Annotated in this window: 44 protein-coding genes (1 of these 44 running past the window's edge); 17 read left to right on the plus strand and 27 right to left on the minus strand. The window is 58.5% G+C overall.

Features of this window, described 5'->3' with window-relative positions; genetic code table 11:
* Both tssI and ALQ04_RS16475 read left to right on the plus strand, forming a co-directional pair.
* Positions 1-1,130, plus strand: a 1,130-nt coding sequence (gene tssI / locus ALQ04_RS16470; protein WP_122316822.1) for a type VI secretion system tip protein TssI/VgrG, incomplete at its 5' end; no start/stop codon positions are given.
* 95 nt (positions 1,131-1,225) lie between these two features.
* Positions 1,226-1,801, plus strand: coding sequence for a GNAT family N-acetyltransferase (locus tag ALQ04_RS16475; protein WP_122316823.1), 576 nt, complete (start codon positions 1,226-1,228; stop codon positions 1,799-1,801).
* Positions 1,802-1,831: 30 nt separating this feature from the next.
* On the opposite strand, the gene ALQ04_RS16480 is transcribed toward ALQ04_RS16475, so the two are convergent.
* Complete coding sequence (locus tag ALQ04_RS16480; protein WP_122316824.1) at positions 1,832-2,104, minus strand: hypothetical protein; 273 nt, start codon at positions 2,102-2,104, stop codon at positions 1,832-1,834.
* Positions 2,105-2,265: 161 nt separating this feature from the next.
* A complete protein-coding gene (locus tag ALQ04_RS16485; RefSeq protein ID WP_122316825.1) occupies positions 2,266-3,831 on the minus strand; it encodes a TerC family protein in 1,566 nt (521 codons plus the stop codon).
* Between the two features lie 649 nt (positions 3,832-4,480).
* Between ALQ04_RS16485 and ALQ04_RS16490 the strand changes: the two genes are divergently transcribed.
* The 6 genes from ALQ04_RS16490 to ALQ04_RS16515 all read left to right on the plus strand — a co-directional run bounded on the left by ALQ04_RS16490 (position 4,481) and on the right by ALQ04_RS16515 (position 7,802).
* Positions 4,481-4,762: a hypothetical protein gene (locus tag ALQ04_RS16490; protein WP_122316826.1), complete on the plus strand. Its 282-nt coding sequence runs from the start codon at positions 4,481-4,483 to the stop codon at positions 4,760-4,762.
* Between the two features lie 123 nt (positions 4,763-4,885).
* Positions 4,886-5,227 (plus strand): FKBP-type peptidyl-prolyl cis-trans isomerase, encoded by a 342-nt coding sequence (locus ALQ04_RS16495; RefSeq protein ID WP_122316827.1) that lies wholly within the window; start codon positions 4,886-4,888, stop codon positions 5,225-5,227.
* Between the two features lie 187 nt (positions 5,228-5,414).
* A complete protein-coding gene (locus tag ALQ04_RS16500) occupies positions 5,415-5,633 on the plus strand; it encodes a hypothetical protein (protein ID WP_122316906.1) in 219 nt (72 codons plus the stop codon).
* A 165-nt stretch (positions 5,634-5,798) separates the two neighbouring features.
* Positions 5,799-6,026 (plus strand): hypothetical protein, encoded by a 228-nt coding sequence (locus ALQ04_RS16505; RefSeq protein ID WP_122316828.1) that lies wholly within the window; start codon positions 5,799-5,801, stop codon positions 6,024-6,026.
* Between the two features lie 33 nt (positions 6,027-6,059).
* Positions 6,060-6,758: a YoaK family protein gene (locus tag ALQ04_RS16510; RefSeq protein WP_122316829.1), complete on the plus strand. Its 699-nt coding sequence runs from the start codon at positions 6,060-6,062 to the stop codon at positions 6,756-6,758.
* 81 nt (positions 6,759-6,839) lie between these two features.
* Positions 6,840-7,802 (plus strand): class I SAM-dependent methyltransferase, encoded by a 963-nt coding sequence (locus ALQ04_RS16515; protein ID WP_122316830.1) that lies wholly within the window; start codon positions 6,840-6,842, stop codon positions 7,800-7,802.
* Positions 7,803-7,875: 73 nt separating this feature from the next.
* On the opposite strand, the gene ALQ04_RS16520 is transcribed toward ALQ04_RS16515, so the two are convergent.
* The 5 genes from ALQ04_RS16520 to ALQ04_RS16540 all read right to left on the minus strand — a co-directional run bounded on the left by ALQ04_RS16520 (position 7,876) and on the right by ALQ04_RS16540 (position 14,571).
* Positions 7,876-8,208 carry a DUF2790 domain-containing protein gene (locus ALQ04_RS16520; protein ID WP_122316831.1) on the minus strand — a complete coding sequence of 111 codons (333 nt, stop codon included), beginning with the start codon at positions 8,206-8,208 and terminating at the stop codon, positions 7,876-7,878.
* Between the two features lie 142 nt (positions 8,209-8,350).
* Positions 8,351-8,680 (minus strand): DUF2790 domain-containing protein, encoded by a 330-nt coding sequence (locus ALQ04_RS16525; protein WP_183142201.1) that lies wholly within the window; start codon positions 8,678-8,680, stop codon positions 8,351-8,353.
* Between the two features lie 162 nt (positions 8,681-8,842).
* On the minus strand, positions 8,843-11,977 hold the full coding sequence (locus ALQ04_RS16530; RefSeq protein WP_122316833.1) for a CusA/CzcA family heavy metal efflux RND transporter: 3,135 nt from the start codon (positions 11,975-11,977) through the stop codon (positions 8,843-8,845).
* A 24-nt stretch (positions 11,978-12,001) separates the two neighbouring features.
* Positions 12,002-13,276 (minus strand): efflux RND transporter periplasmic adaptor subunit, encoded by a 1,275-nt coding sequence (locus ALQ04_RS16535; RefSeq protein ID WP_122316834.1) that lies wholly within the window; start codon positions 13,274-13,276, stop codon positions 12,002-12,004.
* A gap of 59 nt (positions 13,277-13,335) precedes the next feature.
* Positions 13,336-14,571, minus strand: coding sequence for a TolC family protein (locus ALQ04_RS16540; protein WP_122316835.1), 1,236 nt, complete (start codon positions 14,569-14,571; stop codon positions 13,336-13,338).
* 369 nt (positions 14,572-14,940) lie between these two features.
* Here ALQ04_RS16540 and ALQ04_RS16545 point away from each other — a divergent pair, with 369 nt between their 5' ends.
* The 4 genes from ALQ04_RS16545 to ALQ04_RS16560 all read left to right on the plus strand — a co-directional run bounded on the left by ALQ04_RS16545 (position 14,941) and on the right by ALQ04_RS16560 (position 20,155).
* The gene (locus tag ALQ04_RS16545; protein ID WP_122316836.1) at positions 14,941-15,615 is read left to right on the plus strand and encodes a heavy metal response regulator transcription factor; all 675 of its coding nucleotides are present in this window, start codon (positions 14,941-14,943) and stop codon (positions 15,613-15,615) included.
* Complete coding sequence (locus ALQ04_RS16550) at positions 15,612-16,982, plus strand: heavy metal sensor histidine kinase (protein WP_122316837.1); 1,371 nt, start codon at positions 15,612-15,614, stop codon at positions 16,980-16,982. Before ALQ04_RS16545 ends, ALQ04_RS16550 begins: the two co-directional genes overlap by 4 nt.
* A 292-nt stretch (positions 16,983-17,274) precedes the next feature.
* Positions 17,275-18,897 (plus strand): methyl-accepting chemotaxis protein, encoded by a 1,623-nt coding sequence (locus ALQ04_RS16555; RefSeq protein WP_122316838.1) that lies wholly within the window; start codon positions 17,275-17,277, stop codon positions 18,895-18,897.
* Between the two features lie 70 nt (positions 18,898-18,967).
* Positions 18,968-20,155, plus strand: coding sequence for an HD-GYP domain-containing protein (locus ALQ04_RS16560; RefSeq protein ID WP_122316839.1), 1,188 nt, complete (start codon positions 18,968-18,970; stop codon positions 20,153-20,155).
* A gap of 49 nt (positions 20,156-20,204) precedes the next feature.
* Here the strand turns inward: ALQ04_RS16560 and ALQ04_RS16565 are convergent, their stop codons facing one another.
* Complete coding sequence (locus tag ALQ04_RS16565) at positions 20,205-20,585, minus strand: RidA family protein (protein WP_122316840.1); 381 nt, start codon at positions 20,583-20,585, stop codon at positions 20,205-20,207.
* Between the two features lie 195 nt (positions 20,586-20,780).
* Here ALQ04_RS16565 and ALQ04_RS16570 point away from each other — a divergent pair, with 195 nt between their 5' ends.
* The 4 genes from ALQ04_RS16570 (at position 20,781) to ALQ04_RS16585 (ending at position 25,390) form a co-directional block, all read left to right on the plus strand.
* Entirely contained in the window at positions 20,781-22,133 is a 1,353-nt protein-coding gene (locus ALQ04_RS16570) for a sodium:proton antiporter (protein ID WP_122316841.1), read from the plus strand.
* Positions 22,134-22,264: 131 nt separating this feature from the next.
* Positions 22,265-23,263 carry a GTP 3',8-cyclase MoaA gene (gene moaA / locus ALQ04_RS16575; RefSeq protein WP_122316842.1) on the plus strand — a complete coding sequence of 333 codons (999 nt, stop codon included), beginning with the start codon at positions 22,265-22,267 and terminating at the stop codon, positions 23,261-23,263.
* A 153-nt stretch (positions 23,264-23,416) separates the two neighbouring features.
* The gene (locus ALQ04_RS16580; RefSeq protein WP_122316843.1) at positions 23,417-23,839 is read left to right on the plus strand and encodes a PAS domain-containing protein; all 423 of its coding nucleotides are present in this window, start codon (positions 23,417-23,419) and stop codon (positions 23,837-23,839) included.
* Between the two features lie 6 nt (positions 23,840-23,845).
* Positions 23,846-25,390: a sulfite reductase flavoprotein subunit alpha gene (locus ALQ04_RS16585; protein WP_122316844.1), complete on the plus strand. Its 1,545-nt coding sequence runs from the start codon at positions 23,846-23,848 to the stop codon at positions 25,388-25,390.
* Between the two features lie 9 nt (positions 25,391-25,399).
* Here ALQ04_RS16585 and ALQ04_RS16590 read toward each other — a convergent pair whose 3' ends face one another.
* The 19 genes from ALQ04_RS16590 to ALQ04_RS16685 form a co-directional block, all read right to left on the minus strand.
* Positions 25,400-25,912: a chalcone isomerase family protein gene (locus tag ALQ04_RS16590; protein ID WP_122316845.1), complete on the minus strand. Its 513-nt coding sequence runs from the start codon at positions 25,910-25,912 to the stop codon at positions 25,400-25,402.
* 185 nt (positions 25,913-26,097) lie between these two features.
* Positions 26,098-26,685 (minus strand): peroxidase-related enzyme, encoded by a 588-nt coding sequence (locus ALQ04_RS16595; protein WP_122316846.1) that lies wholly within the window; start codon positions 26,683-26,685, stop codon positions 26,098-26,100.
* Positions 26,682-27,206: a CMD domain protein gene (locus ALQ04_RS16600; protein ID WP_122316847.1), complete on the minus strand. Its 525-nt coding sequence runs from the start codon at positions 27,204-27,206 to the stop codon at positions 26,682-26,684. The genes ALQ04_RS16595 and ALQ04_RS16600 overlap by 4 nt, the downstream gene beginning before the upstream one ends.
* A 64-nt stretch (positions 27,207-27,270) precedes the next feature.
* Positions 27,271-28,836, minus strand: a complete 1,566-nt coding sequence (locus tag ALQ04_RS16605; protein ID WP_122316848.1) for an ABC transporter substrate-binding protein — start codon at positions 28,834-28,836, stop codon at positions 27,271-27,273.
* Between the two features lie 58 nt (positions 28,837-28,894).
* Positions 28,895-29,902: an ABC transporter ATP-binding protein gene (locus ALQ04_RS16610; RefSeq protein ID WP_122316849.1), complete on the minus strand. Its 1,008-nt coding sequence runs from the start codon at positions 29,900-29,902 to the stop codon at positions 28,895-28,897.
* Positions 29,892-30,872: an ABC transporter ATP-binding protein gene (locus tag ALQ04_RS16615; RefSeq protein WP_122316850.1), complete on the minus strand. Its 981-nt coding sequence runs from the start codon at positions 30,870-30,872 to the stop codon at positions 29,892-29,894. The genes ALQ04_RS16610 and ALQ04_RS16615 overlap by 11 nt, the downstream gene beginning before the upstream one ends.
* Complete coding sequence (locus ALQ04_RS16620; RefSeq protein ID WP_122316851.1) at positions 30,869-31,774, minus strand: ABC transporter permease; 906 nt, start codon at positions 31,772-31,774, stop codon at positions 30,869-30,871. The genes ALQ04_RS16615 and ALQ04_RS16620 overlap by 4 nt, the downstream gene beginning before the upstream one ends.
* The gene (locus ALQ04_RS16625; RefSeq protein ID WP_122316852.1) at positions 31,771-32,745 is read right to left on the minus strand and encodes an ABC transporter permease; all 975 of its coding nucleotides are present in this window, start codon (positions 32,743-32,745) and stop codon (positions 31,771-31,773) included. Before ALQ04_RS16625 ends, ALQ04_RS16620 begins: the two co-directional genes overlap by 4 nt.
* Entirely contained in the window at positions 32,742-34,202 is a 1,461-nt protein-coding gene (locus tag ALQ04_RS16630; protein ID WP_122316853.1) for a SidA/IucD/PvdA family monooxygenase, read from the minus strand. Before ALQ04_RS16630 ends, ALQ04_RS16625 begins: the two co-directional genes overlap by 4 nt.
* Before the next feature lie 203 nt (positions 34,203-34,405).
* Entirely contained in the window at positions 34,406-35,356 is a 951-nt protein-coding gene (locus ALQ04_RS16635) for a LysR family transcriptional regulator (RefSeq protein ID WP_122316854.1), read from the minus strand.
* A gap of 310 nt (positions 35,357-35,666) precedes the next feature.
* Positions 35,667-36,161, minus strand: a complete 495-nt coding sequence (locus ALQ04_RS16645; RefSeq protein ID WP_122316855.1) for a hypothetical protein — start codon at positions 36,159-36,161, stop codon at positions 35,667-35,669.
* A gap of 351 nt (positions 36,162-36,512) precedes the next feature.
* A complete protein-coding gene (locus tag ALQ04_RS26775; RefSeq protein WP_147466606.1) occupies positions 36,513-36,770 on the minus strand; it encodes a hypothetical protein in 258 nt (85 codons plus the stop codon).
* Complete coding sequence (locus tag ALQ04_RS16655) at positions 36,767-50,083, minus strand: filamentous hemagglutinin N-terminal domain-containing protein (protein ID WP_122316857.1); 13,317 nt, start codon at positions 50,081-50,083, stop codon at positions 36,767-36,769. Before ALQ04_RS16655 ends, ALQ04_RS26775 begins: the two co-directional genes overlap by 4 nt.
* Positions 50,084-50,137: 54 nt before the next feature.
* Positions 50,138-51,838 carry a ShlB/FhaC/HecB family hemolysin secretion/activation protein gene (locus ALQ04_RS16660; RefSeq protein ID WP_310886511.1) on the minus strand — a complete coding sequence of 567 codons (1,701 nt, stop codon included), beginning with the start codon at positions 51,836-51,838 and terminating at the stop codon, positions 50,138-50,140.
* Positions 51,839-52,126: 288 nt separating this feature from the next.
* Positions 52,127-52,444 (minus strand): hypothetical protein, encoded by a 318-nt coding sequence (locus ALQ04_RS16665; protein ID WP_122316858.1) that lies wholly within the window; start codon positions 52,442-52,444, stop codon positions 52,127-52,129.
* 524 nt (positions 52,445-52,968) lie between these two features.
* Positions 52,969-53,592, minus strand: a complete 624-nt coding sequence (gene ycaC / locus ALQ04_RS16670) for an isochorismate family cysteine hydrolase YcaC (protein ID WP_025259968.1) — start codon at positions 53,590-53,592, stop codon at positions 52,969-52,971.
* A gap of 84 nt (positions 53,593-53,676) precedes the next feature.
* The gene (locus ALQ04_RS16675; RefSeq protein WP_122316908.1) at positions 53,677-55,515 is read right to left on the minus strand and encodes an amidohydrolase; all 1,839 of its coding nucleotides are present in this window, start codon (positions 55,513-55,515) and stop codon (positions 53,677-53,679) included.
* Between the two features lie 145 nt (positions 55,516-55,660).
* Positions 55,661-56,275 carry an antibiotic biosynthesis monooxygenase gene (locus tag ALQ04_RS16680; protein WP_122316859.1) on the minus strand — a complete coding sequence of 205 codons (615 nt, stop codon included), beginning with the start codon at positions 56,273-56,275 and terminating at the stop codon, positions 55,661-55,663.
* Between the two features lie 132 nt (positions 56,276-56,407).
* Entirely contained in the window at positions 56,408-57,328 is a 921-nt protein-coding gene (locus tag ALQ04_RS16685) for a LysR family transcriptional regulator (protein ID WP_122316909.1), read from the minus strand.
* A gap of 208 nt (positions 57,329-57,536) precedes the next feature.
* On the opposite strand from ALQ04_RS16685, the gene ALQ04_RS16690 reads away from it, so the two are divergent.
* A protein-coding gene (locus ALQ04_RS16690) for an MFS transporter (protein WP_122316860.1) crosses the window boundary here: on the plus strand, positions 57,537-57,671 show its beginning. It continues 1,140 nt past the right edge of the window; 135 of the gene's 1,275 nt are visible here — the first part of the coding sequence; it begins with the start codon at positions 57,537-57,539; its stop codon lies beyond the right edge, outside the window.

Raw genomic sequence — 57,671 nt, forward strand, 5'->3', positions numbered from 1 at the left:
TCAGCGGTCACTTTCTGGATCTGGCCGAGCACCCGCAACAAACCTGGAATGGCCTCTGGCTGCTGACCGAAGTCCGTCACGAAGGCCGCCAGCCGCAGGTGCTCGAAGAGTCCGCCGCACCGGCGCCCTGGCAAGGCTATCGCAACAGTTTTCGGGCTACGCCGTGGGATGCGTTCTATCGCCCGCCCCTGCGCCATCCCAAGCCACGTATTCTCGGCAGCCAGACCGCGAAGGTCACCGGGCCGCAAGGTCAGGAAATCCATTGCGATGCCCATGGCCGCATCAAGGTGCAATTTCACTGGGACCGTGACGGCCAGCATGATGCTCACAGCAGCGGCTGGTTACGGGTGTCTTCCAGCTGGGCCGGCAAGCGCTATGGAGCGGTGACCTTGCCGCGAGTCGGCATGGAAGTGCTGGTGACCTTTCTGGAAGGCGATCCCGATCAGCCGCTGGTAACCGGCTGCCTTTATCACGCCGAACATATTCCGCCCTATAGCTTGCCGGAACACCGCACCCGCAGCGTCTTCAAGACCCTGAGCAGCCCCGGCGGTGCAGGCTATAACGAGCTGCGCATCGAGGACCGCAAGGATCAGGAACAGATCTTCATTCATGCCCAGCGCAACTGGGATCAGCACATCGGTCACGACCAGAAGATCCATACCGGCCATGAACGCCACGAACGGGTCGAGGCCAACAGCTACAGCGAGTTCATGGCCGAGCAACACTGCACGGTCGACGCCGACCGCAAGGTCGAGGTCAGGGCCAACGATCACCTGAGCATCGGTCAGGTTCAACACATAAAGCTGGGCGTGGCACAACTGGTCGAAGCCGGCCGGGAAATCCACCTCAAGTCCGGTGACAAGCTGGTCATCGATGCCGGCATGGAACTGACCCTCAAGGTCGGTGGCAGCTTTATCCGGCTTGATCATGGCGGCGTAGCGATCAACGGGCCGCAGGTCAGGATCAATTCCGGAGGTAATCCGGGTAGCGGAGCGACTGCATCACCCTTGCGCCCCGGCCCACCACAGCAGGCAGATGCGGACAAGCCTGGGCAATTGCTGGCCCAGCCGCAACAACTGGCATTGATGCGCAAACGGACTCCGCGTTGCGAGATGTGCGAACAATCATAGGCTGCCAAAAGGCCGGGGGCTCAGGCAGAATCTACCTATCCGAATGCACGACCCGATGCCGGGCAACGCTTGCAAGCCCCTCAGCAAGGAACACCATGATCCAGATTCGCCCCATGACGAACGACGATTTCGAGACTTTCTGGCCCACTTTTGCGGCCATCGTCAGCGCTCAGGAAACCTACGCCTATGACCCGGGCCTGACTCGGGAACAGGCTCGCGACCTGTGGATGGGCCTGCCTCTGCACACGCTGGTCGCTGAGCAAGATGGTCAGTTGTTGGGTAGTTATTACCTCAAGGCCAACGCCGCCGGCCCGGGCAAACATGTCAGCAATTGCGGCTATATGGTTGCCGAGGCCGCACGTGGGCGTGGCGTGGCGCGCCTGATGTGCGAGCACTCCCAGCAACTGGCACGTGAAAGCGGCTTTCTGGCCATGCAATTCAATTCGGTGGTGTCCACTAATGAAACAGCCGTTGCCCTGTGGACCAGGCTCGGTTTTGAAACCGTCGGACGCCTGCCACGCGCCTATCGCCATGGAAAACTGGGGTTGGTGGATTGTCTGGTGATGTTCAAGTGGCTGCTCGCCGAGCCTGAAGTTCAAGAACCTGCACAACCGAAGTTGATCGGACGCAAGAATATCGAGTCAGTGGTCTCGCGACCACGACGCCGGTAGTCAAAAGCCCAGAACAGCTATGGACGGCAGTCAGTCCTTGACTTCGTTCAGCGAAAATCTTCGTCCCTTGGTGTCCCGTACCTCTGCGCCCACAATGTAAGCGATGGTTTGCCCGTCATGGTCGACCAGACGCTGCGGGGTGCCGAGGCTCAAGGTGCCTATCTCGCCACTCCAGTCGCGGCGTGGGTCATGTTCCAGGTAGGCGTAGACCTTGCGTTCGCGGATACGCCAGACCGGATAGGCCTTGCGGGTAGAAACAACGTCATAGGTCAGGTTGGGGTTGAAGAGGAAGGCAGCGGCCATGGCAGTCTCCGTTTATTGACGTGGCTGACTGCATGTTTGAAACCACTGGGAGTGGGCAGGATAGACCAAGCATGGAGTGGCGTGCAGGCTTGCCTGACAGCCGACAGCAAAACGTGGGTGGAACGGGCTGAAAGCGCCCGTTCCACCCAACCGTTCAAGGTTTAAGGCGTACCGACATCGGGCTGCCGTTGCAGCAGTACCCGGGTCACACGCCGTTCCTCGACGCCAACGACCTTGAGTTGCCAGCCTTGCCAGGTCAGGTTGTCACCGATGACCGGCAGACGATCCAGCAGGCTCATGACCAGTCCGGCCAGCGTCTGATAATCGTCGGTTGCCCTGGCTTGAAAGCCGGTTCGCTCACGGAGCAGGCTCAGGTTCAAGGCACCCGAAACCAGGAAGTCCTCACCCTGCGGCACGATGTCCGGGCCTTCCACTTCGCTGGCATCAGGCAACTGGCCGGCGATGGACTCCAGGATATCGGTCATGCTCAGGATACCGATGAAGCCGCCGAACTCGTTGACCACGAAGGCGATGTGCGTCGACTCCTTGCGCATCTGCTCCAGCGCATTGAGGATCGTGAAGTTGTCCAGCAGGTTGATCGCCTTGCGGCTCATCAGGCGCAGGTCCAGCTCGTTACCGGCCAGGATTTCCTTCAGCAATTCCTTCTTGTGCACGAAGCCCAACGGCTCATCGATACCAGCCTCGCCGATCAGCGGCAGCCTGGAATACGAAGAGTGCATCAGCTTCATACGAACCGTTTCAGCATCGTCACCGATATCGATGTAATCGACTTCGGTACGCGGCGTCATGGCCGTACGCACAGGACGCTCGGCCAGTTGCAGGACACCGCTGATCATGATGCGCTCGCGACGGTCAAAAACCGGCTCAGTGCTTCCATCTTCGATCATCTCGATGATTTCCTCATCGACTTCACCGGTTTGCAGCTTGCGGCCGCCCAGCAGGCGCATTACCGCATGCGCAGCGCGCTCACGTCGCGGCAGATGCCCTTGAGCAGATTTCTTGCTGCGCTTGCGAGCGATCTGGTTGAACACCTCGATCAGGATCGAGAAGCCAATCGCGGCATACAGGTAACCCTTGGGAATATGGAAACCCAGGCCTTCGGCGGTCAGGCTGAAGCCGATCATCATCAGGAAGCCCAGACACAGCATGATGACTGTCGGATGGCTGTTGACGAACTTGGTCAGCGGCTTGCTGGCAACCAGCATCAGGCCGATGGAGAAGATCACGGCAATCATCATGATCGACAGGTGCTCGACCATGCCGACAGCAGTAATCACGGCATCCAGCGAGAACACAGCGTCCAGTACCACAATCTGCGCCACGATCGGCCAGAACATGGCATAAGTGGTGCTGCCGCTACGCTGGCTGACATGACCTTCCAGCCGCTCATGCAATTCCATGGTGGCCTTGAACAACAGGAACACACCACCGAACAGCATGATCAGGTCGCGTCCGGAAAAGCTGTGATCGAACACCTCGAACAGCGGTTCGGTCAACGTCACCATCCACGAGATACTGGCCAGCAGGCCAAGGCGCATGATCAAGGCCAGGGACAAACCAATCACCCGCGCCTTGTCGCGCTGCTCGGGTGGCAGTTTGTCAGCCAGGATGGCGATGAACACCAGGTTGTCGATACCCAGTACCAGTTCCAGCACGATCAGCGTAAGCAGGCCAAGCCAGGCCGTGGGGTCAGCAATCCATTCCATAGGAATCATTCAATCTCATGCAAAAAGTGGCGGGAAGGTGTCATCGGCAGAATCAAGCATGCACGCGCAGACATTGCCGAGCGATGCTCGACGAATCCGGAGGGCAAAAGGCTGACGGAGCGAACACCCTGCAAGAGAGTGAGGAGACTGCTTGAATGACGTGATCTGCTCATTGGCGAGGCGTGGGCACGCGAACAGATGGGGGGTATGGATGACGAGCGACCAGGAGGCTCCTGAGGGGTATTCATATAGTCCTGAAATTTAATGCGGGATGAGATCCTACAATATAAATAGATATTTCACCCGCGTAATAAGTATTACAAATATTGACTCAAGGCTATGAGCCATCATCCACCAGCGACACTATGTCGCACGCTCAGTCACGACCAGTTGTCTGACAAGACCACCCATGCGGTAGCCGCTGCTGTTGGTTTGTCTTAAAATGTTGCAATACCGTCAAGCGAGTGCGGAATCGAACATCGACAGCATCAGCCTGTCTTGTCGAACTCCCCGCGACGACTTGATCTGACTCATAAAAAGAAAGCCCGTCATAGACGGGCTTTCTGCGTTTTCAGCTTTTGCTTTTTAGTCCGCGCAGGCATGCGGACTGCAAAGCCAGCTCCGTTTTTTGATATTGAGGCTACTCCCCATGCTGCGGCTTGTTGTGATTCACCTGTTCCAATGGTTCAAACGCCTTTCTTCGGTCCTCGCCTCCCGCGGTTCTGAAAACACCCGCTACTCCCGCGATTTCACCCGCGAAAATGACAACGGCCGCTGGACCTTCATTTCGATCTTTATCGTGTTCACCCTGAGCCTCTATTGCATGGCCGGGCTTGGCTACTACGCCAAGGTCAATGTCTGGGACCACTTTACCGAAGAGCAGAAAGCCAGTATCGCCGAAGCCATGATTGTCAGCACACAGAACCTCTGAAACCTGACTCTTGCAACGCACCGGACGGGGAAGTGAAAACTTCCCCGTTTTGCTTTGCGTGGCTTGCCAGCTCATGGCTTTTCTGCGAGAAAGCAGCCCCGACCACCACTGGAGAGCCTGGCAATGAGCAACGAATTACAGATTACCGACCTGCAGGTCGGTGACGGCAAGCAAGTCGTCAAGGGCGCCCTGATCACGACTCATTACACCGGTATGCTGGACGACGGCACCGTCTTCGACTCTTCCCACGAACGCGGCAAGTCGTTCCAGTGCGTGATTGGCACCGGCCGGGTCATCAAGGGCTGGGACCAGGGTCTGATGGGCATGAAAGTCGGTGGCAAACGCAAGCTCTTCGTACCCGCCCATCTCGCTTATGGCGACAGGAAAATGGGGGCACATATTCAACCCGGCTCCGACCTGACCTTTGAAATTGAGCTGTTGGAAGTGCTGACCCGCGACGACTGATCCGCAACTGCCGGGAACGCGCAGCACACCGCCTATCGCCCAGGCATCCTGCGAGGTTCAAAGCCTTGCCATTTGGTGCAAGCATTCAGCTTCACGGGCGTCGCGGATAAGCGAGCAGTCGTCTTGACCCTTCTGGATCAAAAGGGAGCTCGCAATGATAGATGACAGGTTCAAAGAGCTGACAGGCATGACATGGGATCAAGCCATCGCACAGAACAACCTGCTGTTTTTTGAGGCCGACAGACTCAACGATTCAGCTTATTCACTGTTGCACGAGGACACCTTGTCCCCGGAAATATGGGCAAGCTTTCTGGTCGCCAGGAAGCAGGCCGAGGATAAATATGCCCAGGCCCGTCAGGAATGGCTGAGGATCAAGCGTATTTTGAATACGCTTGAATGCTCTTGAAGCTCGCTCGTCCCACAGCCCGGATTGAATGATGTCCGGGCTGCTGTCGCAATTCCTTCCTGAAGATCAGACAGCGACCACTCCCCGTGACGCGGATTGCTTGTTACCGTGGAAAAAGCCATGCTCTGGGCATGGAGTTCAGACTTTTATCTGACAGGAATATCTATGGCGCTCAACAAGCCGACCCAGGAGCTGAAACGGCACCTCAAGGGCACGGCATCCAACCTCGAAAACACGGCAGATGAAATTCTCAAGCTGGCCTCGGACATGAAAGATGTTGATGTGACCGCCATTCTGCAACTGGTCAATCGGCTCTACAGCGATGCCGACCAGCTCAAGGCTTATGTGGATGAGGTCAAGGCAAAAAGGATCGTGCGCACCAAGGCTCAATAAAACCCTCATCGATCTCCTGCCAGAGAACCCTCAATGCTGCCATCGACAACGGGCGTCAGCCCCCGATACCTGAACATGCAGAAATGGCGCGGCAGGGTCGGCATGGCACTGGCGGCCAGCCTTTCGATACTGGCCGGCATGACCGATGCCATTGGTTTCATGGCTACCGGCGATTTCGTTTCGTTCATGAGCGGCAATACCACGCGCCTGGCCGTTGCCATCAGCGACGGGGACCTGGGTACAACCTCACGACTGATACTGGCCATTGCCGTCTTTATTGCAGGCAATGCGCTGGGCGTCATCGTCGCCCGCCTGGGCGGCAGACGGGCATTGCCCCTACTGCTAAGTATCGCCACCTTGCTGTGCGCTGCAACGGCATGGCCGATGGCGTCGAATATTCTGGCCCTGGTCTGGGCCATTCTGGCCATGGGCATGCTCAATGCCGCGGTCGAACAGGTCAATGGCCTGCCCGTTGGCCTCACGTACGTAACCGGCGCATTGTCGCGTTTCGGTCGTGGCCTGGGGCGCTGGATGCTGGGCGAGCGTCGCGATGGCTGGCGGATTCAACTGGTTCCCTGGGCGGGCATGTTTATCGGGGCCGTCATCGGCGCCTTGCTCGAACAACGCATGGGCCTCAATGCCCTGCTGGTCAGCGGCGTACTCTCGGCCTTGCTGGGCCTGCTGTCCTTGAAAATCCCCCACCGCTGGCAGCGTCGCTACATGCCGCGCTGATCGGCATCTGCACACCGGCAAAGATCGCTGCGATTTCAGAATGCGTTTACCATACGCGCCCCTTCACTGCCGACCCTTGTCATGACCCCTGATGCGCTCGCCACCCTGCAACAGCACCTGCTCACCGCCTTGAGCTCTGTGCCCGATGAAACCCGTCGCCTGTTTCATGGCCGCGGCCGGGTATGGGCTGGGCTTGAACACATCACGGTCGACTGGATGCAAGGTGTGGTGCTGGTATCACTGTTCAAGGAACCGCTCGAAACAGAGCTGCAAGCCTTGACCCGGCAACTGCAGGAATTGACACATACCGCTCAGTGGCAACAGAGCCTGGCCCATACCCTGCTGCTACAACATCGCTATTTGCCACAAAGCAGCGTGCAATGGCTTCTGGGCGAGGTTACGGATGAATGGGTCATCACTGAAAACGATCTGCGCTACAAGATCGACTTCGGCAAGAAGCAGAACAGCGGCCTGTTTCTGGATATGCGCTATGGCCGGGAATGGGTTCGCTCTCAGGCCAAGGGCAAGCGGATACTGAATCTGTTCGCCTATACCTGTGGCTTTTCGGTCGCGGCCATCGCTGGCGGCGCAGATCATGTGGTCAATCTGGACATGGCCAAGGCAGCCCTCAATCGTGGCCGGGAAAATCATCGACTCAATGGACATGATCTGAGCCGGGTCAGCTTTCTGGGCCACGACCTGTTCAAGTCCTGGGCCAAGGTCACCCGCTCGGGGCCGTATGATCTGGTGATTATCGACCCACCGTCATTCCAGAAAGGCAGCTTCATGCTCGACAAGGATTATCAGCGGGTTCTGCGCCGTTTGCCGGAACTGCTGACCGAGGACGGAATGGTGCTGGCCTGTATGAACGATCCGGCAGTCGGCACGGACTTTCTGATCCGGCACACTGCGGTTGAAGCTCCGGGATTACGCTTTGAGCAACGCCTGGAAAATCCGCCCGAATTTCCCGATGCCAGTCTCGAGGGTGGCTTGAAAGCCCTGATATTCAAGGCTGACGGTGAGCCCCGGGCAGGATGGGCATAACAGCAGAAATGCCTTCGCGCAATGCAATAAGCGGCTGGCGCATACGCACCAGCCGCTTATTGGTCTACAGGCATCAGTTTCTACCAGCACACTCAGTGATTGCCTTGTAACTCAGTGTATTGAGGTCGCCTTGCGAGTCTTCATAAGTCATGAACTTATAGTTGATCCCGCAGTCGCCAGGTGCCGGGGTCTTGATCACTACCTTGGCAACATCCAGCTTCATTCCGTAAGCATAAGTCTGCATGACCGGAACGGGCTTCTGTGTCTTGGCCGCATACTCCTCTACCTTGGCCTGGTGCGCTTTACTGCGCTCATCACTGTCCCGCAAGTCCGTCGTACTGAAAGCATACGAAGTCAATGGCGAAACAAGTGCAAAGGCAAGAACGGACAACTTTAAAGCTTTCATCTATCGTCTCCTGTTTAATTGAAGTTCAATGTAGCAATACAATCACTCGACGAACATATGCCATCCGGCATACCCCAAATCGCTAATTGTTTCTATTTGTTTTTACTTGTAAAAATGTGATTTTCAGACCGTTACGTGATCATCAGTTCTTGCCGGCACACTCACTCAACACCTTGTAGCGCATGGTATTAAGCTCCCCATACGAGTCTTCATAAGTCATCAATTTTGAATTAACCCCACAATTCCTGGGGGCGGGAGTCTTGAAAACGACCCTGGCGATATCGAGTTTCATGCCGTAGTTGTAGTCCTGTATTTCAGGAACGGCTTTCTGTGTCCTAGCTGCATATTCTTCAACCTTGACCTGATGCGCCCTGCTCCGCTCATCGCCGCGCAGATCCGCAGAGCTGAAAGCGTACGAGGTCAGTGGCGTGACAAGAGCAAAGGCAAGAACAGACAGTTTGAGAACATTCATCTTCTGACTCCTATTTAGTGATGACTCATTGTAGCAATCAGACACTTTCCAGAACGTTGCGTGAAAATTACTATTTTGTAATCGCATCACTCTCTTTATTTAACCGCAAAATAAAAGGCTCGTGACAGTCACCCGCCACGAGCCTTTCGACAATGTATCTCTTTATTCTTCTCGACGATGCGCCCACTGATACAACGCTGGCAGCACCAGCAAGGTCAGAATCGTCGACGACAGGATTCCGCCGATCACAACGGTCGCCAGAGGCCTTTGCACCTCCGCACCGGTCCCCGTCGCCAGGGCCATCGGGATAAAGCCCAGCGAGGCAACCAAAGCAGTCATCAGCACCGGACGCAAGCGGGTCAAGGCGCCCTCATGAATGGCCTTTTCCAGGCTGAAGCCTTCTTCACGCAGGTTGCGAATAAAGGAAATCATTACCAGGCCGTTCAAGACCGCAACCCCAGACAGCGCAATGAAGCCGACGCCAGCGGAAATCGACAATGGAATATCCCTGAACCACAACGCCAGGATGCCGCCCGTCAATGCAAAGGGAATCCCGGTGAAGACCAGCAAGCCGTCCTTGAGGTTATTGAACATCATGAACAGCAACGCCAGCACCATCAGCAACGCCACTGGCACAACGATCTGCAGGCGCTGGGCCGCCGATTGCAACTGCTCGAACTGCCCGCCCCAACTGGTCCAGTAACCCGGCGGAATCGTCACCTGATCCTGTATATCCTGCCCGGCCTGCTCCACGAACGACCCTAAATCCCGGCCACGCACGTTGGAGCTGACGATCACCAGACGCTTGCCATTTTCACGGCTGATCTGGTTAGGCCCAAGGACCATATCCAGGCTGGCCACTTGCGACAACGGAATGAAACCGATCTGCGAATTGCTGCTGCCCGGGCTCGCCGGTACCGGAATCAGCAGATTCGACAGTCCGTTCAGATCGGTGCGCAGCGTGTCGGACAAACGTACCACCATGTCGAAACGGCGGTCCCCGTCATACAGCGTGCCGGCCTGACGGCCACCAACGGCAATCGCAATGGCATCCTGCACATCACCCATGTTCAAGCCATAGCGCGCGGCCTTGTCGCGATCGATATTGATCGTCAGCACCGGCAGGCCGGTAGTCTGCTCGACCTTGACCTCAGAGGCGCCACTGACTTTCTGCAATGTGGCGGCAATCTTGTTGGCGGTCTGGTTGAGGACATCCATGTCATCGCCATAGACCTTGACCGCCACATCGCTGCGCACGCCTGAAATCAGTTCGTTGAAGCGCAACTGGATCGGCTGCGACAGCTCGTAGTTACTGCCCGGCACGCTGGCTGCGGCTTCCTGCAACTCGGCAATCAATGTCTCGCGCGACTTGTTCGGATCAGGCCATTGATCGGTCGGCTTGAGCATCACGTAACTGTCGGAAATATTCGGCGGCATGGGGTCGGCGGCGATTTCCGCCGTACCGGTACGGGCGAACATCCGCTCGACTTCCGGCATGCGTTCGATAACGGCTTTTTCCAGACGCTGCTGCATGTCTACCGACTGGCTCAGGCTGGTGCCCGGCACACGCAAGGCCTGCAAGGCAAAGTCGCCTTCGCTCAGGCTCGGGATGAACTCGCTGCCCATCCGGCTGGCGGCCAGCCCCGACACGGCAATGACCGAAACCGCCATGGCAAAGGCCAGCGTCCGATGGCCCAGCACCCAGTCCAGAATCGGCGCATAGCGCTGCCGGGCGGTGCGCATCACCAGCCCTTCCTCTTCCTTGACCTTGCCGGTGACAAACATGGCAATAGCCGCCGGCACGAAGGTCACGGACAGAATCATCGCCCCCAGCAGGGCAATGACCACGGTAAAGGCCATCGGGTGGAACATCTTGCCTTCGACGCCTGTCAGGGCAAATATCGGCAAGTAAACGACCATGATGATCAATTGGCCGAAGATCAGCGGACGACGGGCCTCACGCGCTGCAGCAAACACTTCATGAAAACGCTCGGAACGGGTCAACATGCGACCATGCCGCTGCTGGGCATGAGCCAGCCTGCGAATGGCGTTTTCGACAATCACCACCGCGCCATCGACAATGATGCCGAAGTCCAGCGCGCCCAGACTCATCAGGTTGGCGCTGACCTTGTTGGCAAACATGCCGGTAAAGGTGAAGAGCATCGCCAGGGGAATCACCATGGCGGTAATCAGGGCTGCACGAATGTTACCCAGGAACAGGAACAGGACGGCGATGACCAGAATCGCGCCCTCGACCAGGTTCTTCTTGACCGTGGCAATGGCCTTTTCCACCAGATGGGTGCGATCGTAGACCGTAACCGCCACCACGCCCTTGGGCAGCGAACGGTTGATCTCGGTCAGTCTGGCGGCAACCGCCTGGGACACACTGCGGCTGTTTTCACCGATCAGCATGAAGACCGTACCCAGCACCACTTCACGACCATTCTCGGTGGCAGCACCGGAGCGCAGTTCCTTGCCGATCACCACATCGGCGACATGGCTCACCCGAATCGGCGTGCCCTGCACGTTGGCTATCACGACATTGGCAATATCCAGCTCATTGACCAGTTGCCCCGGAGCACGAATCAACAACTGCTCGCCGCCACGCTCGATATAACCCGCGCCGACGTTGGAGTTGTTGCGCTCAAGTGCTGCGATCAGGTCATTGAGTGTCAGCTTGTAGGCGGCCAGCTTCCTTGGATCCGGAGCGATCTGGTACTGCTTGGCAAAACCGCCAATGGTGTTGATCTCCGCGACACCCGGCACATTGCGCAACTGCGGCTTGATGATCCAGTCCTGAATGACCCGCAGATCGGTCGGCGTATAAGGCGTGCCATCCTCCTTCAGCGCGCCGTCTTCGGCCTCGACCGTCCAGAGAAATATTTCCCCGAGGCCGGTAGAGATAGGCCCCATCAGGGCATCGATGCCTTCGGGCAACTGCTCCTTGGCAGTCTGCAAACGCTCACTGACCAGTTGCCGGGCGAAAAACAGGTCGGTACCGTCCGCGAAAATCACCGTGACCTGCGACAGCCCCGAGCGCGACAGCGAACGGGTCTGCTTCAAGCCCGGCAAGCCAGCCATGGCGGTTTCGATGGCAAACGTGATGCGCTGCTCGGTTTCCAGCGGAGAAAAACCCGGTGCAGAGGTGTTGATCTGCACCTGGACGTTGGTGATATCCGGCACCGCGTCGATGGGCAGCTTCTGGTAGCTGGCAATTCCCAGCCCTACCATCAGCAAGACCGCCAGCATGACGACAATGCGTTGCTCTATGGCAAATTGAATCAAGCGTTCAAACATGGGAAAGCTCTCGTGCGTAGCGGATCAATGGGCATGCTCGGCCGAGCCCTTGCCCAGCTCCGACTTGAGGACGAAACTGCCGGCACTGGCGACCTGTGCGTTTACCGCCAGTCCCTTGAGCACTTCTACATAGCCACTGTCGCTGCGTCCGAGCGTGACCGGCTGGACCTGGAAACCCTGGGGCGTGCGGACAAACACAGAGGCTTTGTCTTCAACGGTCTGCACCGCCTCTTCGGGAATGCTGATCGCGACTTCGCTGGTTTGCGCCGCCACGGCAATCGAGACAAACAGGCCGGGACGCCAGGCGCCCTGAGGGTTGGCCAGTTTCACCCGTACCGTTGCAGCACGGTTCTGCTCGCCCAGCAGGTTGCCGACATAGCTCACCTCGCCCTCGACCTCGGCATTCATGTCTGGCGAACTGACCTTGACCTTGCGTCCGACCACGACCTTGTCCAGATCCTTGGGCGCTACACCGAAAGTGGCCCAGACCCGTGACAGATCGGAAAGCGTGAACACATTGCTGCTCTCACTGACGACTTCACCGAGGCCCAGATGCTTTTCCACGACCACGGAATCGAAAGGCGCAACGAGTTCATAGCGGTTGCCGCTGGCCTTGCCCGCTGCGCCCATGGCACTGACTTTCTGCCGGGCATTGGACAAAGCGATTTCTGCCTCCTGCAGCACCTGGCGAGCCTGCTGGTAATCCTGCTCGGCCGATATCTTGTCTTCCCAGAGCTTTTTCTCGCGCTGATAGGTCAGGCGGGCCAGTTCAACCCGACGCTGCGCGGCGCTGAACTCGCTGCGCTGTTCCGACACCTGCTGGCTGGCGATCACTGCCAGAACCTGGCCTTTTCTGACCTGTTGCCCCAGATCGGCTTTCACCTCCTCCACGACACCACTGACCCTTGGCACCACATGCGAGGTCCGATCCTCATCGAAACGGATTTCCCCCGGAAAGCTGATCGACGTGCCCATCTGGCGCGGTGCGGCAACAATCAGCGTTATGCCTGCGGCCTTGATCTGCGCTTCGCTCAACTCCAGCAAGCCTTCCTCATGACCTTCCTCGCCATGCTCATCCTTCTCTGCCGGTTTGCCCTTCGGCTCGTCTGCATGATCGTCGTCTGCATGCCCCTCCTCTTCATGGCCATGTCCGTCGCCATGCGCCGACTCTTTTTCATCGTCATGAGCATGTTCCGAAGAAGCATTGGAAAAGGACTGGCCGCCACCCAGGGTCAGACTGCCCAGGCCAATGAGAACCACCACTGCTGTCGCAGCAGCAATGTTGCGTTTGTTATTCATGAATACTCCTGACGGGCCATTGCGGGGTCTACGCCCCTGTCGCTGGCCTGCATCGCTGGCTATTGAAGTTGAGTAATGAGACGGCCCGAGTCGCCGTAGATGCGTTCGATGACAACCCGTGCATCAACAGCACGAGCCAACGATTCAAGGTATTGGCTGCGCGCAGCGATCAAGGTGCGCTGCGCATCGAGGACTTCGAGAAATCCGAACTTGCCCATCTCGAATCCGCGGGTTGCGGTATCGACGGCCTGTTGTGCGGCAGGCAGGATCACCTGAGTGAAGGTCTCGGCTTCCTGGCTTGCGGTGCTCCATTGATCGAGCGCCACCTGGGTCTGGGTGCGCAGTTTCAACTCCACGGCATTGCGCAGGTCACGAGACTGATCGGCACGCCGCGCCGCAGCCAGGACATTGCCCTGGTTGCGGTCGAACAAGGGAATCGGCACGGAAAAGCCGACCACATTGACCCGTTCACGATCCTCACGGCTGTATTGGCTACCCAAGCTGACGGTGAGGTCGGGAATCCGTTGCGCCTTCTGGGAGCCCAGTTGCGCATCGCCCAGGGCTATACGGGTTTCGGCCAGACGCAACTCGGCAGTCTGCTTGAGCGCATTCAACAGGGTTGGGGCGTGAGGCGCATTGCCCGGAGACAGATTCGAGGATTGCAGACTCTCGAAAGCCGACTCCGGCTGCCCCATGACCTGCGACAGCTCGCGCCAGGCAGTGGATTTGGCGATTTGTGCCTGACGTACCTGCAACCGGGTTTCTGCCAGTTGCACCTGAGCGCGAGTGGCTTCCACCGGCGACGATTTGCCAGCGCGAATCCGCCCCTCGGCAACCTGGAGACCGCGTTCGGCCAGAGCCCTGGACTCCAGCGCAAGATCCAGCCCGGCCTGGGCCCGCGATGCAGCAAAAAAAGCCTGGACCACCTCTCCGCGCAATGCATTGCCGCGTTGTTCCAGCTCAAGTGCAGCGACATCCTGGGCGCGGCTGGCAACATCGATGCGCGCCCCCCGCTTGCCGCCCAGCTCCAGAGCCTGGCTGATGGCGATGGTCGTGGTGCTGGTCGACTTGCGGGTATCTTCCATCTCCCATGACAACTCGGGGTTGGGCATCAGCCCTGCCTGCTGTCTTTCGCCCTGGGCAATGTCGATTTCCTGGCGAGCGGCAGCCAGATCCGGGTTCATCGCGAAGGCTGTGTCCAGCGCATCGGACAGACTGATACTGCGGGCCTGTGCGGCCATCGCAGCCTGGCTGAAAACCGCCAGCAACATTACACAGGCAAGGCCCGTTTTCATTCTGCCGGGCCTGTTGCCCGGTGGACTGCTCAAGATTCGATACCCGCGCACGTTGTACTTCCCCGGTTGCATAAATCAACGCCCGATCGGGCGATAGCATCGGCCAGCAAGTGCTGCCGAGATTGACGCAGGGACTTTAGGCAATGGCAGTTATCAGCGGGGTTGCTGGAAAATTACAATTTTGTTATCTGCAAAAAGCGCGCAGCTTTGGCCTTAGAGTAAGCGACCAAATCAGATTGACCCTGTAGTGGCTAAAGACTTCACAATCTCCCGCACGCCAGCGTCTGCACTGAACAACCTGTTCCCGAACAGGCGTCCCGATCCAGGGATCCATTCATTCACTGCTTTATTCATACAGGATATTCAGACATGCGAATCCTTGTGGTCGAGGACGAGCCGAAAACTGCCGAATACATGCATCAGGGTCTGACCGAAAGCGGTTATATCGTCGATGTCGCCACGACCGGAATCGATGGCCTGTGCCTGGCACAACAACAGATCTATGACGTGGTCATTCTGGACATCAACCTGCCGGGCATGGATGGCTGGGATGTTCTGGCACAACTGCGTAAAACCAGTAATACCCGGGTCATGATCGTGACCGCCCGCAGCCGTCTCGATGAAAAGATCAAAGGTCTGGAATCGGGCGCGGACGACTATCTGGTCAAGCCCTTCGAGTTCCCGGAATTGCTGGCCAGAATCCGTACCCTGATGCGCCGCAGCGAGCAGGCGAATGTTCCGCAGGTGCTGCAAGTCGCAGACCTGGAGCTCGATCAGGGCCGGCATCGGGCGTTTCGCGGCAAGCAGCGCATCGACCTGACCACCAAGGAATTCGCCCTGCTGCATTTGCTGATGCGTCACAGCGGCGAGGTTCTGTCGCGGACCCAGATCATTTCCCTGGTGTGGGACATGAATTTCGATTGCGATACCAATGTGGTGGAAGTGTCCATTCGCCGCCTGCGCGCCAAGATCGACGATCCCTTCGATAACAAGCTGATTCATACGCTGCGCGGCGTGGGTTATGTGCTGGAGTCCCGCGAATGAAGCCCACGCGGCTGTCCATGCAGTTGGGACTGACCGTCAGCCTGATGAGCGCCATTCTGGTTATCGTGATGGTCACGCTGGCCTCGCTGGCCATCTCGCGGCAACTGGACCTGCGCGCCAGCAACAGCCTCGAAGAGAAACTCAAGCAGATCGAGCACAGCCTGGCCGAAACGGCCAGCAGCGCCGATATCATGCTCAACCCGCACAACCTGCGCGACCAGATCCTGGGCCACGATGACTTCAGCCTGGCAATCATCGATCCGGACGAGCCGAAACACGTGCTGTTCAGCATGGGCAGTGCCAGCGCCGAACAGATTCTGGCCATCAATGCGCAAAGCTCAAGCAGCAGCAAGGTACTGGTTGCTTCGCGGTTGATGCAGTTGCGCGACAAGCAGAGCGTCAGCGTCCTGCTGTCTCTTGATCGACAAAGTGATATTGCCTTGCTCGAGGCCTATATGACCTCGGCCCTGATCGCCCTGCCATTGATTCTGCTGCTGGCAGGCGCTGTCGCCTGGTGGGTGGTGCATCGTGGGCTCAAGCCGTTGCGGGCTTTTCGCAAGGTGGCCGAAATGATCTCGGCCCGTGACCTGACCCATCGGGTAAAAACCAGTGACCTGCCCGACGAACTGAGCAATCTGGGCCATGCCATCAATTTCATGCTGCACCGCCTGGACAGCGACGTTCAGCAGTTGACGCAATTCTCCGATGACCTGGCCCACGAGTTGCGCTCGCCCATGAACAACCTGATGGGCAAGGCTCAGGTCACGCTTTCCCGGGAAAGGCCGCCAGGCGAATACAAGCAGGTTCTTGAATCCTGTACCGAGGAGCTGGAACGTCTGTCGAGGATGGTTTCGCAGATGCTGTTCCTGGCCAGCGTCAGCCAGCCCTTGGCACCCATAGCATTTACCCGGATCGACCTGGATGAAGAAGTCGCCAAGGTGGCTGAACTGTTCGCCTTGTCAGCCGAAGAAAAAGCCATTTCCCTGCACGTTAGCGGGCGCGCGCAGGTCAATGGAGAACGGCTGATGATCCAGCGCGCCATCTCCAACCTGCTCTCCAACGCCATACGACACAGTCCCGAGCACAGTACGATCCATATCAGCCTGGAGCAGCACAAGGACCAGGTTTCACTCAAGGTCGGCAATCGGGGTGAAGGCATCGAGGCCGAACACCTGCCACGCCTGTTCGACCGCTTCTACAGAGTGCATGCCAGCCGTTCGCGGCATCAGGGCGGCACTGGCCTGGGGCTGGCAATCGTGCGTTCGATCATGAGCCTGCATGAAGGACATGTCGCGGTCGAAAGCACACCGGGGACTTATACCTGTTTCAGCATGGTGTTTCCTGCAACAGGCCAGATCAAAGTTTAATAATTGACGGCATATTAATGACGCTACATTAAAAAACTTTCACTTCAAGGAATGCAACTTTATAACCCTCCATAACGACAGACAGTTAGACCTTTAACTGTCTGCGCCCCTCTTTACGTCTGATTTGAATAAAACTTGAATTAATAGATTCAATTGATCGTGCAATTTTGAAATAAAAGTTTTCTGCACCGACTATGTTTTTTTCACATTTAAGCACCTAGAGTGATATCACGTTGCCACGAGATTGAGGGCTGGCCACTGCTGTAACAGAGCGGCCAAAGAGGATCCAAAAATGAAAATAAGAAATATCCGACTGAATATGCGTGCCTTCCTCAGTTTCGGCATTATTTGCCTGCTGCTTATAGGCCTGGGAGGCACTGTCCTGTACAAAATGGATAGCCTGCATGATTCCGTGCGCAAATTGCAGACTGACCTGCTGCCCAGCGTCAGACAGGCCGCCAAGATCGAGACGGCAGGCCTGCTCTACCGCCTTGATGCACGGCGTTTCGTGATGGATGAAGACCGGCAGAGCAGTGCTTCCCTGGACAAGTTGAAAGGTCTGAAGAACTCTCTTCTTCAGACAACTGACAACTATGCAGTCATGGTATCCAGCGATACTGAAGAACAGGCCTATCGTCAGGTCAAGACCAATGTACAAGCCTACATTGGCAAGATCGACGAGTTGATGGAACTCAGCAAGACCAAGTCGAACAATGAGCTGTTCGTGTTTATCCGCGACACCAGCAGTCCACAGGCCAAGGCCTTGCAATCCTCCATAGATGCCTTGATAGAGGTCAATGTCAAAGGTTCGGAGGAGTCAGGCGCAGTTGCCAACAAAAACTATGAGAACGGTGTGACACTCTCGCTGATGTTTATTGTGATTGCCGTTATCGTGACCATCCTGGTAGCAACCATCTTTACCCGCAGCATCGCTCGCCCGGTAAAGGCACTGCTGGAAACTACCCGGCGCATCGCCGAAGGTGATTTACGCACCACAGTGGAAATTAGCGGTGCGGATGAACTGACCGAGCTGCAGAATGCCACGGCAACCATGCTCACCAGTCTGAAAAACACCATTCAGCACATCTCTGACTCTTCCGGGCTGCTGGCTTCAGCGGCAGAGGAAATGAGTTCCATCACCCAGGAATCGACCTCCGGCATCCAGCGCCAGTCGATGGAAACCGAACAGGCTGCCACAGCCGTCAACGAGATGACTGCCGCTATTGAAGAGGTCGCCCGCAATGCGGTGTCAGCATCCGAATCCACCCAGGCTTCGGAGCGTTCGGCCAAGACCGGCCAGGAATGCGTCAGCAAGACCATCAACGCCCTGGAAAAACTCAGTTCCACTGTCGACCGCACCAGCACCGAAGTCGAAGGGCTGGCCAATCAGGCCCAGAACATCACCAAGGTACTGGACGTGATCCGCGCCATTGCCGAGCAGACCAACCTCCTCGCTCTCAACGCAGCCATCGAGGCCGCTCGCGCCGGTGAACAGGGCCGAGGCTTCGCGGTGGTTGCCGATGAAGTTCGGGCACTGGCGCATCGCACCCAGTCCTCGACCCAGGAAATCGAACAGATGATTCAGGGCATCCAGAAGGATTCGACCCTGGCCGTGCAATCCATGAAACAAAGCAGCGAAGAAGCCGATGCTACCTTGCTGATCGCCCAGGAATCCGGGGTCGCGATTCAGGAAATAACCTCGGCCATTTCCCAGATCAACGAACGCAACCTGCTGATCGCCACGGCGTCGGAGGAACAGGCTCATGTAGCGCGCTCCGTCGATCAGAACCTGATCAGCATCAAGGACCTGTCGGTGCAAAGCTCTTCGGCTGCCGGACAGACTTCAAGTGCCAGCCATGAGCTTTCCCGGCTGGCTGTCGATCTGAACCGACTGGTATCGCGGTTCTCCGTCTAACGAACACGTCTGAACAATCCAGGGATGAATGTTCTGCTGATTCACGATCAAGCCAAAGCAGGTATTTATCGTGCTCAAACACATTCCCGTCACCGAACTGCGCCTCGGCATGTATGTACACGAACTGTGCGACTTGCGTGCCGACCACTCCTTCTGGACCAGCAGCTTTCTGCTCAAGCATGAAAGCGACCTGCAACGCATCCGCAGCTCCAGCATCACCCGACTCTGGATCGATGGCAGCCGGGGCCTGGATATCCAGCCCGCCAATACTCCCGCTATAACCTTCCGTCCCGGGCAGTCCTGCGCCCTGGCCGAAGAAATCGGCTACGCCAGAGAACTCTGCATCCGCTCCAGGGCCGCAGTGGCGAGGATCTTCAGCGATGTGCGCATGGGCCGGATCGCAGAACTGGAAGACATGGGCGACCTGATCGACGATATTTCGGACTCGCTGGCCCGCCACCCCGATGCATTGCTCAGCCTCGCACGGCTGAAAACCGCGGATGAGTACACCTACATGCACTCAGTTGCCGTGGGCGGCCTGATGATTGCCCTCGCCCGCCAACTGGCCTTGCCCGAAAGCCTGGTCAAGGAAGCCGGTCTGGCCGGTCTGCTGCATGATGTCGGCAAACTGGCGATACCGGCCAACATCCTCAACAAACCCGGCAAACTCAGCGACGAAGAGTTCGCCATCGTGCGCAGGCATCCAGCAATCGGCTGCGAGTTGCTGGGCGAAAGCAGACATTTCAGTCCACGGGTGCTGGATGTCTGCCTGCACCATCACGAACGCTTCGATGGCAGCGGCTATCCGGATCGACTCGCCGGCTCGCAGATCAGCCTGTTTGCGCGCATGGGCGCCATCTGCGATGTCTACGACGCCATCACGTCCGACCGGCCGTACAAGGCCTGCTGGAGCCCGGCAGAATCGATCAGCAGAATGGCCGAATGGACCGGGCATTTCGACGAAAAGATATTCCAGGCCTTCGTCAAATGTGTCGGCATCTACCCCGTGGGTTCGCTGGTACGTCTGGAAAGCGGCAATCTGGGGATCGTGATGGAGCAGAACAAGGGCTCGCTGCTGACCCCCAAGGTCAAGGTGTTCTATTCGGCACTCTGCAAGATGCCCATCGCCCATACATTGATAGACCTTTCCTGCCCGGACAATCAGGACCGGATCCTCAACCGCGAATGCGCGAAGAACTGGGGATTCAAGGACCTGGATCATCTGTGGACCGGTCTGCCGGAAAGCGTGGCGCACTGAAACCGATTGTTTCGCAAATGAGTTCATTCGCGAAACAATCAAACCAGACTCAGCCCCTGGCTGCCATCGCCGTCACTTCCACGCGCATGCCTTCAACTGCCAGTGCAGCCACGCCCACCGCAGCGCGAACCGGCCACGGTTTGGCGAAGAAGCGCTGGTAAACCTCGTTGAAAGCGGCACGATCGGCCATATCGGTGAGATAAATGGTCAGGTGCAACACCCGGTCCATGGAACTGCCCGCCCGCTCCAGCGCAACCTTGAGTGCCTGCAAGGTGCACTCGCTCTGCTCGACGATCCCGCCCAGTTCCAGACTGCCATCGGCACGGGTCGGGATCTGCGTGGAAACCAGCAGGCCGCCAAAACCGGCGACGTCGGAGGAAATGGATTCGGCGTCGGGATCGGGGATGAATGTCAGGTCGTGGTTTGCCATCAGGATTCTCTTGGTCAGAGGTAAAGGGACAAGTTCTTTGCCGCGAACAGTCTACATCCCACCGTCCGAATACCTGTAATACAACGCGAACATCCGCTCGCGAATCAACCCGAGAGATTCCTTCAACTAACTCATTTCCCCACAGTCACAACCATACGCTTCTCAATTGGATGAGCCTGCGATGGGCATGACGCCATGAGCTTCACCGTCTGCATGACCGTGCTCGGCGCACTGTTGATGCTGCTGGCATTGACGTCTTCTTTCCTGCGCTGGCTGCCAGTCACTACATCTGCAGTGTGTCTGGCGTTCGGCTTTGTGATCGGCCCGATGGGGCTGGAGATGCTGAGGCTGGATGTGCAGGAAGCCCGGCACTGGCTGGAACGCCTGACCGAAGTCGCGGTGCTGTTTTCACTGTTCAATACCGGAATCAAGTTACGCCTGCCGCTGCGCAGCAAAGCCTGGCACTCGGCGTACTGGCTGGCCGGGCCGGTGATGCTCGCGACCATTGCCGGTACGTGCCTGGCTGCGCATTACCTGCTGGATCTGTCATGGGGCCTCTCGCTGTTGCTCGGCGCCATACTTTCGCCTACCGATCCGGTGCTGGCGGGGCTGGTGCAGGTGACCAATGCCCAGGATCAGGATCGCCTGCGCTTCGGGCTTTCCGGCGAAGCGGGCATGAACGACGGGACTGCATTTCCGTTCGTGATCTTTGCCTTGCTGTATCTGGGCAACGGCGCGTTGCAAGCCGAATGGATTCAGCACTGGTTCTTAAAGAGTCTGATCTGGGGCGTACCGGCCGGGATGCTGATCGGCTACGGCATGGGCCGTGGCGTCGGGCATCTGATGATCTTTTTACGGATCAGGAACGCCGACAGCACAACGTCCCCCAATGACTTTCTGGCCCTGGCGCTGATTGCCCTGTCGTACGTGGTTGCCGAAGGCGCAGGCGCCTATGGGTTTCTCTCGGTCTTCGCCGCAGGCTTCGGCTTGCGGCAGGCCGAAGCACGCATCACGCAATCCCATGTGCCTTCCGAGCATGTGGCGCAGCCGGTGATCGGCCATATGACCGCCGACCAGGAAAAAGCCACGGTTACCGAGACTGAGGATCTTAGCGAGTCGCAACTGGCTGCCGGGGTGATGATGGGCGATATGCTGGCCTTTGGCAGTCTGGTCGAACGCTCCATGGAAGTACTGTTGATCACCCTGCTGGGCGCGGCATTGGCGTTGTACTGGGACTGGCGCGCCATCGGTCTGGGCCTGGCGCTGTTCTGCATCATTCGTCCGGCAAGCGTCTGGCTGCTGGTGAGCCGGCGTCTTCTGGATCGGCGGCAAAAGGCACTGGTGGGCTGGTTCGGCATACGCGGGATCGGCAGTCTGTATTACCTGTGCTTTGCCTTGACCCACGGTTTACCGCAAGATGCGGTACATACCGCCATAGGCATGACCTTGTCGGTAGTTGCATTGAGTATCCTGCTGCATGGCATTAGCATCCAGCCATTGCTGACGCATTATGAGCGACGTTCGGCAAACGCTGGCAACCCGCCATAGATCCAGTCGATCATGTCATCATCACAAGCGATTGGACTGCGGCAATCGGACTCAGCAAGCTTGTACCTGTACAGGCTGCTTTCAACGCTGCATGACCGAGCGCAGTCGTTTTAAATATTCGAGAAGGTGAAATGTCAGATCCCGTCCTGATGGACCGTTTTGCACGCAAAGTCGATTATCTGCGCATGTCGGTAACCGACCGGTGCGATTTTCGCTGCGTGTATTGCATGGCCGAAGAGATGACATTCCTGCCCCGGCAACAGATTCTGTCGCTGGAAGAAATCCATCAGATTGCCGAGCGCTTCGTGGCCTTGGGCACCCGCAAGATTCGCCTGACCGGTGGCGAACCGCTGGTACGTGCCGGGGTAGTCGATCTGTGCAAGCGTATCGCCGCCCTGCCCGGCCTGCGCGAACTGTGCATGACCACCAACGGTTCGCAACTGGACAGACTGGCTTCGCCGCTGTTCGACGCAGGTGTTACGCGACTGAACATCAGCCTCGACAGCCTTGACCCGCTGCGTTTCCGCGAGATGACCCGCACCGGCGACCTGCACAAGGTGATTGCGGGGATCGACGCGGCCAATGCCGCGGGCTTCACCCATACAAAGCTCAATTGCGTGGTCATGCAGGGCCGTAACGATCATGAGATCAACGATTTGCTGGCCTTTGCCATCGATCGGCGGCTGGACGTCTCGTTTATCGAAGAGATGCCGCTGGGTGCGATCAGCGAGCACAGCCGCGCCGAGTCGTTCTATTCCAGTGAGCAGGTCCGCGAACGGATTGCCGAACGCTACACGCTGGTGCCGTCTACTGATTCGACCAATGGGCCATCGCGCTACTGGCGACTGGCAGAAGCTCCCGATATCCGCATCGGCTTCATTTCCCCTCACAGCCATAACTTCTGCGGCACCTGCAACCGGGTACGCCTGACGGTCGAAGGCCGCCTGTTGTTGTGCCTGGGCAATGAACACTCGGTCGACCTTAAAGCCGTACTGCGCGCCAACCCCGGCCAGCCGCACAAGCTGGAAAAAGCCATCGTCGACGCCATGCAACTCAAGCCATGGAGCCATAACTTCACCGTCAATGACGATGTTCAAGTCGTGCGTTTCATGAACATGACGGGCGGTTAGTCATTATGACTACAAGAGTCATAATGACCTCTCAGCAAAAGTAGTCATAAAGACACTTATCCGCTATACCCCCCGGTTTTATTGGGCCGAAAATGTGGCATGAAAGTTGAAAATCCATTGGAAAGATCACTGTCTTTCTTCTGGAGGTTCACAATGCACAGCCCGATTACCACCACCGTTCTCAATGCGCTTGAAAAGGTCATGGTCATTTCCACCACCGACCTGCAAGGCAATATCACTTACGTCAACGACCTGTTCTGCAAGCTGACCGGCTATGAGCGTGAAGAACTGGTCGGCCAGCCACACAGCCTTGTGCGCCACCCGTCGGTGCCGAAAAGCACCTACAAGGCCATGTGGGACACCATCAAGAAAGGCGAAATCTGGACCGGCGTCATCCCCAACGTAGGCAAGGGTGGCGGCCTGTATGTGGTCGATACCACGGTGCAACCGGTGTTCGATGAGCAAGGCAACATTGTCGAGTACATCAGCATCCGTCGCGTCATCAACGACCTGATGGGCGACTTCGAGGCGCTGGAGTTCTCCAAGGAACAATTCGACGAATACTACGACCGGTAAGCAGCCATGAATGTCGAACGAGTCTTTATCGGTTACGGATCGGAATCGGGTAACGCCCGGGTGCTGGCACAGCATCTGGAACGCCAGCCCTTCCTGCAACGGTATGCACCGCAAGCACGGGAACTCAACAGCCTGGACCTGCAACAGATCAACCCGGACGACCTGCTGTTGATCGTATCGAGCTCGTTCGGCGATGGAGAACCGCCGGCCAATGCCGAGCGGTTCCTTGATCAACTCACGCTGACCGGCACACTTGAGGGGCTGCGTTACGCAATCTTCGGGCTGGGCGATACCGCTTACCCGACGTTTTGCGGGTTCACCAAGATGCTGGACAGTCTTCTGTCGAGCCGAAATGCCAACAAGGTGATCAACCGGGTCGACGCGGATGCGGATTTCGAGGGGTTCTTCGGCACATGGTGCGCAGTGCTCGATGCGGTGCTGCAAGGCGATAGCCAGGCCGGAACATCCCTGCACCTGCAAGTCGTCGCCTATGGCGAAAAAACCGCTTATCCGGCCAGAGTGCTGGAACAGCGACGCCTGAACCTGACGGCGCCTTACGCCCACCACATCCGGCTCGACATCCAGGGCAGCGGCATCAACTATCGCGCCGGAGACAATCTGTACGTTCTGGCAGAAAACTCACCCGAACAGTTGACCGCCCTCGCCTGCTGGTTCGATGACGAGCAGGCGCGCGAATGCCTGGCTGGCAAGGAGTTGCGCCAGATCGGCAAGTCGCTGCTGCGGGATATCGCCAAGGCCAGCGGCAACGATGAGCTGAAAAATCTGCTGAAGATCAGCAATCGCAAGCTGCTGGATGAATACCTGTACGGCAAGGATATTCTGGATGTGCTGCAGGACTTCTGCGAACCCGGCTGTTTCACGGCGCAGGCGCTTGCCCAATGGCTGCCCGACAGCCTGCCCAGAGCCTATTCGATTGCTTCCCACAGCCATCCCGACTACGTGGACTTATGCATAAGGGAAATCGCCTACACCCTGGCCGGACGTGAACGAAAAGGCAGTGCCACCGGCTTTCTCACCGGCCAGCCTCAGGCAGTGAACATTTATGCCCGCAGCAACCCGCGCTTTCATCTGCCGGATGCCGCGAACCATCCGCTGATCCTGATCGGTACCGGAACAGGTATTGCGCCGCTGATCGGCTTGCTGGAACAGTTGGAGAGCCAGGCCAGCAGTCCGACGACCTGCCTGGTATTCGGCGATCGCCATCAGGCTTCGGACTTTCTCTATCGGGAGCGGATCGAGCAATGGCAAGCCCAGGGCCTGCTGGACCATGTGCTGACTGCCTTCTCGCGGGACAACCCGGCGCGTTATTACGTGCAGGACGCACTGCTGGAACATGGCCATCTGATCTGGGATCTGCTGAGTCAGGGAGCGCATCTGTATCTTTGTGGCAACAAGGCCAACCTGGAGCGCTCCATCGATGAAGCACTGCTGAACATTGCCCGTTCGGCAGGTCGTCTCGATCCTGAGACAGCCAGCACATTCGTCCAGCAGTTGCTTGACGACGGGCGGATTCACAAAGAGCTTTACTGATTTGACCCGCTAGTTGCCGAGCAACTGCTCGCGCAATTCCGGATTGCGGGTCTTGGGGTCCAGCCAGATGGCAAAGAACGCCTTGGCGAATTCGCCATCCTGGACCACATGCTGCAGTTCTTCCCCTGCATAAAAGCGCGCCTCGCGACCCGGCAAGTACACGCCAGTGATCTTCATGCCGGGCTCGACATCCACAAAAGACTGCTGCATCTGTTGGCGCCACGCCGACAATTGCCCGGCGCTGACGGCAGACCCGCGGATACGCTTGATTTCATCGATGCTGGCGTCGACCAGATCGTCCCGGTCAATGGAGCGATGATAAGTCAGTTCCAGAGCCATGGGAGCGTCCGCCACGAACGGCTGCGCCGGGCTCCAAAGACGGGCTGAATAGATCCGGAATCCGAAAACACTGAAGTCGCCGGAACCGACGACACGGGAATCGGGTAACACCTCACGCCAGTCGGCGAGCGCATTACCACTTGTTAGCAGCAGCACAAGCCACAACCATCGCGGTGCGATCATGGGCAGCCTCTGTGCGTCTGCCGAAGAGGAATCGGCAGCCAGGAATAGGAAGAGCCAGTGGCGTGGTCTATACCGTAAAACGGCAAAGTCAGCGCCAAACCAACTGGCTCTGCTGTAAAATTTATACTACAGAGGTATTTTTGTACAACACTCGGACAACATTTTTTATCATAAATGAAACATTTTCACTCATTGGGGTGAATCGGTTCACCTAAATTAAGCATCAGCCGGTTGGCCCAGGCAAATATGGCTATGGCGTGAACCAGATCCAGCACCTGCCCATCGTCGAGCCCCTGCTCCCGCAACGGCCTGACATGCTCGACATCCAGCGCAGCCGGATCCAGGGTGAGATCGATGGCAAAGCGCACAATGGCCTTTTCCCGCTCGGTCGTGCCAGCAGTCTGCGGATCGGCAAATATCTGGGCAATCACGTCATTGCGCTTGGCCAGTTGCTCGAAACGCTGGGCATGTACCGAGGCGCAATACACACATTGATTGATGCGCGACACCACGGTACTGGCCAGTTCACGCTCGGCACGCGACAGACCGCCCGGTGCATACATGATCGCGTTGAACGCCACCGAACGCTGACGCAGGATCTGCGGCTGATGAACCAGCGTCAGGTAGTAATCCGAGGTCTTGGCCTGCGGATGGCTCTCGGTCAGGACTTCCAGTTGCTCCGGCGTGGCGTTTTCCAGTTGCACGGTGGGCAACCAGGCCTTCCAGCCCAGCACTTCATTGGTAAAACCGTTGCTGCGAACAGGCTCGCTCATTGTGCTTCTCCCAATGTCGACAAGGCGCCAAGGCCGGCTGCCAGCCGCACCTGGTAGGACAGGAAAGCGATCAATTGCGCCAGCACCACGATTTCAGAGGACGAGAGACCAGCGTCTTGCAGAGTCTGCAAGGCAGCGCGATCACCCTCGACCGGCGACTCGATCAAGGTGCGGGTGAATCCCAGAATCGCCTGCAGACGCACAGCGTCCAGAGACGCAATGGCACCGTGATCAATCGCGGCAATCAACGCCGGATCGACAGCCTGGGCTTGCAACTGCTCAAGGTAGTAATCCGCCAGCAAGGCTTGTGGTGTCAGGCGGCACACGTAATACGCGACCAGCAGGCGCTCGGCCAGCGACAGGTTGTCTTGCAGCCCCGGATCGAAAAACAGCTCATGGCTGCCCTGGGTTGCGGCCACGACCTTGTCGCGTGCATGGCGCACCTTGTAAAGATCGGTTCCGGGCGCAATACCCAGCAAGCTGTCCAGGACGTCGGTGCCCGGCTCTACCGTTGAGGTCATATCCACTCCTGCAATTGTCTGGCACAACGCATCCGCCCGGCTCTCCAGGCGGATGCGCAAGGTTTCAAGGCTGTTCGGTGACCATGGTCGCCGCAGTACGGTCGCTGACCAGCGGCTCCACTTTCAGGCCTTTGCGAGCGGCCCAGATGTTCTGGTAGTGAAACAGCGGGATGATGCCGACATCGTCAGCCACAACCCTGGCCGACTCTTCGAGAATCGCCCGACGCTTGGCATCGTCGAATTCCGAGGTGGCGTTGACCAGCGCCTGATCCACCAGCGGGTTGCTGTAATGCCCCCAATTGGATGCACCACGGCCTTTGACGCTGTCCACCGTGGTCAGGATATTGGTCAGCGCATAAGCCGCTTCGCCGGTACCATTACCCCAGGCGATCACGCTGATCGCAAATTCGTTCTTGTTGGCCTTGCCCGCATAAACCGCCCACGGCAGCACTTCCAGTTGCACCTTGACGCCAATCCGCGACCAGAACTGCGCCACCGCCTGCACGGTTTCCGGCGCTTGCGGGTAACGGTCGCCCGGCACGTGCACGGTCAACTGGAAACCTTCAGGAAAGCCCGCCTGTGCCAGCAATTCCTTGGCCTGCTTCGGGTCATACGGGATGTTCTTCAGCTCAGGGTTGTAGCCAAAGGTATTGGCGGGCATCCACTGATTGGCCTCGGTCACCGTGCCCTGCATGATGCGCTCGACAATCGCCTGTCGGTTGATAGCCAGGGACAAGGCTTTACGCACCCGCACGTCGCGCAACGGGTTCTCGGCCAGAGGCTTGCCCGCGTTGTCACGGATGAACTCGTTCGGACCTTCGCGGAAACTTGGCTGGATCAGCAAGGCGCGCAGGCCCGGATAAGCGAACACACTGACATTCGGACTTTTTTTCAGGCGCTCGACATCAGTCGGCGAAACCTTGTCGATCACGTCCACATCACCGGCCAGCAAGGCCGCCGTGCGGCTCGCGGCGTTGGAGATGAAGCGATAGTCCACCGAGTCCCACAACGGCTTGGGCCCCCAATAGCCAGTATTGCGCTCGAAAATCGTACGGTCGCCCGGCACGAAGGACACGAAGCGATAAGGACCGGTGCCGATCATCGCCTTGCCGCTGTTGTAATCGGCACTTGGCGCGCTTGCCCCAGCGTGACGGCTGACGATGTAGATCGAATCCACATCCGGCAGCAGGTTGGCATTAGGCGTGGTGGTCTTGATGATCAGGGTGTGATCGTCCCTGGCCGTGATCGACTCCACCGTGCGCATAGCACCCGCATAGGACGCTACGCTGCCCGGCACCTTGCGGGCGCGCTCGAAGGAGAACACGAAATCATCGGCAGTCAGCGGCTGGCCATCCTGCCATTTGACGTCCTTGCGCAGGCTGAACTCCCAGGTCTTGTCGTCCAGCACCTTCCAGCTTTGCGCCAGGCCCGGCAGGGTCTTGTCATCACGGCGATTGACCAGCGACTCGAAGGCATGCAGCGCCACCGAACGGTCGCCGGCATAGTTATTGAGTTGCGGGTCGAGCGAGGAAACCGGATCGGCATAACCGATGCGCAGGCTCTGCGCCGCTGCGCTGCCGGCAGCCAGGATCAGGGCCGAGGCCAACAGTGAACGGACAAGTGGATTCATGGACTATTCCTTGTGCGTAATGGCAATGAGCGCACGGCTTTGCGGCGCTCGTTCGCAGCTATTGATTGAGGTGACAGGCGCTCAGGTGACCGGGTGCGACCTCCCTGAGCGGTGGAGCTTCCTCGCGACAGCGCGCCGTGGCATGCGGACAGCGAGGATGGAAATGACACCCGGCGGGCGGGTTCAGCGGGCTGGGGATTTCCCCTTTGATCGCGTCATAACGGGCACTGCGGACATCGAAGCGCGGAATCTGCGCCAGCAGGGCCTGGGTATAGGGATGGTTGGCCCTGGCGAACAGGTCATCGACGCTGGCGCTCTCGACTACCCGGCCCAGATACATCACCACCACACGGTTACAGAGGTGTTCGACCACCCCAAGGTCGTGGCTGATGAACAGATAGGTCAGGCCCAGTTCGTCGCGCAGATCCATGAACAGATTGAGAATCTGTGCCTGAATGGAAACGTCCAGCGCCGCCACCGACTCATCACAGACCAACAGTTGTGGTTGCACAGCCAAGGCCCGGGCAATGCCAATGCGCTGACGCTGGCCACCGCTGAACTGGTGCGGATAGCGCTGGCGCAGTTGCGGGCTCAGGCCGGCACGTTGCAATTGCGCACTGACATAATCGTCAAACCCGGCCTTGTCGGTCAGGCCATGCAGCAAAGCGCCCTCCCCGACAATCCGGTCGACCCGCAGACGCGGATTGAGGCTGGAAGACGGGTCCTGGAAAATCATCTGGATCTTCAGCCGCGCCGCCAGACGCTCTTCGGGCGTCAGGCTGTCCAGCGGCTTGCCATCGACAGCCGCCGTTCCGGAAGACACCGGCAACAACCCGGCGACCATGCGCCCCAGCGTTGACTTGCCACACCCGGATTCCCCGACCAGCCCCACGACTTCACCGCGCTGGATGCGCAGATCGACCCGATCCACGGCATGAGTCAGCGCCTGCGGCCTGGACCACTGCATACGCTGCAGCCAGCGGCTCAAGGTGCTGTCACTGCTACGCTTGCCGAAGGTTTTACTGACCTGGCTCAATTCGACGATGGGCGTTTGCTTAATACTCATCGGCAGCTCCCGGATGAAAACAACGGACCAGTCGACCGGCTTCGATCTCGCGGCTTTGAGGCTCCTGCCCGCACTGGGTCGTGGCTCTTGAGCAACGGGCAGCAAAGGCACAGCCGGCAGGCATCGACAGTAGATCCGGAGCCATGCCGGGAATCTGCCGCAAACGCTCACCACGCCTGTTGCGGCTTGGAAGGCTATCGATCAGGCCTTGGGTATAAGGGTGCTGCGGACGATCCAGAACGGCCGATACCGAGCCTTGCTCGACAATCCGCCCGGCGTACATCACCGCAATGTCATCGGCCAGTCCATGGGTAATCCAGATCAGGGAGGTTCCCTGTTGACGTACGAGCTTTTGCACTTCGCTGAGAATCTGCGCCTGGATGGTCACGTCCAGCGCGGTGGTCGGCTCGTCGGCGATAATCAGATCCGGTGCGTGCAACAAGGCAATGGCAATCGCCACGCGCTGGCGCATGCCGCCGGAGAGTTGATGCGGATAGGCGTTCAGGCGCTCGTCAGGGCTGGGGATGCCCATCAGAGCCAGGGTATCGCTGGCATGCTGCCGCGCCTCGCGACGTCCCATGGGGCGATGGGCCTGCACCGCCTCGATCATCTGCGTGTCGATGCGCAGGACCGGATTGAGGGTCATCATCGGATCCTGAAAGATCATCGCAATCCGGTTGCCCTGCAGACTGCGCAACTGCGACGCAGGCAACTTCGTCAGGTCACGCCCCTGAAACAGCACTTCACCGCCGCTGATACGCCCCGGCGCATCGACCAGTCCGAGAATCGAAAAGCCGGTCACCGACTTGCCGGAACCCGACTCACCCACCAGCCCGAGAATCCGCCCCGGTTGCAGGCGCAGGGAAACATCACGCACTGCAGGCAAGACACCTGCGCGAGTATGGAACGAGGTACTCAGGTTGCGCACATCCAGCGTTGGCTGTGCCAGGGACACTTCAGGCACACTCATCGTTGCAGCCTCGGGTTCAGCACATCGCGCAGGCGGTCGCCTACCAGATTGATGGCCACAATGGTGATCAACAGCGCCAGGCCCGGAAAGAAACTGATCCAGTACTCATTGCTGAGCATGTACTGGAAGCCATTGGCAATCAGCAGGCCCAGCGACGGCTCGGTAATCGGTACGCCCAGGCCCAGAAATGACAGGGTCGCTTCCAGAGTGATGCCACGGGCAATCTGCAAGGCGCCGATCACGATCAGCGGCGGCAGACAGTTGGGCAGGATATGCCGCACCACGATCCGCCATGAACTGATGCCCTGCCCGCGCGCTGCATCGACATATTCGCGACGGCTTTCACTCAAGGCCTGGCCTCTGGCGGTCCGGGCGTAATACGCCCATTCGAGCAGCACCAGAGTCAGCATCACATTGCCGACGCCCTTGCCCAGCCAGGCCAGGATCATCAGCGCCATGAGAATCACCGGGAACGACAGCAACAAGTCCACCAGCCGCATCAACAAGGCATCGAGCCAGCCACCGGCATAAGCCGAGATCAGTCCGAGCAAGGTTCCGACAGCAGCGGCGATCAGCGCCGAACCAATGCCGACCCACAGGCTGATACGCAACCCGTAGATGATCGCCGACAGCAGATCCCGCCCTTGCCCGTCGGTGCCCAGCCAGTAGGTATAACCTGCATCGAGGTTTTCACTGCCTGGCGACAGGCGCGCATCCAGCACATTGAGTTGCATCAGGTCATAAGGGTTCTGCGGCACGATCCATGGAGCCAGCAGCGCGACCAGAATGATCGCCAGTAGCAACAGCAAACCGAACATTGCGGTGTAGGAACGGGAGAACTCCATAGCGCCCAGACGCCAGGGCGATTGCACCTGCAGGCGTGCAGCCTCTACCAGGCTCATCGACCGGCCTCGATGCGCACACGCGGATCCAGCAGGTAATACAAGGCATCGACGATCAGATTGAGCACTACGAAAATCACGACCACCACCATCAAATAAGCCACCACCACCGGGCGATCCAGCATGTTGATGCTGTCCAGAATCAGCTTGCCGGCACCCGGCCAGGCAAAGATGCTTTCAGTCACCACCGCATAGGCGATGGTCGAACCCAGTTCCATTGCCAACACCGTCACCAAAGGAATCATGGTGTTGCGCATCACATGCATGCACATCACCCGCACCGGCGACAGGCCCTTGGCCCGGGCGAACTTGACGAACTCCTGGGGCAGCACTTCGCGGACACCGGCACGGGTCAAACGCAGCACCAGGGAAATCTTGAACAGCGCCAGGTTCAGCGCCGGAAGAATCAGATGCTGCAAACCGTCCAGCGTCAGGAACGACCACTGCACGCCGAGAAACTCGCGGGTTTCACCACGACCACTGGCTGGCAGCCAGCCCAACTGGATCGAGAACAACATGATCATCATCAGCGCCACCCAAAACGCCGGCAGCGAAAAGCCGACGATGCTGCTGGCCATCAGGACCCGTGAAACCGGGTGATCGGGATAGGTTCCGGCGAACATGCCCAGCGGCACACCGAGCAACACCGCAAGGAACAAGGCGCTGAATGCCAGCTCGAAGGTCGCCGGCAGCCGCTGCAGAATCAGGCGCATGGCATCTTCGTGATAGACGAAGCTCTGGCCGAGATTGCCGCTCGCCGCGCCCTTGAGGAACAGCAGGTATTGCTGCCACAGCGGCTTGTCCAGCCCCAGATGCGCAATGGCCGCCAGACGTTCGGCCTGGTTCAGGTCTTCACCCACCAGAATATCCATCGGATTGCCAATGGCATTCAGGCCGATGAACACCACCAGAGTCATGAGCAGCACGACCAGCAGCGACTGCACCAGGCGCCGTACGGCCCAGCCGATCATCCGAGCGACTCTTGCGCTGTGGGCGCACCCGGCACCCATTCGTCACCCAGCAGTTCAGGCTCGGCATAGCTCTGCATCGCAGCAAAATGCAGATCGATATCCTCGTTGAACAACTGCCCGACCAGCCCGTGAGCCAGGCGCTTGGCACCTTCGCTGATAGCCGGGATATCGCCGGATACCGCGCCGTAGCTCAAGGCTGCCGGGTAATTGAAGCAGTGGATCTTCTCGATCCCCGGACAGGCGCCTGGAGTTTTCTGCTGAAACTCGAAACAGGTTCCCAGGTCCGGCAAGGCTGACAACTCGGCATCGAACTCATCTTCCGGTGCCTGGAAACGGTCGCTCCAGACCTGGATATGCTCTGCGAACGAAGAAAACTCCGGGCGCAGACTGAAGTCGGTCCGAAAGCCGGTGGCGAACACCAGAAAATCATATTCCAGCCGGGCATTCGGAGTGCGAACCTCCAGCGTGCCGGCTGCAGTCTGCTCAATCGAAACAATCGGGCTGTTGAGCAGAAAGCGCGCATCCGGCGAACGTGACACCCGCTGGGTGCTGCCACGTGGCGGCGGCACTTGCTGGGCATTCAGGTAACGGCGAATGCGCCACTTCCAGCTATCCGGCAGACGCCAATAACCGTGAGTCATCCCCGGATTACCGGCACCCTTGCCCTTGTTAACCCGCGGCAGCTCTGCGCGCCGTACCAGCAAGTCGACCTTTTGCGCACCGGCCTCAAGCGCAGTGGCCGCGCTGTCCATGGCCGAAGCTCCACCACCGATTACCGCCACCCGCTTGCCGACAAACCAGTCGTCCTGCAGGCCGTCGGCCGAGTGCGCCCAGCAATCGCGAGGCAGTTGATGCACGAAATCCGGCACCCAGGGCCCACCCAGACCGTCGCGTCCGGTGGCCAGCACCACATGTCGGGCAACCCGTTGCAGGCCATGCGCCGAGCTGACGATATCCAGCTCGACAAGGCCATCGGCGCGCGGCTGAACCCGGCTGACACGATGCTCGTTGCGCACATCCAGATCCAGCACCTGACGATACCAGCGCAGGTAATCGGCCCATTGCAGGCGCGGAATCTTGTCCAGCGCATTCCACGCCTGCAGACCAAACTGCGCCTCGAACCAGGCGCGGAAGGTCAAGGCCGGCAAGCCCAGTGCCGGGCCAGTCAGTTGCTTGGGCGAGCGCAGGGTTTCCATGCGCGCGGTGGTCGCCCATGGCCCCTCGAAACCGGTGGGCGACTGATCGAAAATCGTCGCAACCACGCCCAGATGACGCAACTCGGCAGCCAGCGCCAAGCCCGCCATGCCGCCGCCGATGATCGCCACATCGAGTACCGGAGCATCCTGATAAACACGCGGCTTGACCCATGGCGAAGCAGGCAGGTCCAGCCACTCAAGATCCTGCTTGAGCCGGGCCTGCAAGGCGGCAAGACCTATCGCTGCGTTTGTATCGGGCATTTTCAGTACTCGTATTAACGATCATGGATAGAGCGATTCCATACAAAAAACGCTCCAAACTCACATTTATTGAATTCAAAAGGCCTATGAATTCAAAAAACGAATACTAAAAGCTGCTATTTATTACTACAACGGCGAAAAATGAATATTGATATAGCTAGAGGCGATAACAGTTAAAAGAAGGCTGGAAACGCTGTGCACTCTCAACCGGCGTAAATGCTCTGTAACAGCGCATCATGTTCACTGGGTGCATGCATCACCACGGAAGGCAGCAGCTTCTGCGCCGAAGCAGCCAGCTCCGCCACCAGCGCCTGCGACACCTCGGACAGCGGGCTGGCGAACGCCGAAACCAGACCAAAAAAGAACGGAATATTGCACTCAACAGGCCGCACCACCACACCCTGCACAGGTACGCCCAGCGCAGTGAACGGGTCGACCAGCGCCACGCCCAGCCCAACCCGCGCCATCTGCATGGCGATCAGCGAGGTATTGGTATCCAGCATGTGCGGAACAACGCCGCCCATGTCCTGAAAAGCCTTGTCGATGCGCCGCCGAAAGCGATAGGGATTGGACATGGTGATCAGCGTCTGGCTGGCCAGCACCTGCATCGGCAACACATCGAACCGGGCCAGCGGCGAATCCGCAGCCAGCACCGCCACGCAAGGCGACTCGCCGATCCAGTGAATATCCAGCCCGCGATGCTCCAGCGGCAAGCTGACTGCGCCCAGATCCATGGTCTTGGAGAGCACCGCCTGCACCACATTTTCCGGAGACATGCTGTGCAACTGGATATGCTGCGGACGCAGCTCGGCTGGCAACCGCGACAAGGCCAGGGGCAACAGCCCAGCGGCCAGCGCCGGGATCGCCACCAACTTGATCTGGCGATTCTCGTCCTGCGCAATATGCTGCGCCCGCTGACGGATATTGCGGATACCCAGCAACGCACTCTCGACCTCGGCGTACATCATGAACGCCTTCTGCGTGGGCGTGACCTTCGGACCACTGCGCTCGAACAAGGCAAAACCCAATTCCTGCTCCAGCTCCTGGATGGCCCGAGTCACTGAAGGCTGCGAGCGCCCCAGCATCTTCCCCGCCGCCGTCACACTGCCCGCCGACATGACCGCCGCAAAAGCCTCGAGTTGCCGCAGATCCATATGCACGCCTTGATTCAATGAAGTGGAAACGTCCATCAGGCGGAGGCGCCGAGGAACAAACGGCACGAAGTCTACACGTAGCAAGGGTAAACGCTAGTATTGATCTGGGTCAGTGCGCGGCGCGGAGCCGACAACTGCTGCGAATGCGCGGTGAAAAAGGCATGACGCTAAACACTTGCGCCACTACTGCGACCGTTACCGAATGCAACCGGTAATCCCTCTACCGTTTTATCTGGAAAATGATGAGCAACATCCCTGACTCCCGTAACGATCTCAACTGCTTTATGCTATCGACCCAAAGTTCATAAACCTATAAACCAACCTTGACTTCCTTCATAGACATAGGCCCGGGAGTATCATTAGTAAAATATCGAGTCTCAGCATCCATAGCAGGCTCTAGGCCGCCGTAATACTCCATTCCCCCGAAGCACTTTGACAAACCGCACGAATATATTTTCATAGCAGCCATAACAGCATCAATATCGAGTAATTCCGAGCTATCAAAAGACAATTCAACATCGATAATGCTACCAAGTTTGATGACCCTTAACAAAATCAAAGGAATCTGTATCTCTGAAGAAACATATTGCCCACCAAGCTGCTCTGATAGGCAGATATCCACTTCGCAAGCTATAAAATCATCAACAAGCGCTTTAGACACACCTCCCTCACCTGAAGCCTCCAACGGCTCTGAGAGTGTTAATCCTGCAAGAGTCTCTGCACCACCTTCTATAGATTTCAACAGAGCAAACAACTCGCCTACTGGAACACCTTCCAGAACGACTTCATAAGATTCAGCATTCATGATCAATCTACAAACCCCTTGAATGTTCCATCCATATTCAGACGGGCCCCTCGGCCATCTTGCAGGCGCTTTTCTAAAAACGGGATCCCTTTATCAGTAGTTATAGGTTTGAATTCTCCCGGTGCTCGTACAATTTCTCGAAAGTGGTTCATGGCCTGATCACTCCACGTTTTCATTGAGCCGGTAACTCGCCCCCAAATCTCTGGCTTCCTGCCAGCATACTTAGACAATGCGTGCCCCACTACTGTACTTCCTTTATAGGGAGCCAGAGCACTTTCAAGTACAGCCTTAATCTCACTGAAAGACGGCCCCTCTTTTGGAACAACCAAAGAGCCAAAAAATTACGAAACTCTAACGACCTTGACCACGACCTCTGTTGACCGCATCCAGGAGCAGTTCTAGCTCAAGACCATAACGATTCGGCTCGAAGCTTTCCTCTATTCCATTTATCAAAAATTCATTAGAAATCAACTCACAAAGCTCATCCACCTCACTTGATAATAATGAACTATTAAGTAATTTCTCAGCCAGTGCTAGTTGGTGCTCTCCTGCCATAAAGCACAACGCAAATAAAAGCTGCAATTGGGCGCTTGTTAAGAGGCTACTCATTTAGCGGTCCCCGCAGCTGATTTTCCCCAACCGGTGACAACTTTACCTTCAGCATTGACCACTATGACTGCATCCGTCCCCGTATACCTGAATGTTGGACCGTACTTTGAAGGGACATATTCAATCTTTAGAGGACTAGACCAAGCTCCACTGAGTGCTGACTGGCTTACACCAATGCCACCATCCCTTCCTGCAAATTGCTCCAATGCGTGATTTGAATAGCTGGTGATTTGTGTAGGTGCCCTTGCTCCGGCCGCCTGCTCAGCAACCATTTGCATTTTGAGTCTAGCAGCATTAGCTGCACTGCTTGCTCCTGAGTCAGTTCCTTTTGGAACATTCGCCCCAAAATACCCTTCCGGCAACACACAAGGCCCAGTGTTATGCACCCAGGTCTTGAGCTTACCGACATAGAACGTATGTCCGACATCGACCGTCAGGTTATACGTCTTGCCTTCCGGCAGGTAAAGCTCCAGTGACTCGACTTCAGATGAAGTGTTTTCGCTGGCACCATCCTCAAGGGATTGTAATCGATCGCCTGGTTTCAGGTCGATGACGGGCACAAAGTCGCGTTGAGCCGGTACGTAGAACGGGTGACCTGGTGTCACCAGCAGCGTTTCTTCCTCGGCCTGACCATCCTGGCGAACGCTCTTGAGCTTGAGGCGATAGATCGGCTGATCGGTACGCACATGGGTTGCGAGGATGGCAGCTGCAAACGGCTTACCGCCTCTCTCGGGTTTACTCCAGACAATGTCTCCGACCTTGAGCGTATCGATTGCTCGATCACCGTCAGGGGTAGAAACCATCGTTCCGGCAGCAAAACAGCAAGGGCCTTCTGAACCGAGCTTACGTCCCAGACTTAGCTCGGCTACTGCCTTGGCACGATTGGTCGGAAGGAAATTCAGTGCAAACTCTGTCGCACTCTGCGCTCGAATGGCTGCGCTGGCCGCACTATTACCCTGCATGTCGTAAAGAGTGGCCATTGCTTCTTGGGTTTGGCTTGCCTCTGCGATATTCACAAAGGAACCCAACGGGTCTTTGCTTAGCCCCATGAGGCCATTAGCTACTTGCTCACTGACTCCTGCCGGGTTGCTCAATAGAGCCCAGACAGAGAGAGCCGCATCAGAGACAGCATTCTTCCCTCCCTGGTACATGCCAACAGCCTGTCCAGAGAACGCATTCGACAAGTCAAAAGGAGATGCAAGGTTCTTGCGATAAAAATCTGCATATGCGTATGTAGGATCTCCTAATAACCCACCCTGCAAATTGATGGCATTGATCTCGGGATTGACATATTCCGCAGTATGCGAGTTGCGATAGTTGGTAATCAAACCCACTACTTCGGCAGGGGTGTAGGTGTTCTTAGCTCCCGCCGCAGGCACATCCCCTCCGGCCGGCGCATATGTAGAACCCAATGGCGACAGTGCGATACCCAAATGTTTGAGTGTCAGTGCATCTGGCTTAACGTCCCTATCAGTCAGTACACCATTCCATTCAGCATCGGTGTAATACAACAAGGCTTGCGCCAAACGCTTCTCAGCTTCTGCTGGGCTAATATTCGCCTCTTTTGCAAAACTATCAGACTGTTTAACCAACAACGGAATTTCGGTGGGATGCAACTGGCGGTTGTATTGGTCTGCCACACCAGCAATCCAAGCGGCCTGCTCGATATCGCCTCCGGCCAGACCTGCAGCAGTCAACCCCACAATTTTTGATGCGGCCTCACGAAACTCTGGAAGATCCTTGAATGAATCATTCAATACGCCTGCCATGGCTTGGCTGGCACCTGCCGCAACCGCTCCCGTCGCGAAATCACCACCGGTCGCCGAGGAAATTGCGCCCCCCATCATGGCATGCAATGCGGTACGCCCCATTCCGCCTTCTGCCCAGAGCGCCATTCCCTGCGTATCATTCTTCAAGAATGCTTTTGCGTAATTTTCGTTAGCGATGCTTCCTATTTGATAAAAACCAACCGCTGCTGCTACGTTTCCAGCCTGGGAAACAAGAGCCTTGGTCAGGTTATCGCCCAGGCTTCCGCCATTAATGGCTGTATTGATTACCCCCGTAGCCAGTCCTTGTGCACCGGCGTTAACTGCAAAGCCGCCAATGTCCTTGAGGCTCGACAGATCAAAGCCTTTAGTAAGGTTATTGAATGGTTTGCTTGTACCGCTCAAGTTAGGGTCGATAACACCTGCTGTGAAACCAGCAGTAAGCCCTGAAACTAAAGCCCCTTTCAAACTGTCGCTACTAAATGTGTCCTTTAGCGCAGCGCCCAGGTTTCCTTTGTTGTTAATCGTGCTAATCGCTGCCTGCGATGTAAGAGAGGTCAAACTTGCCACAGCCGCCGCATGAGCAGCCGTCCCGATAGTTAAAGCTGTCGTAGCAGAGAAACCAGCGGCAGTCGCTGCCCCAGTTGCAGCAGAACCAGCAGCTGTGCCTGCTGCTGCAAAGGTTCCAGCTCCGGCCGTTACTACCGTAATGATAATCATGATCGCCAACATCGCGCCCTGACCCAGGCTGGAGCTGCTGTACTTGAAGGAGTCATGCAGCTCCTTCACCTGCCGCCAGTCCACATCCCCACGCTTCTCGGCCTCCTTCAACCAGGCCAGTTGCGGATCGGCCTGAACCATCGCGTCGATGGTCTGGCTAACGGTTTGCTGATCGACCTGTTTGATGTCGATCTTCAAGCCTTCGACGGCGCGGATGGCCAATTCGCCTTGGGCCACCATTTCTGTCTGGCGCAAGGTTTCATCGGTGCGGCCCTTCCCTTTCATGGAGGTCCAGACGAGACTGCTGCTGCTCTTGGTGTGGCTCTCCTGATGCAGGTCCTTCACACCCTCAAAGTTGATACCACCGCCACTTTCAATGGTCAGGTCATTACCACTGGTAAGCTTGGCTGCTTGATATAGCTGGTCGCCTTCACTACTCAACGTCAGATCGCCACCGGTGGTTATTTCGCTGCCGACATTGCGAACATCAGTGACTTCACTGCGCTTGGTTTTCTTGGCGCCGAAAGAGCCTTTGCTCTTTTTGTCGTAGAGGTAGTAATCACTGTCCTGCGCAGCCAGAAGACTCAAGCTCTCGCCAGCTTTCAACGTCGCATCTTCACCGGCTGTGATACGACTCGAGATGACTGCCAAATCCTGACCCGCACTGAGGGCAATGCTGCCGCCAGCATTCAGGTCTGCCGACACCTGTTTGACATGGTCGGTCTGGACGGTGAGTTTCTTGCTTCTGGACAGGGAGTGAGTTTCGTCGGCAGCCGAGCTGATCGTCATGTTCTCGGTCGCGGCCATGGCGATGTCGCGCTTGACGTCGATATCGCTGGCTACAACATTGATATCACGTCCCGAAATGGCCATAAGATCACGGCCGACGCTGACGCTGGAGCCCAGTTGCGTGATGCTGGACTGGGTGTTGTTTGCACTGAAGATCCGTGCTGTTTCGGTTTGTGCCGCACCGATATAAACATCACGACCGCTAATCAGGCTCAAGTCGCGACCGGCCTGCAGGGTGCCGCCGATATTATTGATATCGCGTCCGGACTTCAGGGTCATGTCGTTGACAGACTCGATACGGGCGGCGCTATCCGCAAAGTCCTGAAGCACTGCTGCGCCCTGCTGGTCGCGAATGACTGTCCGCTCATTGATGACATCCCCACGGGTAGCGGTCAGCGTCACATCACGGCCATACAGAATGCCCCCTGCCTTGTTGACCAGATCGTTACCCGCCAGCAGGTCAAGGCGGTTGCCCGCCTCGATCAGACCAACGTTGACCAGATCGTTGCCTGCCGTCGCCGACAGGTTATTCGTCGCGCGCAATGTCCCGACGTTATCGAGGTCTTCGCCGGCAATCAGCGTGACGTCATTACCGGCAATCAACGCGCCGTTCGGGGCGAGACGGTTATTGGCCTGGGCCAGGTACAGCACCGGCACCAGGACTTTCTCGCCATTTACCTCATGTTCTTCGAGCCACACGATATCGTGGGTCAAGGCCGCAACTTGCCTAGACGTGAGTGATACACCGACCGCCAGGCTCAGTTGTTCCTTGCTGGCAATGGCGTTGTTCATCAGGTACTTGAACTGAGCCTCGTTGGAGGTCTGCCCTGCCAGGAACGCCTGACCGGTACGGGCCACGATGGCTTGCTGGACGAGGCGCTGCTCGTAGAAACCGTCACCCAGACGCCTCATGCTCTCATCAGGGTCGTAGCCCAGATTGGCCAGCAGGTAGTCCGAACTCATGAACTGGCGCAGGTCGGTCAGGACCGGGTTGGTTTCGATCAGGTATTTATGTGGGCTGGACGAGGTTGTGCTACCCGGCAAGGCCTGGACACGCAGGACCTGAGCGTTTGCACTGCTCGAAGGACTGGTACTGCCAGCGGGAACCTGAACGTCGTTTACGCGTGTTACCCCTGTCGAATCGGAGCTGTGGGCGATCAGTTGCAGGCTGTTTGCGGAATCGGCTGGAGCGCTGGAGTCGAAAGCTGACGCATTGGCGCTCAAGCCGGCATTCTGACGGACCACATCAGCCAGTTGGCGAGTGGCGGTCGAAACCTGCCCGGCAGTACCGAACTGCAGGACTCTGGCCTGGGCATCGGAAACAGTCTGCTCGCGTTGCGCGACCGAAACGCTGGCACTGCCGAGCGTCCAGCTTTGTGGCGCACCAGTGGCTTGAGTGGCAGCGGTGTCATTGCCGGTTTGGGTGCTGAGGCGGAACAGGCCGTTCTGGCCGGTGGGCAGGCTGAAGCCTGGCAGGGTAAGTGGGTTGACTTGTTGTTGGGACAAATCAGGTGACAGTTGGGCGTTGACGCGAATGATCGTAGTGCCTGTACCAGAGGGGCTGGTGCCTTGAACTTTACTGGTGCCGCCACCGGCTACGTAATCCTGGCGAATAACACTATTCTGCAAGTTTTGGGTGGCTGTTATGGAAACATCACCGCCCGATTGGATGACAGCACTACGGCCAGCGCTAGCATTGCCATCCACGACTTTTTCCACATCACTGAGCAGTTGTAAGCGAGTGATTTCCTCAGGGACTTCGATAAGATTATTCCGATCGTACAGCGATACGGGCAAATACTCATTCCACAGTTCTTCAGGATAATACATGGGATAATAAGGCATATACTGTGATGTGATAGCATCCCTCACTTCATAAGTTACATATTCATAAGTCGTATCACCACCACCCGTACTAAAAACCTTAGTCACCACACCCAAGCGAAGCTCGCCGCCACTGCCAACATAATAAATATTAGGAAAATCAGGATTATTACGTTGATTATAAGAATAGACATAGTTCACAAAAAAAGAATCATCGGTGCGATAAACACGCGTACGTTCCATTGCCCCGCCAACAGTACCTATATTTCTAACACTACCCGAATTAATTATGACATTACCAACAGCGCTGATCGTGCTTTTGTTATTCAGGAAGTCGTCACCATTAAAAGTAAAGTCTCTCCCCGACGCCAACAAAGCAGATGCCGTAACATCAGTATCTTGACCGCCCTCAAAAAACTCTCTCACGATAAAGTCAGCTTCAAAATATTTGTGGCAGACACAATCCATCGCAATGATCCCCTTCACCAAAGTCCGACCCGCAGAAAAATCCTGCTTGCCATCCGAACCTTCAGTGCGGTTCTCAAACGCCGTCGCGCTGATCGAAAAGTCGCCGCCACTTTCCATCGAACCCGATATATTCGAGACCTGATTGGCCCGCTCAACGCCATAGCCCTTGATAGTCAAGTTATTCAGCGCGTAGAAATCGCCTTTCAAGTTGGTCAGGCTACCTACATTCGCCCGCATATCCCCACCGCTGAAGATCACCCCCTGGCTGTTAAGCAGGCTCGCGGTATTGAAGGTGAGGTTTTGCGTAGCCCCCAACGTGCCGTAGTTATTGACACTCCCGGCATTGACGATCAGATCGGCTGCCGACGTGATACGACCGTAGTTGCTGGCCAAGCCGCTGATATTGAGCTCTGCCCGGGCACCACTCGCGATGCTGGCAGCGCTGGTCAGCGCCAGTTGGCTGGCCGTCAGGCCCAGGGTTCCCAGGCTGCTCGTACGCCCACTCCCCGCATACCCTCCACTCAGGTTCAGGCTCAGTGTCCCGTCACTGGCAATCAACCCGTCATTCGTCCAGCTCCCACCGGTCCCCACAAACGCGCTCGAAGCCAGCAGTTGCCCGCTCGCGGTCTGGTTGAAGGTGCCGACATTCACTGTCAGCCGGCCGGCCTGGATCACGCTGTTGTTGGTCCAGCTGTCGGCGGTCAGGGTCAGGCCGCCGCGGGTCACGACGTTGCCGCCCGCCCGGGTGAGGTTGGCGGTCGAGATGTCGAAGGTGCCGGTGCCAGCCTGCAGCAGGTTGCCGTTGGTGTTGAGGAAGCTGGCGGCATTGAGGATCAGGTTGCTGTTGGCAACTTCCACGGTGCCGTTGCTGTTGTCGAACAGGGTGCCGATCTGGAAGTCGGCGGTGTCGCTGGTGCCGAGCGAGCGGATCTGGCCGGTCTGGTTGTCGAGGCTCGCGGCCCTGATCGCAAGAGTGCTGTCGCTTTCGATGATGCCCAGGCGGTTGTTCAGCGCGCCGGTCAGTTGCAGGTTGACCTGGCCCCCGGCGATCTGGCCGTCGTTGTCGCCGCTGTTGTCGAAGTCATGGCCGATAACGCGCACCAGGCCTTTGGCGTACAGGCCGCCGTTGCGGTTGTCGAAGTTGGCGGTGGTGATCAGCGCCTCGCCGGTGCTGGCCGAGACGCGGCCGCCGTAGTTGTTGAAGCCGCCCAGCGCGGTCAGGTTCAGGCGCTGGGCCTGGATGACGCCGCCCTGGGTGGTGTTGAGGGCGTAGCCGTTTCTCAGCACGCCGGTAATCTGCGCGGTAAACAGGCCCTTGAGGCTGGACAGCACTCCGCCACGGCTGTCGAGGCGGGTGCCTTTGACATACAGGTCGGCGTTCTGGGCGATGAGGCGACCGCTCTGGTTGTCGATGCCGTCGACGACCTTGACGGTCAGGGCGCTCTGGCTCTGCACGGCGCCTGCGGCGTTGTCGAGGCTGGCGCCTTCCAGTTGCACGTCGGCGGTCTGGCTGTAGATCAGGCCGTCGGCATTATTGAGGACCTTGCCGCTGGCCAGGACCAGCAGCGTGCCGTTGGACGCCACGGTGCCGCGATTGCTGTTGTCCAGCAGCCCGGTGTTGAGGGTCATCAGGCCCTGGCTGACCAGTTGACCGCCCTGGTTATGCACGGCGCTGCTGCGCTTGAGCAGCAAGGACGCACCACTGGCGAGCTGGCCGCCGGTGTTGGTCAAGGCGCCGATCAGGTCGAGCGTCGCCTGGTTCTTGCTGATCACCGTGCCTGCGGTGTTATCGAGGGCTGCGGCGGTGATCACCAGCCCGGCCCCGCTGTCGATCAGGCCTTTCTGGCTATTGTTCAGCAGGCCGGTGACGGTCAAGGTCTGCTCGGCCGCGCTGGAGAGGATGCCGCCGCTGTTGTCGAGGCTGTCGGCGGTGACGCTCAGGGCTTTCTGGCTGACCAGCGCGCCGTTGCCGCTGTTGAGCAGCGCCCCGCTGAGTTCCACGTCCACCGCACCACTGCGGCTGGACAAGGTACCGTTGCTGCGGTTGTCCAGTGACGTGGCGGTCACGTCCAGCCCTTGCCAGCCGGAGATCAGGCCGTTCTGGTTAAGCAGGCTGCCAGTATTGAGGGTCAGCAGGTTACTGCTGATCAGTTTGCCGCCGCTGTTGTCGACGGTGCCTCCGGCCAGGGTGAAGCTTTGCGCGCTGGAGATTTCCCCGCCCTGGTTGTTGACGTCGCGCAGGCGGCTGAGGGTCAAGGGTCCCTGGGCGCTGATCAGGCCGGCCCGGTTGTGCAGGTCGGCGCCGTTGAGGTCGATGCTCAGCCCCGCCTCGCCAAGCAGGCGTCCGGCATTGAGCGACAGGGCGTCGAGCACCAGAGTCATGTTGCCCAGCGCCGAGACTTCGCCGCCATTGTCGGCAGTCAGGCTGTCGGCAGTAAGAGTCAGGGTGCCACGGCTGTTGATCAGGCCGTTGGCGCCGGTGTCGAGTGCGGCACTGTTGAGGGTCAGCGCGGTGTTGCCCAGCAACTGGCCGCTGCGGTTATTAAGGTCGGCCGAGGTGATCTTGAGGGTCTCGGCGGCGTTGATCAGGCCCTGGTCGCGGTTGGTCAGCAGGCCGGTGACGGTCAGGTCCAGGGCGTTGCGGCTGGTCAGCGTGCCGCCGGTGTTGTCCAGGGTGCCCGCGGTAGCATCGATACCCGCCGCCGCGATCATGCCCTTGATGGTGCTCAGCGCCTGGTCGATGCGCAGGGTCAGCCGTTGATTGCTGAGCACTGCCCCGCCGCTGTTGTCCAGTGCCTGGGCCTTGAGCGTGAAGGCCTGGGCGCTGGAGATTTCACCGCCCTGGTTGAGCACGCTCTTGAGGTTTTTCAGCAGCAGTGTGCCGGGCGCGTTGATCAGGCCGCCACGGTTATCCAGTTCGCCGTGATTGAGGTCCAGGCTCAGCGAGGTGTTGCTGAACAGGCTGCCTTTTTGTTGATCGAGGCGGCTGACGCTGGCCACCAGCGCCTGCTGGCTGCCGATGCTGCCGCCGTCGCGGTTGGTCAGGGTGGCAGCGGTCAGGTCCAGGCGCTCGCCACTGCTGATCCGGCCCTTCTGGCTGTTGCCCAGGTCGCCGGTGGTGAGGGTCATCAGGCCCTTGCCGCTGATAACGCCTTGCTGGCTGTTGTCGAGGCTGGCGCTGGTCAGTTCGAGGACGTCATCGGTGACCAGTTCGCCGCTCTGGTTGAGGATGGCCCCTTCGCTGTCGAGGGTCAGTTTGCCGGCACTGGACACGCTGCCGGCGCTGTTGGTCAGGCTGGCCATGCTCAGTTGCAGGCTACCTTCGCTGCTGATCGCACCGCGGCTGTTGTCCAGCGCGCCGGACAGGTCGATGACCAGGCCTTGCAGGCCATTCATCACGCCACCGGTATTATCGAGAGAGATGCCGGCCAGGCTCAGGCCGGTCTTGCCGGACAGTACGCCTTGGGCGTGGTTGGTGGTGTTCGCGACGTCGAGGGTCAGCGCCTGTTGCGCGAGGATCTGGCCGCTGTTGTTGTTCAGCGTCTGGCCGGTCAGGGTGATGCCCTGTTGCGTGGAGATCTCGCCGCCCTGGTTGTCGACGTCATCGACGGTGAGGGTCAGGGCCTCACCGGCCCCGACAAAGCCCTTGGCGCTGTTGTTCAGGATGTCGCCGGTCAGGTTCAGGGTGCTCAGAGCGAACAGTTGACCGCCTGCCTGTTGCAGGTTGCCGATCCGCGCGATGAGCGCTTGTTGGCTGGAGATCTGGCCTTGGGTGTTGTCGCCGCTCGCGGCGCTTATTTCCAGATCGCCATCGGCAATCACCGTGCCCTTGACGTTGCTCAGGGTCTTGTCGACGGTCAGTTTCAGGTCGCCCCGGCTGCTGATCAGCCCTTCGCCGTTGTCCAGGCTGGCGCTGTCGATGTTCAGGCCGGTGGCTGACACGCTGCCCTTGAGGTTGCTGAAGAACTCGACCAGGTCCAGGGTCAATGCCTGGTTGCTGAGCAGCTTGCCCGCGCTGTTGTCGAGGTGTTGGGCGGCCAGGGTAAAAGCCAGGGCGCTGGAGATTTCACCGCCCTGGTTGTCCACGCCCTTGAGGTTTTTCAACAACAAGGCGCCGGGGCTGTTGATCAGGCCGCCCTGGTTGTTGAGTTGCCCGTGATTGAGGTCCAGGCTCAGGGTGGTGTTGCTGAACAGCTCGCCGCCCTGTTGATCGAGGCGCGTGACGCTGGCGGTCAGGGCCAGGGCGCTGGCGATACGCCCCGCGCTCTGGTTGATGACGTCGCCGGCGATCAGCTCCAAGGTGTCGCCGCCGGTCAGTTGCCCGCCCTGGCTGTTGTCGAAGGCGCCGGTGGTGACGCTGGTCGCGCCCTGCCCGGACAGCTTGCCTTGCTGGCGGTTGTCCAGGCTGTCGCTGACCAGGGTCAGGGTCGTGTCGGTGGTGATCGAGCCGCCTTCGTTGATCAACGCACCGGTGGTGGTGACCTTGAGCGCCTTGGCGCTGGACAGCGTGCCGCCGGTGTTGTCCAGCGACTCGGCGGTGACCGTCAGTGCCGCTTCGCTACTGAGCAGGCCGCCGCTATTGTTCAGCGCGCCGTTATGGTTCTGGGGATCGTTATGATTCTGATCTCGGGTGAGGACAATCGTCAGGTCCTGCTGGCTGGCCAGCGTGCCGCCGGCGTTGTCCAGGTGATGGCCTTCCAGGTTCAGGGTCTGGCCAAACAGCAGGCCCTTGTTCTGGTTGATGATGCGCTCGACCACCAGCTGCAGCGCCGTGCCGGCCAGTACCTTGCCGCCGTCGCTGTTGTCGAGGCGGTCGCCGATGATCTCGACGCCTACCTGGCTGGAGATTTCCCCGGCCCGGTTGTCGATGTCGTCGACCACCAGTTTTAGCGCTTTGGTCGCGCCGACCAGCCCCCCGGCCTGGTTATCCAGGCTCTGGCCGCTCAGGGTCAGGGTGCCTTGCGCCACCAGCTCGCCGCCATGCTGGCTCAGGCTGCCGACGGTGGCCGTCAGGTCGCTCTGGCTGGCGATACGGCCCGCCCCGTTGAGCACCGTGTCGGCCTGCAACGTCATCACGCCCACGGCATTGAGCAGGCCGCTCTGGTTATTCAGGTGGGTGCCGATGAGTTCCAGCCCGGCCTTGCTGGAGATCACGCCCTTCTGGGCGGCGGTCAGACCGGTCTGGCTGTTGTCGAGGTCACCGATCAACAGCGTCATCAGCTTGTCGGCGCGGATCACCCCGCCGCGGTTGAGCGCGCTGCCGCTGTGCACGGTCAACAGGTCCTGCCCCACCACCCGGCCACCCTGGTTGTTCAGGGCCTGGCTGGTCAGGTTGAGAATGCCCTTGGCCTGCACCTGGCCACCGGTGCGGTTATCCAGGGTGCCGCTCAGGATCAAATCCAGTTGCCCATCGGTCAGCACTGCACCGGCCTGACGGTTATCCAGGCCCACGGCACTAATCGTCGCGCCCTGGCCCGCGCCCAGGGTCCCGGCCTGGTTATCGAGGTCGCCGCCCAGAATGACCGTCAGCACCTGATCGGCCATGACCTGGCCTTCGGTGTTGTTCAGGCTCAGCGCGTTCAGGGTGGTGTCAAACGCACTGCTCAGCAGGCCTTTGTGGTTGCTCAGCTGGCCGGTCACGTCCAGCGTCAGGGCCGCGTCGCTGCTGACGCTGCCCTGGGTGTTATCCAGTTCACCGGCTTCCAGCTCGACGCCGGTGCCGGACACCAGCCCGCGCAGGTTGGTCAAGACCTTGTCGACCCGCACGATCAGCGCCTGATCACTAAGCAGCGTGCCGTCGGTGTTGTCCAGCGCCGTGGCCGCCAGGGTGAAGGCGTGGGCGCTGGAAATCTCGCCGCTCTGGTTAGTGACTGTGCCGAGGTTGTTCAGCAGCAGTTGACCAGGGGCGGTGATCAGACCGTCCTGGTTATTGAGGTGACCGTGGCTCAAGTCGAGGCTGACGTCGCTGTTGCTGTACAAACGACCGTCGCTGTGCTGATCCAGGCCGGTGACCACAGCGGTCAACGCCATGGCACTGGCAATGCGCCCGGCTTCGCTGTTATTGACCTGCGCGGCGGTCAGGCTCATTGCTTCGGTGCTGGTCAGGCGGCCGTCAAAACTGTTGTCGAAGGCGCCGGTGGTGACCATCACGCCTTTGGCAGCCATGCGGCCGCTGCGGCTGTTGTCCAGGCTGCCACTGTTGAGCGTCAGGCTGGCATCGCTCAGCACTTCGCCGCCCCGGTTGACCACCGCGTCGGTGACGGTGAGGGTCGAGGCACCTGTGCTGCGCACTACACCCTGCTGGTTATCCAGCGAGGCGGCATTGATCGTCATCGTGCCAGCACTGGAGATCAGTCCCTTCTGGCCGTTCGACACGCCACTGGCTGTGACCTCGACGCTGCCGCCCTGACTCAGGATGCGCCCCGACTGGCGGTTGTCGAGGGTCGCGCTGACGATCCGGGTGCTGGCCTGGCCGCTCAGGGTCGCGCCCTGGTTGTTCAGGGTCTGGGTGACCTCGGCCTGCAGGGCACGGCTGGCGACGATGCTGCCGGTGTTGGTCAGGTTCTTGGCTGCAAGCACCACATCGCCGGTCGTATTGCGGCTGTTGTCGGCGTTGACGCCGGCCTCGATGATCGCGCTGTTTTTAAGTTGCCCACTGCTGGACAGGTTAACGGTGTCGCGCGCGGCGATGTTGCGGGTCACCGTGAGGTCGCCCGGCGTCGTCACGGTCAGCGAAGAACCGGCATACAACGGCCCGTTGGCCTCGACACTATTCGCATTGACCGTGACCGCACCGCTGGCGGCCATCTGGGTCATGCTCAGGTGGCCATTGGCATCGATCTGGATATCACCGGCACTGGCCGCCACATTGCTCGCCAGTCTTACCCCGACCCCGGCTTCGGTGCCCACCAGCTTCACCGCACCGGCGTACATTCCGCCCAGGGCCGAGCTGTCGATCGCCAGGGTCGGCTTGGCACTGCCGTCGTCGGCCAGCGCCGTGGTGTTCAGGGTCTGCGCATCGACGTCGTTGCGACCGGCGATGATATTGAGCTTTTTCGCGTGCAGCTCGGCGTTGACCCGGGCGCTGCGGGTGATGATGTCGAACTGGTCGAGGTTGTCGGCGTTGAGCCCGGCACCTTCGATGGACACGCTGCCGCCCTGGACGTTGAAGTGCGTCAAGTTGCCATTGCCATCGAGCATCGGTTTGCCGGTGGTCAGGGTCGCCTGCGGCGTGTTGATAAAACCACAACCATCGCAGGTAATGCCGTACGGGTTGGCGACGATCACTTTGGCCGCCTGCCCGGCCACTTCGGTGTAGCCCTTGAGTTCGGTGCGGTTGTTGCTGACCACCTCATTGAGGATGGTGGTCGCCGCCGAACCTTGCAGGTTGCTGTTGCTGATGATGATGCCGCCCAGTTGAGTACTCTGGGTCTGGGTCGGCGCCGTGGCGTTGTTGAGGATTACCCCCTGGCTGCCGACGTTATACTGCTGGAACTGGTTATGCGACAGGCCGCTGCCGTTGGGCGCGGCAATGTTGATGATCGGCACCCCGTTGCCCGCCGCGCCGACGCTGGTCGAGCCACTGCTGACCACGATTCCGTCCGCCTGCGCCCACAGCGGCTGCCAGAACATGGCATTGGCCAGGATCAACGCAATCCCGCGCTTGGGCATCCCCCAGAAACGCTCACGCTGCTGCAGGCCGGCCGACGGTTGACGGGCCAGAAAGGCGAAGTGCTTGACGTCCATGTGCGGGTGTTCCTGCGGGGGGATCAGAAAGTTTTCAGGAGAGAGTCGAAAAAATCAGAACAACAGTTCGAGGCGGAAATAGATCGGCGCTTCTCGTTCGCTCAGCGCATCAGGCCGCTCCAGCGAATGAGCGAAGGTAACGTTGGCGGCGAGGTATTTACCGCGTGTGAAAAGCTCCACGGCGCTGCTGGAAACCCGGCCGTTTTCCCCTTGGCTGTTGGCGTCGTGACTGATCACGCCCTGGTCGTAGGACAGACCCATGCCATATTGCTGCAGCACCGGCTGCAGCCATTCCCAACCGACTGGCCGGGTCCAGCGCAGGTCGTTGCGCCAGTAGCCGCCGCTGTCGCCGGAGAGAAACTGTTCTTTATAGCCACGCACTGCGGACTGGCCGCTGATACTCATGCGCTGGCTGTTATAGAGCCGGTCTTCGCTGCGCTGACCGGTAGCCAGGCTATTGAAGCTGAAGCGCTCGCCCCACACCTCGAATGGCTGCTGGAAACTGAAAGTGGCGGTGTATTTGCGGTAGCGGGCCGTGGGCTCGTTGCCGGCCGGATGGCCGTCGCCCATCGCATCCAGGGCGCCGACGCCCTGCTGCATGCCCAGCTCAAGGTTGGCAAACGCACTGCCGAGCAAGCGGCCATGGCTGATGCCGAACTGGGTTTCTGTGATGCGCTGGGCACCGCTCGCCAGTTCGCTGTCTTCCACAAAGCTGCGGGTCCTCAGGTGGCTGATGCCAGCGCTCAGGGATGTCTTGCCCTTGGCATCGCGCTGAATGACCCGCTCGGCGCGCAGCTGGTGCGTCTGGCTTTCACCGGTGAACTTGAAGTTGATTCCGGCGCCCTGCCCCTGGGTGCGGTATTCACTGTCGTTGTAGGTGTAGCTGAAGTTCCACCAGCCCCATGGCAGGTTGTAATTGAACATGCTGCTGTAGGTGCTGCGCTGATGATCGGTAACCGCATCGCGTCCGCCGCGCAGGTTGAGCTGATCGGCCAGGCCCAGCGGGCTGTCCCATTCCAGACCTACGCCCCACTGCTGCTCGCCGGTGCTTTTCTGGCCGTTGTTGTGTCGGGCCAATGAGCCGCGCCAGGGTTTCTGCGGGGTGTTCTTGACCAGCACATCGCTGCCGCCCACTTCCTTCCCCGGTGTCAGTTCCATCTTGGCCTGATTGGACGGCAAACGATTGAGCTGGTCGACCATCTGCTCGATCTCGCGCAGGTTCAACTGCTCGCCTTCGCTGCCGGGAAAGGTCATCGCCAGTTCACGCGCGGTCAAGGCACTGTCGATATCGCCCTTGAGACTTTCCAGCTTGCCTTCGACCACCAGCACGTCGAGGTTGCCTTTGGAGAGATCCTGTTGCGGCAGGTAGGCACGGGTCGTGACCAGGCCTTTATCGATGTAGTGATCGGTGATGACTTTAAGGACGTTGTTGAGCTGCGCTACACCCAGGCATTCGCCGAGAAAAGGCTTGAGCAGCGCCTCACGCTCAGACGTCGACAACGAATCGGCGCCTTTGAGTTCGATGTGATTGATCACGAAGCAACGTGTGTCGACCGGTTCTACCGGCGCTGTCGGTGCCTGCTGGTTGCCCGGCAGTTCCTTGAGTTCTTCAAGACGACGGCGCTGCTCTTCGAGCAAGCGGTCCTGGCGATCACGGATCAGGTCCTGCTCTCCGGGAGTAGGCGCTGCGAAAGAATAAAGAGGTAAGGCAGCAAGCAGAGTAAGCAGGATTGTCCTGCTGGGAGAGAGAGCCACGATGCATCCTTGCGATATCACATTGCTATCAATTGGAAGGGCCGCGATGGTAGACCGTCATTTTCATGCCGTCAATTTTTTGTATGCACCGTGTATCGGGTTTGTTACGGAGATTTTTGGGACAAGCGGCAAGCGAATATAGCTCGGAGATGAAGTGAAGCTTTATATATGCCGCTGGCTTTTAACAACCCTGAAGTTTCAATAACAACTGCAGCCTGTTAAAAATAAAAAGTGCGCTACCGGTGACCGGCAGCGCACTTTCATTCAACGCTTATTGCCTGGCAATATTCATGCGACCCGTGCTGCGGGATGTTTTCGGGTTTTATGCCACTCGTTTTTCAAGCTCTGCAACATGCTTTCCATGAAGTCCATATCGGCTGCCGCCTTCTTGCCGACATAGCCCTGGCCGCGGCGGAACATTTTCAGTCCGGCCAGCATTTGCGGGTGATTTTCCTTGAATTCGCTCTCCTGAGTGCAAGGCGACATGGGGTCGACATGTACTTCGCCAGAATCCGCGATCCAGAGAATATGGCTGTCCAGAGTGTCCTTGCGCGCTGCAAACAGACGAGCCAGCTCATCAATTGTCGGATGATTGTTGATATTCATGTTGATGCTCCTTCGCTCGTTAACTGTTCAATACCATTGATATATAAACTTGCCTGTCAGGTGATTCAGGAACACGACAATACGTCATGCTCGCTCAATACATCCCGACCCAGAGGAAATGCAGGTAGCCTTGATAGAGAGCCACTACAACAAGGTGCGTCATTAGAGGAGAACGTAGCGAAAGCCAAAGACCTGGCTGGCGACCGTTGCACGATCAGCCACAAGTGTCATGAGGTCGTTTCGCCAGCGACTCGCCTTTTCGGACGGGCCATGCCGGGTCAGCTTCATCAATCTGCCTTGTGGGCAGCCTGCATCCGGGGAACATCTCGACGGCTTGCCGAGCCTGCTCAGTACATCTTTCCAGCGCTCCCGATCAGGGAGACGACTGCATAATGCAAAAGGAAAAGGGAGGCGTCAACCATTATGTAGTGATTATTTTCGATCACTACATAATTTTATCGAAGCCTCCGAAAGGAGCGTCGCAGTGACTGTACAGTCACTGCGATAGAGGGGCGCTGCAGAGCTTACCTGGCCGTGAACGCCGTGTAGCTGTTGATCAGGTTGCGGTAGTTGGGGATCCGCTGGGAAAGCAGGTTGGCCAGGCCTTCCATGTCATTGCGCCAGTCGATCTGCAATTCGCAGGCAACCGAGAACCAGTTGACCAGTTGCGCACCGGCAGCGGTCATGCGTGCCCAGGCGGCTTGCTGGACCGTTTCATTGAAAGTGCCGGACGCATCGGTCACCACGAACACCTCGAAGCCTTCGGCCAGGGCGCAAAGAGTCGGGAACGCCACGCAAACGTCAGTCACCACGCCGGCAATGATCAGTTGCTTGCGGCCGGTCGCCTTGACGGCCTTGACGAAATCCTCGTTGTCCCAGGCATTGATCTGCCCTGGACGCGGGATGTAAGGCGCATCCGGGAACATTTCCTTGAGTTCCGGAACCAGTGGACCATTGGGACCTTGCTCGAAGCTGGTGGTCAGGATGGTCGGCAGGTTGAAGAACTTGGCCACGTCGCCCAGGGCCAGCACGTTGTTCTTGAACTCGTTGGGAGAAAAGTCCTGAACCAGAGAAATCAGGCCGGTCTGGTGATCGACCAACAGAACTGCTGCGTCATCTTTGTTCAAGCGTTTGTACGGGGTGCTCATGGTTGACTCCTTGGTTTTTTTATCAAGATTCGACACGGCCGATGATCGCCATCGACCGCGCGGTTGCAGGCAAGGGTGAAACAATCAGAACGCAAAACACGAACAGCCGAACGCCCCCCAGAAACCCTGGAAGTCGCTGACCGGCACATTGGAAAGCCGGGCACGCTCATGGCTATGGGAGTGCACGACACAAGGGCCACTGCACTGGTGAACCTGGGCCAGCACTGGCGAGGACGGACGCCAGTGCCCGGCGACTTTTGCCACCGGCGACCAGTCCGGCAGCACCGGCACACTCGGTGGTGCCAGCTTCTCGAAATCCCCGGAACCGAAGACAACCTTGCCATCGACCACGGTCAGCACCGACTCGATCCACTTGATCGACTCTTCGTCGACGTTGAAGTAATCCGCCGACAAGGCGACCAGATCCGCCAGTTGCCCGACCTTGATCTGGCCCTTCTTGCCCTGCTCGGACGAGAACCAGGCGCTGCCATGGGTGAACAGCTCCAGTGCGGTTTCCCGAGGCAAGCCTTCGGGATACAGTTCAAGCCCACCCACCGTGCGACCGCTGACCATCCAGTACAGCGAGGTCCACGGGTTGTAGCTGGAAACCCGCGTAGCGTCGGTCCCGGCACCCACCGGCACGCCTTCGGAAAGCATGCGCTTGATCGGTGGAGTCATTTCGGCAGCCTTGGCGCCATAGCGATCGACGAAGTATTCGCCCTGGAATGCCATGCGATCCTGAATCGCAATGCCGCCGCCCAGCGCCCGGACCCGCTCGATGTTTTTCGGGGTAATGGTTTCGCAGTGATCGAAAAACCACGGCAGCCCGTTGAATGGAATATCGCGGTTGACCTTCTCGAAGACATCCAGCATGCGGCTGATGGACTCGTCATAGGTCGCATGCAGGCGAAATGGCCAGCGCTGCTCGACCAGATGCCGGACCACCGGTTCCAGGTCCTGCTCCATGCCTGGCGGCAGGTCCGGGCGCGGTTCGAGGAAATCCTCGAAGTCGGCGGCCGAGAAGGTGAGCATCTCCCCTGCCCCGTTATGCCGCAGGAAGTCGTCGCCCTGATGCAGGGTCACCGAGCTGGTCCAGTTCTTGAAATCGGCCAGCTCTTCCTTGGGTTTCTGGGTGAACAGGTTGTAGGAGATACGCACTGTGAGTTGCTTTTCGCGGCCCAGTTGCTCGATCACCGCGTAATCGTCGGGATAGTTCTGGAAGCCGCCGCCCGCATCGATGGCGCTGGTGACGCCCAGCCGGTTGAGCTCGCGCATGAACTGGCGGGTCGAGTTGACCTGATATTCCAGCGGCAGTTTCGGCCCCTTGGCCAGGGTCGAGTAGAGAATCATCGCATTGGGTTTGGCTACCAGCATCCCGGTCGGGTTGCCTTGTGAATCACGCACGATCTCGCCACCGGGCGGGTTCGGGGTATCGCGGGTGTAGCCTGCCACGCGCAGGGCGGCACGGTTGAGCAAGGCGCGGTCATACAGGTGCAGGACGAAGACCGGCGTATCGGGTGCCGCCTGATTGAGCTCTTCCAGGGTCGGCATGCGCTTTTCGGCAAACTGGAACTCGTTCCAGCCGCCCACCACCCGGACCCATTGCGGGGTCGGCGTACGATCGGCCTGTTCCTTGAGCATGCGCAGGGCATCGGCCAGGGACGGTACGCCTTCCCAGCGCAGTTCCAGGTTGTAATTGAGGCCGCCACGGATCAAGTGCAGGTGTGAGTCGTTAAGGCCCGGAATCACCGTACGCTTTTGCAGGTCGATGACCTGAGTCGCGCTACCGCGCAACGCCATCACTTCAGCCTCGGTGCCCACGGCAACGAAACGCCCGCCACTGATCGCCACGGCACTGGCCTTCGGTTTTTCACGATCGACCGTATGAAATTGACCGTTGAAGAGAATCAGTTCGACATTCATCGCAGCACCTTTGGCAAAAGATTGGGAAGCACCGGCGTAACCGGCAAATGGCAAGGCAGGCAGGATCGCCGCAGCGGCACTCAGCAAGGAGCTTTGGGCAATGAAACGCCTGCGCTGCAAATCGGTTTTTTCATCACTCATGCATTCACTTTCCTTGTGCGGGCTTCAACCAGGACGCAAACAGGCGTGTGGCCGCAGGCATCAGCAGATAAACCACCAGCAGCACGATGGTCATCGTCACCAGCGCGTTGCTGACGAGATACCCCGACAGCCACGGACTGAGGGCGAAGAACGGTTGCCATAGCAGAGGGATCAACAGGCTCAGCGGCAGAATCACCAGAAAGGTCACACAGGCCTGTTTCCAGCGCGGTGGCGGCCCTGCCTCATCCGTTACCGGGGTGAACCAGAATTCGTTATGCGGGTTGACCAGCGTCTGGTCGCCATCGGCAAGCATAGGCGCGGCCTCCTGCACCAGTTGCCGCCGCTCATCGGAGTCCAGCCAGCTCTGCATCGCGTCAGTGGAGTGAAAGCGCAGGACACAGGTAAACAATTGCAGGCCCGCAGACTTGCTGCGGATCACATCGACACCCAGATGCCCCGGATAGCCACTGGCAATCGTGACGATGCGGCGCAGCCAGGCTTCGTAGGCGGATTCTTGTCCAGCCTTGATACGGTGCTTGATGACCAGCGTGACGACTTCATTGAAGACCTCGCTGGTCAAGGCACGCGCTTGTGCGTCGAGACGAATGGAATCAGGCATGGCCAGCAGCTCCGTAAACAGCGAATGAACATCTTCCAGGCAGGCGGCAATGCGCCTGAATGAAAGAGATAGTGCCGTTGATTACAGTCCAGGAATTGAACGTATGTGCTGTCTTGTGTCCGGATCGATACTTCAGGCAGTTACGTGCAGCGGCGCCGACATGTACTGGGCAATGCGCGAGCGCAGCCAGCGCTCGGCCGGGTCGTTGTCGTGGACGCCGCTCCAGACCATCGACAACTCGGCCGGCACGATGGGGAATGGCGGATCTTCGGCGCGCAACGTGCTGCCTTCCACCAATGCACAGGCCGCGTAGTCCGGCACCGTGGCAATCAGTTCGGTGCCCGCCAGCAAGGCCCTCAAGCCATTGAACTGCGGCACGGCCAGCACCACCTTGCGAGCGCGGCCGACTCTGGCCAGATCCAGATCGATATTGCCGCTCAGGTCGCCGGAGAACGACACCATGGCATGCTGGCGTTCGCAGTAATCATCCAGACTCAAGGCGCCCGCCCGCTGGTCGCCACGGATTACCTTGCAACCGATCTCGCGCAACTTCTTGCGCTTGGCGTTGGCGGGCAACTCCACGGTGTAGCTGACTCCGACCGAGATTTCCCCGGAAGCCAGCAAGGCCGGCAGCAGCAGATAATTGGCGCGGCGAATGACCACGATAATTCCAGGCGCTTCCTCACGCAGTTGGGTCAGCAGCGGCGGCAGCAAGCCGAACTCGGCATCATCGGAAAGCCCGATCCGGAACACCTCGCTGCTGGTCGAGGGGTCGAACACCTTGGCGCGGCTGACTGCGCCGGAAATGGTATCCAGCGCAGGCCGTATTTCCTTGAGGATATCCAGGGCTCTGGCGGTAGGCTCCATTCCGCGCCCGTTGCGCAGCAGCAATGGATCGTCGAACAGATCACGCAGGCGCCCCAGCGCGGCACTTACGGCAGGCTGCCCGATAAACAGCTTTTCGGCGACGCGGGTCAGATTCCGTTCAAACATCAATGCCTCGAAAATCACCAACAGGTTCAAATCGACGCGGCGCAGGTCGTTGCGATTCATGTGAGCGTTCCAGATGCCGGAAAGGTGCACGCTCAAGTAGGCATCAGCGGCCTGCATAAACCTTGTATGCCTGTGCCTTTAAATCGACCGCACCGCCGAGAACGCTCTGCAACAGGCGTTCTAACGGTTTTTATTGATCTGTCGCAGGCGCATTGCCGGTAAAACGGACTAGGGTATGGAATCCCTTTGTTGCAAGTGAGTCGCCACCATGCCGTCCGCCCTTTCCGGAACTCTGTCCACGCGCGCCGAGCGGCTGCATCCGGGTTTTGTCATAGCCTGGCTGTTCTGCGTTCTGTTTTACTTCATCCAGTACTCATTACGCTCGGCGCCCGGCGTGATGATG

Source organism: Pseudomonas cichorii, assembly GCF_003700275.1.
Taxonomy (GTDB): domain Bacteria; phylum Pseudomonadota; class Gammaproteobacteria; order Pseudomonadales; family Pseudomonadaceae; genus Aquipseudomonas; species Aquipseudomonas cichorii_B.

Excerpts from the sequence above, each read along its gene's own strand:
- ALQ04_RS16475 (WP_122316823.1), top strand. The coding sequence starts at position 1,226 with ATGATCCAGATTCGCCCCATGACGAACGACGATTTCGAGACTTTCTGG.
- ALQ04_RS16480 (WP_122316824.1), bottom strand. The coding sequence starts at position 2,104 with ATGGCCGCTGCCTTCCTCTTCAACCCCAACCTGACCTATGACGTTGTT.
- ALQ04_RS16485 (WP_122316825.1), bottom strand. The coding sequence starts at position 3,831 with ATGGAATGGATTGCTGACCCCACGGCCTGGCTTGGCCTGCTTACGCTG.
- ALQ04_RS16490 (WP_122316826.1), top strand. The coding sequence starts at position 4,481 with ATGCTGCGGCTTGTTGTGATTCACCTGTTCCAATGGTTCAAACGCCTT.
- ALQ04_RS16495 (WP_122316827.1), top strand. The coding sequence starts at position 4,886 with ATGAGCAACGAATTACAGATTACCGACCTGCAGGTCGGTGACGGCAAG.
- ALQ04_RS16500 (WP_122316906.1), top strand. The coding sequence starts at position 5,415 with ATGACATGGGATCAAGCCATCGCACAGAACAACCTGCTGTTTTTTGAG.
- ALQ04_RS16505 (WP_122316828.1), top strand. The coding sequence starts at position 5,799 with ATGGCGCTCAACAAGCCGACCCAGGAGCTGAAACGGCACCTCAAGGGC.
- ALQ04_RS16510 (WP_122316829.1), top strand. The coding sequence starts at position 6,060 with ATGCTGCCATCGACAACGGGCGTCAGCCCCCGATACCTGAACATGCAG.
- ALQ04_RS16515 (WP_122316830.1), top strand. The coding sequence starts at position 6,840 with ATGACCCCTGATGCGCTCGCCACCCTGCAACAGCACCTGCTCACCGCC.
- ALQ04_RS16520 (WP_122316831.1), bottom strand. The coding sequence starts at position 8,208 with ATGAAAGCTTTAAAGTTGTCCGTTCTTGCCTTTGCACTTGTTTCGCCA.
- ALQ04_RS16525 (WP_183142201.1), bottom strand. The coding sequence starts at position 8,680 with ATGAATGTTCTCAAACTGTCTGTTCTTGCCTTTGCTCTTGTCACGCCA.
- ALQ04_RS16530 (WP_122316833.1), bottom strand. The coding sequence starts at position 11,977 with ATGTTTGAACGCTTGATTCAATTTGCCATAGAGCAACGCATTGTCGTC.
- ALQ04_RS16535 (WP_122316834.1), bottom strand. The coding sequence starts at position 13,276 with ATGAATAACAAACGCAACATTGCTGCTGCGACAGCAGTGGTGGTTCTC.
- ALQ04_RS16540 (WP_122316835.1), bottom strand. The coding sequence starts at position 14,571 with ATGAAAACGGGCCTTGCCTGTGTAATGTTGCTGGCGGTTTTCAGCCAG.
- ALQ04_RS16545 (WP_122316836.1), top strand. The coding sequence starts at position 14,941 with ATGCGAATCCTTGTGGTCGAGGACGAGCCGAAAACTGCCGAATACATG.
- ALQ04_RS16550 (WP_122316837.1), top strand. The coding sequence starts at position 15,612 with ATGAAGCCCACGCGGCTGTCCATGCAGTTGGGACTGACCGTCAGCCTG.
- ALQ04_RS16555 (WP_122316838.1), top strand. The coding sequence starts at position 17,275 with ATGAAAATAAGAAATATCCGACTGAATATGCGTGCCTTCCTCAGTTTC.
- ALQ04_RS16565 (WP_122316840.1), bottom strand. The coding sequence starts at position 20,585 with ATGGCAAACCACGACCTGACATTCATCCCCGATCCCGACGCCGAATCC.
- ALQ04_RS16570 (WP_122316841.1), top strand. The coding sequence starts at position 20,781 with ATGAGCTTCACCGTCTGCATGACCGTGCTCGGCGCACTGTTGATGCTG.
- moaA (WP_122316842.1), top strand. The coding sequence starts at position 22,265 with ATGTCAGATCCCGTCCTGATGGACCGTTTTGCACGCAAAGTCGATTAT.
- ALQ04_RS16580 (WP_122316843.1), top strand. The coding sequence starts at position 23,417 with ATGCACAGCCCGATTACCACCACCGTTCTCAATGCGCTTGAAAAGGTC.
- ALQ04_RS16585 (WP_122316844.1), top strand. The coding sequence starts at position 23,846 with ATGAATGTCGAACGAGTCTTTATCGGTTACGGATCGGAATCGGGTAAC.
- ALQ04_RS16590 (WP_122316845.1), bottom strand. The coding sequence starts at position 25,912 with ATGATCGCACCGCGATGGTTGTGGCTTGTGCTGCTGCTAACAAGTGGT.
- ALQ04_RS16595 (WP_122316846.1), bottom strand. The coding sequence starts at position 26,685 with ATGAGCGAGCCTGTTCGCAGCAACGGTTTTACCAATGAAGTGCTGGGC.
- ALQ04_RS16600 (WP_122316847.1), bottom strand. The coding sequence starts at position 27,206 with ATGACCTCAACGGTAGAGCCGGGCACCGACGTCCTGGACAGCTTGCTG.
- ALQ04_RS16605 (WP_122316848.1), bottom strand. The coding sequence starts at position 28,836 with ATGAATCCACTTGTCCGTTCACTGTTGGCCTCGGCCCTGATCCTGGCT.
- ALQ04_RS16610 (WP_122316849.1), bottom strand. The coding sequence starts at position 29,902 with ATGAGTATTAAGCAAACGCCCATCGTCGAATTGAGCCAGGTCAGTAAA.
- ALQ04_RS16615 (WP_122316850.1), bottom strand. The coding sequence starts at position 30,872 with ATGAGTGTGCCTGAAGTGTCCCTGGCACAGCCAACGCTGGATGTGCGC.
- ALQ04_RS16620 (WP_122316851.1), bottom strand. The coding sequence starts at position 31,774 with ATGAGCCTGGTAGAGGCTGCACGCCTGCAGGTGCAATCGCCCTGGCGT.
- ALQ04_RS16625 (WP_122316852.1), bottom strand. The coding sequence starts at position 32,745 with ATGATCGGCTGGGCCGTACGGCGCCTGGTGCAGTCGCTGCTGGTCGTG.
- ALQ04_RS16630 (WP_122316853.1), bottom strand. The coding sequence starts at position 34,202 with ATGCCCGATACAAACGCAGCGATAGGTCTTGCCGCCTTGCAGGCCCGG.
- ALQ04_RS16635 (WP_122316854.1), bottom strand. The coding sequence starts at position 35,356 with ATGGATCTGCGGCAACTCGAGGCTTTTGCGGCGGTCATGTCGGCGGGC.
- ALQ04_RS16645 (WP_122316855.1), bottom strand. The coding sequence starts at position 36,161 with ATGAATGCTGAATCTTATGAAGTCGTTCTGGAAGGTGTTCCAGTAGGC.
- ALQ04_RS26775 (WP_147466606.1), bottom strand. The coding sequence starts at position 36,770 with ATGAGTAGCCTCTTAACAAGCGCCCAATTGCAGCTTTTATTTGCGTTG.
- ALQ04_RS16655 (WP_122316857.1), bottom strand. The coding sequence starts at position 50,083 with ATGGACGTCAAGCACTTCGCCTTTCTGGCCCGTCAACCGTCGGCCGGC.
- ALQ04_RS16665 (WP_122316858.1), bottom strand. The coding sequence starts at position 52,444 with ATGAATATCAACAATCATCCGACAATTGATGAGCTGGCTCGTCTGTTT.
- ycaC (WP_025259968.1), bottom strand. The coding sequence starts at position 53,592 with ATGAGCACCCCGTACAAACGCTTGAACAAAGATGACGCAGCAGTTCTG.
- ALQ04_RS16675 (WP_122316908.1), bottom strand. The coding sequence starts at position 55,515 with ATGAATGTCGAACTGATTCTCTTCAACGGTCAATTTCATACGGTCGAT.
- ALQ04_RS16680 (WP_122316859.1), bottom strand. The coding sequence starts at position 56,275 with ATGCCTGATTCCATTCGTCTCGACGCACAAGCGCGTGCCTTGACCAGC.
- ALQ04_RS16685 (WP_122316909.1), bottom strand. The coding sequence starts at position 57,328 with ATGAATCGCAACGACCTGCGCCGCGTCGATTTGAACCTGTTGGTGATT.